The 47,448-nt window shown below is 68.9% G+C and carries 44 protein-coding genes and 3 pseudogenes; 25 read left to right on the plus strand and 22 right to left on the minus strand.

Annotation, left to right across the window (positions count from 1 at the left end; translation table 11 throughout):
* Positions 1–283: 283 nt before the first annotated feature.
* A complete protein-coding gene (locus tag AB0C36_RS23680) occupies positions 284–1,054 on the minus strand; it encodes a hypothetical protein (RefSeq protein ID WP_358357071.1) in 771 nt (256 codons plus the stop codon).
* Between the two features lie 382 nt (positions 1,055–1,436).
* On the opposite strand from AB0C36_RS23680, the gene AB0C36_RS23685 reads away from it, so the two are divergent.
* The 10 genes and pseudogenes from AB0C36_RS23685 (at position 1,437) to AB0C36_RS23730 (ending at position 13,545) form a co-directional block, all read left to right on the plus strand.
* Positions 1,437–2,213 carry a GntR family transcriptional regulator gene (locus AB0C36_RS23685; RefSeq protein ID WP_358357072.1) on the plus strand — a complete coding sequence of 259 codons (777 nt, stop codon included), beginning with the start codon at positions 1,437–1,439 and terminating at the stop codon, positions 2,211–2,213.
* A 33-nt stretch (positions 2,214–2,246) separates the two neighbouring features.
* Entirely contained in the window at positions 2,247–2,984 is a 738-nt protein-coding gene (locus tag AB0C36_RS23690; RefSeq protein WP_358357074.1) for a protein phosphatase 2C domain-containing protein, read from the plus strand.
* Positions 2,985–3,180: 196 nt separating this feature from the next.
* Positions 3,181–4,338 carry an XRE family transcriptional regulator gene (locus AB0C36_RS23695; RefSeq protein ID WP_358357076.1) on the plus strand — a complete coding sequence of 386 codons (1,158 nt, stop codon included), beginning with the start codon at positions 3,181–3,183 and terminating at the stop codon, positions 4,336–4,338.
* The gene (locus AB0C36_RS23700; protein WP_358357078.1) at positions 4,338–5,474 is read left to right on the plus strand and encodes an isochorismatase family protein; all 1,137 of its coding nucleotides are present in this window, start codon (positions 4,338–4,340) and stop codon (positions 5,472–5,474) included. Before AB0C36_RS23695 ends, AB0C36_RS23700 begins: the two co-directional genes overlap by 1 nt.
* On the plus strand, positions 5,471–6,376 hold the full coding sequence (locus AB0C36_RS23705) for an FAD-dependent oxidoreductase (protein ID WP_358357080.1): 906 nt from the start codon (positions 5,471–5,473) through the stop codon (positions 6,374–6,376). Before AB0C36_RS23700 ends, AB0C36_RS23705 begins: the two co-directional genes overlap by 4 nt.
* Positions 6,377–6,768: 392 nt before the next feature.
* On the plus strand, positions 6,769–8,436 hold the full coding sequence (gene tnpB, locus AB0C36_RS23710) for an IS607 family element RNA-guided endonuclease TnpB (protein WP_358357081.1): 1,668 nt from the start codon (positions 6,769–6,771) through the stop codon (positions 8,434–8,436).
* Between the two features lie 1,250 nt (positions 8,437–9,686).
* Positions 9,687–10,907, plus strand: coding sequence for a hypothetical protein (locus AB0C36_RS23715; RefSeq protein ID WP_358357083.1), 1,221 nt, complete (start codon positions 9,687–9,689; stop codon positions 10,905–10,907).
* Positions 10,908–11,147: 240 nt separating this feature from the next.
* Positions 11,148–11,780 (plus strand): annotated as a pseudogene (locus AB0C36_RS23720) (DciA family protein); the annotation flags it as partial.
* Positions 11,781–11,873: 93 nt separating this feature from the next.
* On the plus strand, positions 11,874–12,347 hold the full coding sequence (locus AB0C36_RS23725) for a hypothetical protein (RefSeq protein WP_358357085.1): 474 nt from the start codon (positions 11,874–11,876) through the stop codon (positions 12,345–12,347).
* Between the two features lie 37 nt (positions 12,348–12,384).
* A complete protein-coding gene (locus AB0C36_RS23730; protein WP_358357087.1) occupies positions 12,385–13,545 on the plus strand; it encodes a hypothetical protein in 1,161 nt (386 codons plus the stop codon).
* Between the two features lie 15 nt (positions 13,546–13,560).
* Here the strand turns inward: AB0C36_RS23730 and AB0C36_RS23735 are convergent, their stop codons facing one another.
* Complete coding sequence (locus tag AB0C36_RS23735; protein ID WP_358357089.1) at positions 13,561–14,157, minus strand: hypothetical protein; 597 nt, start codon at positions 14,155–14,157, stop codon at positions 13,561–13,563.
* A 1,455-nt stretch (positions 14,158–15,612) separates the two neighbouring features.
* Here AB0C36_RS23735 and AB0C36_RS23740 point away from each other — a divergent pair.
* Together AB0C36_RS23740 and AB0C36_RS23745 are read left to right on the plus strand one after the other, a co-directional pair.
* On the plus strand, positions 15,613–15,825 hold the full coding sequence (locus AB0C36_RS23740) for a hypothetical protein (protein WP_358357091.1): 213 nt from the start codon (positions 15,613–15,615) through the stop codon (positions 15,823–15,825).
* A 226-nt stretch (positions 15,826–16,051) separates the two neighbouring features.
* A complete protein-coding gene (locus tag AB0C36_RS23745) occupies positions 16,052–16,591 on the plus strand; it encodes a hypothetical protein (protein WP_358357092.1) in 540 nt (179 codons plus the stop codon).
* Positions 16,592–16,727: 136 nt separating this feature from the next.
* Here the strand turns inward: AB0C36_RS23745 and AB0C36_RS23750 are convergent, their stop codons facing one another.
* Positions 16,728–16,883: a hypothetical protein gene (locus AB0C36_RS23750; RefSeq protein ID WP_358357094.1), complete on the minus strand. Its 156-nt coding sequence runs from the start codon at positions 16,881–16,883 to the stop codon at positions 16,728–16,730.
* A 273-nt stretch (positions 16,884–17,156) separates the two neighbouring features.
* On the opposite strand from AB0C36_RS23750, the gene AB0C36_RS23755 reads away from it, so the two are divergent.
* The 4 genes from AB0C36_RS23755 (at position 17,157) to AB0C36_RS23770 (ending at position 20,224) form a co-directional block, all read left to right on the plus strand.
* Entirely contained in the window at positions 17,157–18,221 is a 1,065-nt protein-coding gene (locus AB0C36_RS23755; protein WP_358357095.1) for a hypothetical protein, read from the plus strand.
* A 217-nt stretch (positions 18,222–18,438) separates the two neighbouring features.
* Positions 18,439–18,873: a type II toxin-antitoxin system TacA family antitoxin gene (locus AB0C36_RS23760; protein WP_358357097.1), complete on the plus strand. Its 435-nt coding sequence runs from the start codon at positions 18,439–18,441 to the stop codon at positions 18,871–18,873.
* A gap of 15 nt (positions 18,874–18,888) precedes the next feature.
* Positions 18,889–19,383, plus strand: a complete 495-nt coding sequence (locus AB0C36_RS23765; RefSeq protein ID WP_358357099.1) for a GNAT family N-acetyltransferase — start codon at positions 18,889–18,891, stop codon at positions 19,381–19,383.
* Between the two features lie 454 nt (positions 19,384–19,837).
* Positions 19,838–20,224, plus strand: a complete 387-nt coding sequence (locus AB0C36_RS23770; protein ID WP_358357101.1) for an N-acetyltransferase — start codon at positions 19,838–19,840, stop codon at positions 20,222–20,224.
* Between the two features lie 200 nt (positions 20,225–20,424).
* Here the strand turns inward: AB0C36_RS23770 and AB0C36_RS23775 are convergent, their stop codons facing one another.
* From AB0C36_RS23775 to AB0C36_RS23785, 3 genes are all read right to left on the minus strand, one after another.
* Positions 20,425–21,306 (minus strand): hypothetical protein, encoded by an 882-nt coding sequence (locus AB0C36_RS23775; protein ID WP_358357103.1) that lies wholly within the window; start codon positions 21,304–21,306, stop codon positions 20,425–20,427.
* Positions 21,307–21,320: 14 nt separating this feature from the next.
* Positions 21,321–21,527 (minus strand): hypothetical protein, encoded by a 207-nt coding sequence (locus AB0C36_RS23780; protein WP_358357105.1) that lies wholly within the window; start codon positions 21,525–21,527, stop codon positions 21,321–21,323.
* A gap of 764 nt (positions 21,528–22,291) precedes the next feature.
* Positions 22,292–23,290 carry a PIN domain-containing protein gene (locus AB0C36_RS23785; protein WP_358357106.1) on the minus strand — a complete coding sequence of 333 codons (999 nt, stop codon included), beginning with the start codon at positions 23,288–23,290 and terminating at the stop codon, positions 22,292–22,294.
* A gap of 216 nt (positions 23,291–23,506) precedes the next feature.
* Between AB0C36_RS23785 and AB0C36_RS23790 the strand changes: the two genes are divergently transcribed.
* Positions 23,507–23,875, plus strand: coding sequence for a hypothetical protein (locus AB0C36_RS23790; protein WP_358357108.1), 369 nt, complete (start codon positions 23,507–23,509; stop codon positions 23,873–23,875).
* Between the two features lie 87 nt (positions 23,876–23,962).
* Positions 23,963–24,844 (plus strand): barstar family protein, encoded by an 882-nt coding sequence (locus tag AB0C36_RS23795; RefSeq protein ID WP_358357110.1) that lies wholly within the window; start codon positions 23,963–23,965, stop codon positions 24,842–24,844.
* A 120-nt stretch (positions 24,845–24,964) separates the two neighbouring features.
* On the opposite strand, the gene AB0C36_RS23800 is transcribed toward AB0C36_RS23795, so the two are convergent.
* The 8 genes from AB0C36_RS23800 to AB0C36_RS23835 all read right to left on the minus strand — a co-directional run bounded on the left by AB0C36_RS23800 (position 24,965) and on the right by AB0C36_RS23835 (position 36,054).
* Positions 24,965–25,423, minus strand: a complete 459-nt coding sequence (locus AB0C36_RS23800) for a DUF6262 family protein (RefSeq protein WP_358357154.1) — start codon at positions 25,421–25,423, stop codon at positions 24,965–24,967.
* Positions 25,368–27,107 (minus strand): tyrosine-type recombinase/integrase, encoded by a 1,740-nt coding sequence (locus AB0C36_RS23805; protein WP_358357112.1) that lies wholly within the window; start codon positions 27,105–27,107, stop codon positions 25,368–25,370. Before AB0C36_RS23805 ends, AB0C36_RS23800 begins: the two co-directional genes overlap by 56 nt.
* 427 nt (positions 27,108–27,534) lie before the next feature.
* On the minus strand, positions 27,535–28,851 hold the full coding sequence (locus tag AB0C36_RS23810) for a hypothetical protein (protein ID WP_358357114.1): 1,317 nt from the start codon (positions 28,849–28,851) through the stop codon (positions 27,535–27,537).
* A gap of 309 nt (positions 28,852–29,160) precedes the next feature.
* Entirely contained in the window at positions 29,161–30,114 is a 954-nt protein-coding gene (locus tag AB0C36_RS23815; protein ID WP_358357116.1) for a nucleotidyl transferase AbiEii/AbiGii toxin family protein, read from the minus strand.
* An 18-nt stretch (positions 30,115–30,132) separates the two neighbouring features.
* Positions 30,133–31,467 (minus strand): type IV toxin-antitoxin system AbiEi family antitoxin domain-containing protein, encoded by a 1,335-nt coding sequence (locus tag AB0C36_RS23820; RefSeq protein ID WP_358357118.1) that lies wholly within the window; start codon positions 31,465–31,467, stop codon positions 30,133–30,135.
* A 296-nt stretch (positions 31,468–31,763) separates the two neighbouring features.
* Positions 31,764–32,009: a type II toxin-antitoxin system RelE family toxin gene (locus tag AB0C36_RS23825; protein ID WP_358357120.1), complete on the minus strand. Its 246-nt coding sequence runs from the start codon at positions 32,007–32,009 to the stop codon at positions 31,764–31,766.
* On the minus strand, positions 32,006–32,290 hold the full coding sequence (locus AB0C36_RS23830; protein WP_358357121.1) for a type II toxin-antitoxin system Phd/YefM family antitoxin: 285 nt from the start codon (positions 32,288–32,290) through the stop codon (positions 32,006–32,008). The genes AB0C36_RS23825 and AB0C36_RS23830 overlap by 4 nt, the downstream gene beginning before the upstream one ends.
* Before the next feature lie 488 nt (positions 32,291–32,778).
* The gene (locus tag AB0C36_RS23835) at positions 32,779–36,054 is read right to left on the minus strand and encodes a NucA/NucB deoxyribonuclease domain-containing protein (RefSeq protein WP_358357123.1); all 3,276 of its coding nucleotides are present in this window, start codon (positions 36,052–36,054) and stop codon (positions 32,779–32,781) included.
* A 512-nt stretch (positions 36,055–36,566) separates the two neighbouring features.
* Between AB0C36_RS23835 and AB0C36_RS23840 the strand changes: the two genes are divergently transcribed.
* Entirely contained in the window at positions 36,567–37,097 is a 531-nt protein-coding gene (locus tag AB0C36_RS23840; RefSeq protein ID WP_358357125.1) for a hypothetical protein, read from the plus strand.
* 526 nt (positions 37,098–37,623) lie between these two features.
* Here AB0C36_RS23840 and AB0C36_RS23845 read toward each other — a convergent pair.
* On the minus strand, positions 37,624–38,436 hold the full coding sequence (locus AB0C36_RS23845; protein ID WP_358357128.1) for a hypothetical protein: 813 nt from the start codon (positions 38,434–38,436) through the stop codon (positions 37,624–37,626).
* A 51-nt stretch (positions 38,437–38,487) separates the two neighbouring features.
* On the opposite strand from AB0C36_RS23845, the gene AB0C36_RS23850 reads away from it, so the two are divergent.
* From AB0C36_RS23850 to AB0C36_RS23860, 3 genes are all read left to right on the plus strand, one after another.
* Positions 38,488–39,594 carry a transcriptional regulator gene (locus tag AB0C36_RS23850; protein ID WP_358357130.1) on the plus strand — a complete coding sequence of 369 codons (1,107 nt, stop codon included), beginning with the start codon at positions 38,488–38,490 and terminating at the stop codon, positions 39,592–39,594.
* A complete protein-coding gene (locus AB0C36_RS23855) occupies positions 39,588–40,430 on the plus strand; it encodes a DciA family protein (RefSeq protein ID WP_358357132.1) in 843 nt (280 codons plus the stop codon). The genes AB0C36_RS23850 and AB0C36_RS23855 overlap by 7 nt, the downstream gene beginning before the upstream one ends.
* Positions 40,431–40,869: 439 nt before the next feature.
* Entirely contained in the window at positions 40,870–41,046 is a 177-nt protein-coding gene (locus AB0C36_RS23860) for a hypothetical protein (RefSeq protein WP_358357135.1), read from the plus strand.
* A 116-nt stretch (positions 41,047–41,162) separates the two neighbouring features.
* Here the strand turns inward: AB0C36_RS23860 and AB0C36_RS23865 are convergent, their stop codons facing one another.
* From AB0C36_RS23865 to AB0C36_RS23895, 7 genes and pseudogenes are all read right to left on the minus strand, one after another.
* Positions 41,163–41,882, minus strand: a complete 720-nt coding sequence (locus AB0C36_RS23865) for a GNAT family N-acetyltransferase (RefSeq protein WP_358357137.1) — start codon at positions 41,880–41,882, stop codon at positions 41,163–41,165.
* Positions 41,883–42,325: 443 nt separating this feature from the next.
* The gene (locus tag AB0C36_RS23870) at positions 42,326–42,715 is read right to left on the minus strand and encodes a hypothetical protein (protein WP_358357139.1); all 390 of its coding nucleotides are present in this window, start codon (positions 42,713–42,715) and stop codon (positions 42,326–42,328) included.
* Between the two features lie 35 nt (positions 42,716–42,750).
* Entirely contained in the window at positions 42,751–43,236 is a 486-nt protein-coding gene (locus AB0C36_RS23875; RefSeq protein ID WP_358357141.1) for a helix-turn-helix domain-containing protein, read from the minus strand.
* A gap of 430 nt (positions 43,237–43,666) precedes the next feature.
* A pseudogene (locus AB0C36_RS23880) lies at positions 43,667–43,813 on the minus strand (STAS domain-containing protein); the annotation flags it as partial.
* Between the two features lie 181 nt (positions 43,814–43,994).
* Positions 43,995–44,216, minus strand: coding sequence for a hypothetical protein (locus AB0C36_RS23885; RefSeq protein ID WP_358357144.1), 222 nt, complete (start codon positions 44,214–44,216; stop codon positions 43,995–43,997).
* A 3-nt stretch (positions 44,217–44,219) separates the two neighbouring features.
* Positions 44,220–45,422 carry a hypothetical protein gene (locus tag AB0C36_RS23890; RefSeq protein WP_358357145.1) on the minus strand — a complete coding sequence of 401 codons (1,203 nt, stop codon included), beginning with the start codon at positions 45,420–45,422 and terminating at the stop codon, positions 44,220–44,222.
* Positions 45,422–45,787, minus strand: coding sequence for a PadR family transcriptional regulator (locus AB0C36_RS23895; RefSeq protein ID WP_358357147.1), 366 nt, complete (start codon positions 45,785–45,787; stop codon positions 45,422–45,424). The genes AB0C36_RS23890 and AB0C36_RS23895 overlap by 1 nt, the downstream gene beginning before the upstream one ends.
* A gap of 63 nt (positions 45,788–45,850) precedes the next feature.
* On the opposite strand from AB0C36_RS23895, the pseudogene AB0C36_RS23900 reads away from it, so the two are divergent.
* The 3 genes and pseudogenes from AB0C36_RS23900 to AB0C36_RS23910 form a co-directional block, all read left to right on the plus strand.
* Positions 45,851–46,155 (plus strand): annotated as a pseudogene (locus AB0C36_RS23900) (telomere-associated protein Tap); the annotation flags it as partial.
* A gap of 4 nt (positions 46,156–46,159) precedes the next feature.
* Complete coding sequence (gene tpg, locus AB0C36_RS23905; protein WP_358357149.1) at positions 46,160–47,056, plus strand: telomere-protecting terminal protein Tpg; 897 nt, start codon at positions 46,160–46,162, stop codon at positions 47,054–47,056.
* Between the two features lie 52 nt (positions 47,057–47,108).
* The coding region (locus AB0C36_RS23910) for a hypothetical protein (protein ID WP_358357152.1) at positions 47,109–47,448 on the plus strand (340 nt) is incomplete at its 3' end.

Genomic DNA, 47,448 nt, shown 5'->3' on the forward strand with positions numbered 1-47,448 from the left:
CCCGAATCGGTTCGGGTGCAGCGCGGCCGTGGTGGTTCGTGCCGGTGGTGGGCGGGTCAACGCGCGAGCGCGACTACGACCAGGACGATGACCGGACCGAAGATCCCGAGGGCGTAGATCAAGCCCATGAACGGGTCACTGCGCATTGCTGCCTCCTGGCTGGGTGCGAACTGGGCGGGGAACGGGCGGGCGTGGTGCGGGCCTTCGAGCGGCCACGGGCGCCCCCACCCAGGATTCGTCGCCGGGTGGGGGCGCCCGCGGCCGCTCGTACAGGCCGGGCTGATCAGACCGCGATGCGCAGCGGTTCGTGCGGGACGTTCGTGCCGTCGCTGGAGGTGTCGGCCAGCAACGTGTCGCGGACGTCTTCGACGGCCTTGAAAGCGGCGAGGACGTCGGCCCATTCCTCGGCGCGGGCGCGGGGGAACTGGCGGGCGGTCCGCTGCTCCTGGTCCGCGGTGACCTCGGCGAGCAGTTCACAGCGGCGGCTGCGCTCGGGGTCCTGGCGCAGCAGGCGGACGTACAGGTCGGCCAGGCGCAGGCCGTCCGTGCAGTACGTACGGCCTTGGCACGCCGCGCAGCGGGCGCGGTGGGCGAGGTGCGCGTCGCGGGCGGGCGCGAGCTTCAGCAGCGGCGCCTGGATCTGCGAGGCCGCCGGGGCCGGGGCGGCCTTCGGCCTGGGCACCACCGCGGTGGCGCGCCGCGCGGACGTCTCACGCGCCGCCTCGGCGAGGCTGCGCTGCCACCGTTCGATCGTCAGGTCCAGCACGATCCGGCGATTGCTGCCGACCTCGCAGCGCCGCATGACAGGGTTGCCGTCCTGGTCGGCGAACGTGCCCTGGTGCGGGGTGAGCTTGGGGTTCTGGCCCTGATAGCCGGTGATCGGGCACCAGGTCCGACAGTCCGGGCAGACCACGGTCATCGCGCCGCGGCGCAGGTCCAAGTCGTTCGGGCACAGCTTCGACGCCACCAGGGCGGCGGCAAGACTGCGGTTCTTCGTGCGGGTCCGGCGCGGCCGGCGCTTCATCGTCGGCGCCGAGGGCGGGGTAGAGGCCACCAGGAGACTCCTCTGCAGGCTGGTCTGGGTGGTACGAGGTCGCGAATTCTCCGCTGGTCAGGCCGCATGCGAGCGCCCTGACGCGTGGACAAACCACGGCCCTGCCTTGGAGAAGCGCGGAGGATTTTGCGTGCATCGCCCCGAGGTCGCAGTCCTCGTCGGGACCCGAAGGCCCCGGAGGGGTCTAGCGACCCCCCGGCGGGCTCTGGCCAGTAGCCAGTTCCCACTCCTACCCGTCTGAACAAGCAGTCGGGTGCTTCTACGTCGGTCTTACTGTCTGCCGGTCTGTATGCAGACCTGCGAACTGGTTCGACTGTAAAGGGGCGATCACTCGGGGTCAATAGGTCTGTATGCAGACCTGCAAAACCCGTATGGTGTGCGCATGACGACGGGACCCACCGACGCCCGCCCGCTTCAGGTGCGCATCGCGGACGACTTGCGCCACAAGATCGAAGCGGGCGAGCTTGCCCCTGGTGCCAAGATGCCGACATTGGACGAGTTGGCCGCGGCCTATCTCTGCTCGGTCGCAGCTGCGCGCAAGGCTGTTGACCTGCTGAAGAACCAGGGCCTGGTGCTCACGGTCCAAGGACTCGGCACTTTCGTGCGGAAACGTCCGCAGGCGCGCCGTCATGGGATCGAGCGCTATGCGCGCAGTCGCTGGCTCGGCGCGCACGCGAAGCCGATCCTGATCGCCGAGGCAGACAGCCAGGGCCGCAGCGCGAACCAGTTGATCCGCGAGTTGTCCGAGGTCCCCGCGCCTGCGTTGGTCGCCGAGAAGTTCGGGATCGCAGAGGGCACGCCCGTGTGGGTGCGCCGCCGCACGACGCTCATAGACGACCGTCCCAACCAGCTCGCGGACAGCTACTACGAGCTCGAAGTCGTCGCTGGCACCCGGATCCAGGAAGAAGACACCGGTCCGGGAGGCGGGTTCGCCCGACTTGAGGAGGCTGGCCACCACCTCGCCGAGATCGAGGAGAGCATCGACGTCCGCATGCCGACCGGCCCCGAAAGCGTCGTGCTCGAGCTCCCGACCGGGACGCCCGTCGTGGACCTGACCCGCGTCACCTACGACGACAGCGGCCGCGCAGTTGAGGTCATGCTCTCCGTGATCGCGGGGGATATGGCCACGTTTTCCTACCGCTTCCCCATCCCCGACTGACGAAGGCGGCGCATGCGTACGACCAGCATCACCGTGTCCACCCCGGGCCAGGCCAACGAGGACTTGGTGGCCACCGGGTCGACCTGGGCCTTCGTCCTGGACGGAGCGACGCCGCGGGCCGGCGTCGACAGCGGCTGCGTGCACACCGTCACCTGGCTGGTAGCCCAGCTCGGTGCGGCGCTGTCCCGTCAGCTCTTCCTGCACGACCGCCCGCTGTCCGACCTGGTGGCGGCCGCGATCGACGAGACATGCGGCGCCCACGGTCCAGCTTGCGATCTGTCGAACCCCGACAGCCCCTCGTCGACCGTCGCAGTCATCAGGGAGAACAGCACGTCCGAGAGCGTCGACTACCTGATCCTTGCCGATTCGCCGGTCGTCTTCGACACCGCCGACGGCGTCCAGGTCGTCACTGACACGCGAAGTGGGAGCCTTCCCGTCTACACCGCCGAGTCCGTCCGGGCAGCACGCAACCAGCCCGACGGGTTCTGGGTCGCCAGCACCAAGCCTGAAGCCGCCTACCAAGCCGTGATTGGCAGCGTTGATCGCGCGGACGTACGCCGAGCTGCTGCCTTCACCGACGGCGCGGCCCGATACACAGAACGATTCGCGCTCGGCAGTTGGGCGGACGCCCTCGATCTCTTGGAGAGCGATCCCGGATGCCTGATCAAGCAGGTTCGCGCTGCCGAAGGCAGCGAGAACGCTGCACAGCAAGCGAGGCGGCGTGACAAGCAGCACGACGATGCCACGGCCGTCCTCATGACCTGGGACTGAGGCATGACCCGCCACCCCTCCCGTGATCCTGCGACTCCGCATGACGCCCCCGATCAGTCCGCTGATGACATCAACAAGCTTGTTGATCAGCCGGGTTGGGGGAGAGGCCGCAGCGTGGCAGTGGTGTGGCAATAGCGTGGCAATAGCCCGCATCGCGCCTGGCAGAAGACCACCTCGGGGGTGAACAGTGATCGGCGTGGATCAGTGGACGGGTGAGGAAGCGCTGCTGTTGCGGCGTGCGATGCGGGCGTCGGTGCGGGAGTTCGCCGAGCGCCTGGGCATCGGCGCCCGCACTGTCACGTACTGGACGCAGAATCCCGGCACGGTCTGCCGCCCGGAGACGGCGCAGATCCTGGACGCTGCGCTGGCCCGATGCGCCGCCGAGGACCAAGAGCGGTTCCGTGTTCTTCTGGCGGCACTTCGCGGTGATTCCGCGGCGCTCGCTGCAGACGAGTCCGCCCGTCCCGGCGCGTGCACCGTGGTCTCGCACAAGTTCATGCCGGTCTACCTCGGAGAGCACGGGACGGCGCTGTTCGCCGCCGGCGCCGAGCGCGCAGCAGGGCCGGGCGGTCTGGAACGGCGAACACTGTCGGCCGACCACCGGTCGGCTCGGTCGTCTGTGGTGGTCGCATACGCATGCGGCGTTGCCGTCGTGCACCTGGAAGAGCACCGCCGGGTGGAGACGCTGACCGAACTGGCGGTGTGGCGGTACCGGACGTACGCCGCCGACCCGGCCTGGGCCGGGGAGTGCATCGCCCAGCTCCTCAAGGAGCACGCGACACCAGACAGGCGATCCGCCGATGTGACGCCGCAGTATGTGCTGTCGGCCTACGAGCTGCGCGACGCACCGTGGGGCGGCGCGAGCCTGGATACCGCGCTCCATCTACTGACGACGCCATCCGTCCTCGTCAACAGACAGGACCCTAAGAACGTCGTGCCTCTGGGGCCGGGGTCGGAGGACGCGAAGTTCCGCGAGGCGTGGACTCACCCTGGGGCCGTCGTTTTCGGCGGCGGCGTTTCGCGCGGCGTTGCCGGTTGGTCGGGTGTCGCCTATCACCCGCAGGCGGACGAGCGGGCTCTGACGATGAGTCAGATCGTCGATCTGGAGCTGGACGCGCAGGCGCTGTGGGCGCTCTCCTCGCACGTGCTGCACATGGTGGAGTCGGGCGAGGACCCGGTGATGCCGCCGGAGTTCGGGTGGCGGTTCCTGCGTGGGGCGCACGTCCGGCTGACAACCGCGCGGCCGACCGAGACGGCGCAGCACCGGGTGATGCGCGAGGCGATCCTGGCGACGAGTGAGCTCCCTGACCGGCTTCGGGCCGCTCAGGATGCCTTGCGAGATGGAGCCATGTGATGCCGGAGAAGAAGGTCGTGAATGCGTACAACGACCGGCTGGAGCAGCTTAGAACCGCGGTCTACCGGCTGTACGACGCCGAGGGCGGCCTGTTGTACGTCGGCATGACCGCCAATCCTGAGCAACGCTTTGATGAGCACTCTCGATACAAATTCTGGTGGCACCTCATCGCGAAAACGGACCTTCGATGGTTCGACTCGCGTTCTGAGGCTGCGGCCGTGGAAGCGGAGGCTATCCGCTCCGAGCAGCCCATCTACGACGGCACCGGCCGCATCAAGGATTGGACGAACGCGAAGAGCCAACGCCCAGAGGATCCTTTCTGGCGTCCCCTGGCTGAGCTGCTGACCACGCAGATCGAGAACGGCTCCCCGCCTGCAGGCACGCGTCTGCCGACTCCTCGTGCGCTCGCACGTGAACACAACGTCTCCATTGCTTCGGTCGGCACCGCGCTGTCCTGGCTGACCTACGAGCGACGGGCAATCCGTCGAGACCGAACCGTGCTGCCCCTCCATTCGCGCTGCGCGGATGGGCTGGCGCAGTCCCAGGAAAGCCCAGTAGATGCGGGAAAGGCGGTTGGATTGAACCCTCGATCGACGGCGCTGCTGGTCATCGACGTTCAGCAGGGTTTCGTCAACGAGCGGAGCAGCGGTGCGCTGCCCGGGATCGTCCGGCTGTTGCAGGGCTGGCGGGAGGTGGGTGCGCCGGTGGTGTTCTCCCGGTTTCATAACGCCGAGGGGTCGCCGTACGAGACGATCACCGGCTGGACGCGGCTGCGCAGCGCGGAGGAGCAGGCGCTCGCCGAGGACCTGGTGCCGTTCGTCGCGGACGCGGCTGCGGTCGTCGACAAGTCGCAGTCGACGATTTTCACTCCGGAGTTCGCCGCCCTGGCGCGGGAGTCGGGGTGGACGGACCTGGTGCTGTGCGGCATCGACACCGACGCGTGCGTGTACGACTCGGCGATCTCGGCGTACCACTCGGGGCACCGGCCGTGGATCGTCACTGATGCGTGCGCGTCCAGCGGCGGCGAGCGGTACCACGACGCTGCGCTGCTGCTCGCTGGCCGGAACATCGGCCGGGGCCAACTACTCTCCAGCGACGACGTCCTGGCCCGTATCGCCGAGGGGGCGCCCGCATGAACACGCCGTCCTTCGACGTGGACCTGGTGGTCGTCGGCGCGGGGCCGGCCGGGGTGGCCGCTGCGCTCATGGCCGCGAGCCTCCAGCTCCGGACCGTGGTCGTGGAGCCGGGCCGGGTTGGCGGCGCGTTGCACCGTATCGGCGCGGTGGAGAACGTGGCCGGGGGTTGGTCGACCGGCGTGCAGCTCGCCGACGCGCTCGTGGCCGACTTGGCCCGCCTGGGGGAGGCCGGCCGCTGCACCGTGGTCCGCAATCGGGCCGCCGCGGTGCGCGGCCACGACGACCGCGCCGAAGTGGTCCTCGAGGACGACACGGTGCTGTCGGCGGCCGCCGTAGTGGTGGCCACGGGTGTGGAGACGCTGACGCCGCAGGGAGTCGCGTGGGTGACTGCTCCGGAGGGGTTTGTCGCGCCGCCGCTGTGGCGCGCCGCGCCGCAGGACCTGGTCGGCCGGACGTACGTGCTCGGCGGGGACCGGCCGCTCGGGACGTGGCTGCGCACCCACCCGACGTCGACGAAGACGCTGCACGTGCTGCACCCGGCGGCCGACGACTACAAGCTCGCCGAGGTCGCCGGGGACGAGCGCGTGCGCCTGGTGCCCGTTGCACACATCGCCGTGACCCGTCCGGCCTTCGGGTCCGAGTGGATGCTGGAGGTGAAGGACCGGGCCGGCGGGTCAACGACGTACGCGGCCGCCACCGTGCTGGGCAATCTCGGCAACCGGCCGGCGTCGCTGCCCGGGCTGGTGTCGGGCCAGGACGGCTACTGCGCGCCGGAGTTGCAGCATCCGCGGATCCGGATCGCCGGGGACCTTCGGTCGGCGCAGTTCCAGCGCATCGCGACCGCGCAGGGCTCCGGCGCCGAGGCGGTCCTGGCCAACTACTACGCGCAGCCGCGCGCCTGAGGAGGCCTCAGCTCATGGCGACTGCGCTGATCAGGACAGCGACACGGCAGCCTCACGCGTCACTCATGAACCGCCAAGGCGATACGCTGGCCCACAGACTGATCAACATCAGAAAACGCGAAAGGCCCCATCGATCGCCCTTGGCAAGGTGATCGGGGCCAGTCGCTGGCCAAGGACCTTGTGAGAGGGGTCCAGAGGCCGTGCAGTTCACCTTCAACTCGAGTCAGGTGACCGCGTGATCTTCAGGGTACCCGGAGACGGGATCCATATGCAGCGCCCCGCCGTGGGTCCAGCAGCGACGTGCGCCTCTGCTGGCTCTTCGACGTGGCGTTCGCGTTGCTTGCGGACCTCTTGTCAGTCCTCCGCTCGCGTCTTCGTGGGCTGGTGAGAGCGTGAAGAAGTTCGAGCCCCGGGCCGGGTTCACGGTGCAGGCGTATCGCTTCGCCCTGGACCCGAATGTAGGTCAGGAACGTGCGCTTCAATCGCACTGCGGTGCCGCGCGGGCCGCTTACAACTGGGCTGTGTCGTGGGTGGCAGCGTCCTGGTGGCAGCGAAAAGCCGAGGCTTCGTACGGCATTCCCGAGGCAGATCTGACGCCGTGGCGACCGTGGTCCCTGCCAGCGCTGCGCCGGGAGTTCAACCGTGTAAAGCACACCGATTCCCGGTTCGCCGCATGGTGGCACGAGAACTCAAAGGAGGCGTACAACACCGGCCTCGCCAACGCGGCTGCCGCGTTCGACAACTACGCCAAGTCGCAGCGCGGGGCGCGCAAAGGCGCGGGTGTAGGCATGCCGCGCCGCAAGTCGAAGCACACCGCACGCCTTGCCTGTCGGTTCACCACCGGCGTGATCCGCGTGGAGACCGATCGCAGGCACGTGACGCTGCCGCGGCTTGGTGCAATGCGCGTGCACGAGAACACCCGAAAGTTGGAACGGCGCCTGGCAACTGGGGTTGCCCGGATCTTGTCTGCTGCAGTGGTACGCGAGCGAGACCAATGGTTCGTATCGTTCCAGGTCGAAACCCAACGGGACGTCCAGCGCTCGGCTCGGCCTGATGTGGTGGTGGGGATCGACCTGGGTCTCAAACACCTCGCGGTCTTGGCTGACAGCACAGGGGAGATTCGCCACGCGCCGAATCCCGCACCGCTTGACAGCTCGCTCGCCAAGCTCCGGCGCCTCTCACGCCAGGTCTCTCGTCGTCAGGGCCGAGATCGGCGTACCGGACAGACTCCGTCATCGGGATGGCTCAAGGCCAACGCCGCGCGCAACCGCGTGCACCACAGGGTGGCGAACCTGCGTGCGGATGCCCTCCATAAGCTCACCACCGGCATCACGCGCGAATACGGCACTGTCGTGGTGGAAGACCTCAACGTCGCCAGCATGCTTCGGAACCGCCGCTTGGCCCGACGGATTGCCGATGCCGGGTTCGGTGAGATCCGCCGCCAACTCGCGTATAAGTCCGCTTGGACCGGCGGCGAGATCGTAGTCGCGAACCGCTGGTACCCCTCGTCCAAGACCTGCTCAAACTGCGGCGCAGTGAAAGCCAAGCTGCCGCTGCACGTCCGGGTCTTCAAGTGCGAGTCATGCGCCTTGGTCCTCGACCGGGACGCGAACGCAGCCCGCAACCTCGCCGCCCTCGTGGTGGCTTGCTCAACTGGTACCGGAGCGGCCGGAGACCAGGACGCGAAAGCGTCGAACGACCGTGGAGGCGACCAGAAGACCCGCGTCACCGCCCGGCCCGAGAGGGGCACAGGCGGGTGGGCAGGTGGTGCAACCCTGCCGCAGCAGCGGCAGACAGAAGCGGTACATCGTCATCGGGACGCCGCAAGCTTCAGCGACACCGATACGAACCTTCTGGATGGAAACACCGGAATCCCGCAGGCCCCGACGTGCGATGAGCGCTCGGAAGCTGCGGGGCGGTACCCGTGTACCCCTGTACACACACAGCACCCCGCCGTGGGGTCAGCAGCCGTGGCTGCTGGTCCTTCGACGGGGTGTTCGTGCTGTCCGCGCATCCCGGCCCGCACCTCAGGCGTTGAGGGGGTCAGGGTGACGACGTAGCCCTTCGAGGGGCGGCGCCCGATCTCGGGTCTTCTGCCGCCCCGGGCCCTGGTCCCCAGGTGATTTGCCGTCACCTGGTCCAGCGGCCTCTCTGACACCGGAGGAGTTTGCCGCTCCTCCGAAGGGGTTGTCCGTCCGGTTTGCCGCCGGTCGAACAGTTCGATCTTGGTTCGCCCAGAACCACCACCGCGCGAGGCGGCGGCTTTTGCATGCCCTCGTGCGCGCACGCGCACAAGAACGGAGTCAATTTTGCACAGGAACCATGCGCAGGGCCAGCTTTGGCGCGCCCAGGCGCGGGACTTCACCCCGTCCGACCGGGGTTTCCAGGGCTCGGGCGTGACCAATTTCACGCGTCCGGGGGAGCTTCCGGCAGCTGGTGAGCGCGCGGTGCCGACCTGGCCGGAGGCACTGCCGGGACAACTCGCCGAAGTTTTTCGGCGCCAAGTGTCACACCGAACGGGGTCGCTGACACCTGACCCAGATGTGCGGCGATCTTTCTCGAAAACTCATGTCACACGGCGGCCTTCGGCGGGGCGTTTCCATACGATGACACCCCCCTGCGCGGTTGCGCCTACCCATGTCCCTGTCCCTTCGTCCTGGTCGTCCCCGTCGCCGGGCGCCCGTGTCCGCGCGGCCGCCGTCGGGCTCGTGCTGCCCGCTTGGGTGGCCCGGTGAGCGCCGCAGCGGCGGAGGCCGCTGTCGTGGTGCGGGTGCCTGGGCCGCGCCGATCCGAGGCCTCTGTTGATCGCTCTGAGCGTGTGCGGACGCAGCGGGTGCGGGTGCCGTGGCGTCTGGTGGAGTCGGGGTCGTATCCGGATGTGGCGTTGACGATGTACGTGAAGGTCGCGGCGCTGGGGATGCGGCCGGAGGGTTGCGAGGCGCGGACAGAGACGATCGCCCAGTATGTGCGGTTGTCGAAGTCGTCGGCGGAGCGGGGGCTGGCGCCGTTGTCGCATCCGGGGCCGGACGGAGTGGTGGAGATGTCGACGGTCCGGCGGACGTATGCGGGCGGGCGGGGTGCGTCGGCGGTGCGTCGGGTGCGGCCGCTGTCGGCAGGGGAGCGGTTCGTGTGGGTGCCGGTGGCGGCCGCGGAGGATCTGACGCCGCGGCAGCTGCGGGCGTACGCGGCGATCGCGTTCGCGGAGCGGACGCGGGTGTCGTTGACCGAGGGCGAGCTGGCGGGGTACCTGCGGCACCATTCGGGGCGCCGTGCGGGGCTGCCGGTGACGGCGGACGCAGCGGGCCGGGTGGTGGACGAGGTCGAGGCGGCGGGCTGGGTGACGGTCGGGCGGCGGCTGGGCGCACAGGGACGTCACCGGTACATGGCGCACGACATCGCGCACCGCGTCCCCGAGGCCGCGTCGGCGGTGGTCGGCGGCGGCCGCAGTGGTTGCGCCGCGGCGGACCAGGGCCTGGAGGTCGGCCAGGGCTCGGAAACGGCAGGTGGGGGCGTCACGGAGACTGTTTCGCGGGCTGCGGGGACCGGCTCGCATGCCTCGGCATGTCCCGGTGTTGGTGAGGGATCGGGTTCCGATACTGGTGAGGGATCCCTCGCGTATAAGGAATCACCTACGACTGACTCACCCGAGGACGGACAGCCGCTGTTCTCACCCGCCGCAGGCGAACTCAAGTCGGTAGGCGCGCGTGCCGGCGCGGCATCAAGGCGGCGGAACCCTGCCCGCACGGCCGATGGCGCGCTTCGCGCGGAGGAGAACCCCGAAGCCGCGCACAACGCACCCATGTCCGGCAGCGGCGGGGCGGGCTTCGATGCGGAGGTGTTCGCGGTCCTGGAGCCGGTGCGTGGGCTGGTTGCACGTGTGACGAGCGACTTCGTGGTGCGGAGGATCGGCCGGGCGGTGGCGGAGCAGCTGGCTGCGGGGATGGAGCCTTCCCGGCTGCGGCACCGGCTCACGGTGCGGTTCGCCGGTGTCGACACGTCACGGATCCGCGACGCAGGCCGCTGGCTGCTCGGCGTCGGCCTGCCTCGGTGGGGCTGCGGGCTGTGGGATTGCGAGGCCGGGGTCATGTGGTCGACCGGCCGACGCTGCGAGGTGTGCGCGGACATCGTCGCCGATCGTGCGGCCGCACAGCGGCAAGGTCTTCGCCAGGTCGGTTCGGAGCCGGGTGCCTCGTTGGCGGTGCCTGCTGCGGGTGGGGCCGATGGATGCGCTGAAGGCCTCGGGCGGCTTCCGGCTCCGGCACTGCCGAGCTCGTTGTCGGACGGCCGTGCACGGGGTGAGTGTTCGGATTGCGGCGCTCGGATCTTCCTGGTCGGCCCGGCCGTGACCGACGGATTGTGCCGTCTGTGCCGGGCCGAATGCGATGAGCCTCGCCGAACGACGACGCCCGAAGTCCCTGACGTGCCGGTGCGGACGACCGCGTGGCGCGAGCACCTGGCGGTGCTGGCAGGCCGACCGCTGGCCGTCGACCGGGTTTTCGGTGCGCAGGCGGGTTGCGGGGTGATCGCGTGACGCGTACCGACCGACGGCCCACGGCCGCCGCCATACCCGGGGCTTCGGGGATTGATCTGGCGAAGGTCGCTCTGCGCGCCGCCCGCCAGGCCGCCGCGAACGGCGCCACCGGCCGCCCCGCTCCAGCCCGCCGCGTAGCCCGGGTTCGCCGGTCGGACGGCAGTGAACCCGCCGGTCTCGCCGCGGTCCTCGAGAGCCTGATGGCCGCCCGCGCCTGGAACGCCCCCCGCCGCCGGGGCGAACCTGATCGCCGACTGGGACCGCATTGCCCCCGACCTGGCCGACCACGTCCACGCCGCGGGGTTCGATCCGGCCGCCGGCGTCCTGCAGCTGCGCCCGGCCTCCCCGGCCTGGGCCGCCCACCTGCGGCTGCGCACCGCTGCCATCGTCCAGCGGATCGCCGACCACACCGGCGACCGCACGGTGCGCGGGATCCGCATCCTGCCGCCCGGCCCCGCCCCGGCACCCTCAAGCACCGCAGGCGACCAGGACACCCCAGCGACCGGCGACCCCGAGACCGCGGCTGCGCCGGAGCCCGGTCCCCGGGAGCCGTCGACCGGCTATCGGCAGGCGAGGGATGCGCACCGCGCCGCCGTCCCCGAGCGGCAGCTCGCGCCTGCCGTCCGGGCCGCGATCGAGCGGCAGGACCAGGCGCTGGCCTGGTGCCGCGAACCGGAGGAGGCCTTCCGCGCGGTCCTGGCCGGCCACAACCACGACCAGGAGCAGGGGCAGGTCGACCGGGGCCGCCGGTCGGACGCCTACGAGCGGGCCCGGCAGCAGGCCGCGCGGGACCGTGCGGCGCGCAGCCTGCCGACCATCGGCGTCGGCACCGTCCGGGAGTCAGCCGGACCGGGGCTGCGTGATTCTGCCTGACCTCGTGCCGGGAGGCGGTAGATGTTCGTGGAAGTGCCGCCCGTATCGGGGCGGGCAGTGTCGAATGCTGGTCAACCGGAAGGAGGTTCGCAGATGGGGAAGAAGAAGGTAGCGAAGGCTCAGCGGCGACGGGAGGAGGCCCGTGCGCGGGCTTTGCAGGTCCGTTTCCCGGGCTATGTCGCCTGCTCGTTCGCTGAAGCTGCCGCGCTTTTGGGCGAAGACCGGGCGAGCGAGCTGCGCACCTTCTACGGGGGCGAGCTGCGCAAGGCGGACGTCCAGCTCGAACTCCAGCTGCGCAGCGGCGAGTTCCGCGTGATCGACTGGAGTCATCCCGACGAGGCATACCTGTGGGAGCTGCCGGCCTATCTGGAGGCGTGGAACACCGGGATGCAGGATGCCGTCGCCGAAGACGCCTGGGAGTTCTTCGACGACGAGGACGACCTGATCGCGCAGCTGCACGAATGGCATCGGGAAGGCAACCTGCGCATCGACCGCGACGGGGTCATCGAAAGCGAGTGGGCATGCCCGGTACCCGGTTCCGGGGCTTCCGGGCCGACCGGGGCGTGACGTGGGCGCGGGGCCGGCCGTTGGACCGGGTGTGCCGATGACTGCCGCTGCCGCCGCGCCCGCTGTCCCGGCCCCCGTGTTGTCCTTGCGGTTTCCGCTGACACCGCGGCGTGCGGAGGTCGCGCGGGCGCTGCTGGCGTACGTTGCCGGCCTGCCGCTGCGTTCGGTCGACGCGCAGCTGCTCGCACTGCTCGTGGCGGTCCGGTCCGCGGTAACCGGCACCGGCCACGTCACCCGGGCGGGCCTGCGCTCCCTGCAGCTTGGTGACCGGGCTGCGGCCGTGGCGGCACTGCGCGGCTTGGGGTGGGAGGTCCCGGACGCGCTGCTCGGCGACGACCTGGAGGTTCCCGCCGCGGTGACAGTGTCGGACTGGGCGCAGGCCGACGGGCGGCCCGTCGACTGCAGCAAGACCGCCCGGGCCGGGGTGTCCAGCTGGATGGGCGGTGTTCTGAACACCTCGCCGGTCGCGGCGCTCGCGCCGCCCGCCCGGCTGACGGCGCTGTTCCTCGCAGCGCACGCCTCCGCCGAACCCGAGAGCCCCGACCCGTTGCCGGACCTGCTGCCGGGCAGCTGCCGTTCGGCGGTGCCGGACCTGCTGGACTCCGGGTTCCTCGCCGACGCCGCCGGCGGCACGTACCTCCTGGCCCCGGCGGTGCGGCACCTTGCGGTCGCTCTCCCCAGGCCGCGGACACCCGCCTGGACACCGCCGGCCATGGACGCGAACGACTGGAGGTACTGGAAGGACCAGCGCAGCCCGGCACTGCGCAGCCACGTCGACGCAGTCCAGCACTGCGCGCTCTGCGCGATGCCCTGGGAACAGGTCGCCTCCGCGTTCACGGAGGCCGTGCAGGATCCGTGCCGCCCTTCGGACAACCTGCGCACGGCCTACGGCATCTGGAAGCGTGCGCATCCCGACCGCGGTCCGCAGGCCGCCGCGTTCACCGTGGCGTTTCGCGCCCAGCACGGACACGGCCCGTCCATCCGCCAGCTGTGCACGGGCCTCGGCTGGGAGATGTGGCCGCCCCTGCGGCTGTTGGTGGTGCGTCGTCTGCTCGCCGACGGTTGGCTCGCGGACACCGCGCCGGTGCCGTGGACGCTCCGGCCGGGCCCGGCCGCCAACGCACACGGCATCGCGCTGCCGCGCCAGCGCGTCCCGCCGACGACCCGGCCGACCGAAGAGCGGCCGCTGCCCAGGTGACGACGGGTCTGGGTGTCAGTCGGTCGCGGCCGCCAGTCCTGCGGCCTGGCCGGGGGCCGGGTCCAGGATGGTGCGGGCCAGGGTGCGCAGCCGGTCCGATTGCGTGCGCAGCACCGTGGTCGCGTCGGCGTCGTGGGGGTCGATGCGCAGGATGCGTCCGGCCGCGTTCATCGCCCGCAGTGCTTCGGCCTCCTGGAGCCGGTGGTCGGCGGGCAGGGTGCGGTAGGCGGTGTTGCCGACCTCCAGCGCGAGGTGCACCTCGTCCTCAGGGGAGTCGGTGTAGAAGCGGATGCCGTACCGGGCGACCAGCGCGTACGCGGTGCCGAACAGGGCGGCCAGCGCGATGTCGCTCACCACCCACGCCCACGCCTGGAACATCTTGCCGTCGACGCCGGCGAGGGCGACGACGATCTCGGACGCGATCCCTCCGACTCCGCCGAACAGCAGCGCCGCACCGAAAATGCTGCCAGCCACCGCCGCAATGACGTTCCCCTCGTCTTCCCTGAGGGTCTTGCGGATCGCGGGCGGCCGCGGCGCGATGTACCGCGCGACCCGCGCCGCGGCGGGAGCGGGCTCGGCGATGACGATGTTGTCGCCCCAACTGATGGCCATGGACGGTCTCCCCTCGAACCGGACGTACGCCTCCCTGGATCCTGGCCAGCCCGTTCACCGGTGGGCGGGTGCTTTCGCCAACGTTGTCCGGATCCGGGCCCAGCTCGGCTTGGTCGTGCGGGGTGGCCCGTACCGGACGAACCACCCTCGCGCGTCCGGGGCAGCCGTCGGGCCGCGGCAACCGCTTGTGACAGCCCTGGATCTGACGTTCCGTCAGAAAGTTTTTCAAGATTCTTTCGGGACCCTGGTGGACTGCCGGGTGGACCGCCAGTGGACGGGGTGGACTGCGCGGGTCCGGATATCCGCCCGGATACTCCGGACCTGTCCGGACCGGTCCGGACAGGTTGTCCGCCGGGCGTCCGCCCCGTCTCCGGTCGGGTTCCGGGAACTCGGGCGGGGGGGGGTTCCGATCCTGTTCCCGCCTGGGTCGGGGCTTCCGGCGAGGCGTCGGACAGCGGCGGAGACGGCGGACGTCCATGTGACCCGGTGCGGAACCCGGGCGGACATCCGCTCTCCATCCGCCGGAGAGTCCGGGCGGTCTCCGGACTTCTCCGGACCGTCTCCGGACTGTCCGGACGTCGTGTCCAGTGGCGTATCCGCAGGTCAGGGCGTTGCGAACGCCCTGCATTCGCCCGCTCGTTCGGGCTAGCCTGCTGTGCGTGCTCAGCGGGCCGGCGCCGCCACATACGGCGACGGCCCCCGGTGCCAGCCGGGAGCCGCCCTTGCGTATCCGTTCGCCTGAAAGGAGGGCGCTATGCCCACCGACGAACCGACCCCATCGTCCCACGACACCCCGCGCGCCGCCCCGCCTCGATGGCGCCGGCACACGGCGACCGCGTTAACGGTCGTTGCCATCAGCCTCCTGACCGGAATCGGCGAAGGCCTCGGCCGCCACCTCGCCAACGGGAGCGCCACGGCCGTGACAGCCGTCGTCCGGTAGTCCTGGCCTGGCAACGAGAACCTGAGGAGACCTTCCACGCGGGACCGTGCCGCGTGGCCTGCCGACCATCACTCAGGCCCCGTCGACCGCTCCGGCGCCGTTGCGGGACACGGCGTGAACCGCCTGGGCGGACCTGCGGCGCGGACTCCCGGACTTGCGGCCGCCGGGCTGGGGCCGACGCAGACAGCTCCGAACTCCTGGGCGACAAGGCGGCCTTGGCAGCTGCGACGGTGCGACAAGGGGAAGAGGCGACTCCGTTCGCGTCCACGGTCAACGTCCACCCCTGGGGGTTGACGCGGCCTCGGCGGCCCCGGTTGGATTTGAACGTCGTCATCGGGCCTGAACAGCCCACTCCCTTGTGTGGAGTGGTCTGTCAGGCGGCGGTGTCGCACCTGACGGCCCACCTCGCACAAGGGGTGGGCTTCGCCGTTCCGGCTCGGGCCTTCGGTCGCCCCGCCGTGACGCTCTCCACCACAGATCCCGGCACGGCGGGGCCGGACTCTCAGGGAGAGCCAATGCCAGCAAGCCGCACGAACCCCGGCCCCCCGCAAGGTCCGCCGAACGGCGGGCCCGACCTGCGGACCGTGGCGCTGCTGCTCGCACTCGCCATCGCCGGCGCGACGGTCGCCGCCGCTTACCTCAACCCGCCCCTCGGCGCGGCGATCGGCGTCGGGGTCGCGGTGCTCCTGGCAGTGCTCGTCCTCGTCGGCTGGGGCGGCGGGCGGTAACTGCGTGGCGGCGGCAGGGCGTGTAGCGCCAGCAGGACAGTCGTCAGCGGGTCCTGCCACGTTCGGGTCGTTCGAGGTGGATGTCGATGCCTGCGTTCGACGGCGGGCCCGGCCTTACTCCGGATAACGTTCCTTATCCGGAGTAACCCCACAGTCACCATCATCACCGTGGGCTACCTGGTTCCGGCCGCCAGCATCGGGAGCACGCCGAGGGGAGGAGACCGCGATGGGAGACCAGTGGGCCGTGCTCGCGGCCGCGGTCGTCGGCGCCGCCGGCGGAGCGCTCGCCGCGCTCTTGGCGATGCGCGGCACCGTGCGCGCCGGCCGGGACACCGCCGCCGCCCAGCACGACCTGTGGGTCCGCCAGACCCGGCACCAGGCGTACGGCCCCGCGCTGCTGGCGTTCTGGGACACCCACCGCGCGCAGCACGACCTGGCCGAGAAGCTGTGCGGGACGTACCCCGACCACCTGTTCACGGCGGCCTGGACCCGAACCGGCGACCACCTGGCGGAACTCCGGGACACCGTGCGGGCCTTCGCCGTCCACGGCTCCGCGGACGTCGCCGCCGCCGCGCACCGCACGTACGACACCCTCGCCCGCGCCAACGCCAACCTCAACGTGGCCGTGCTCAACCACTCGGCGGTGCGAGTGATGGACGCCCGCAGGAGCGTCGCCGACGCCTCCCGCGCCGTGCACCTGCTCATCGAGGCCGCGCACACGGAGATTGAAGGCCCCACCCACTACCGACCCGCCCAGTTGCCCTGATTGCGCGCCGTCCCGCGCCCTCAGGAGAACCCGTTGAGCAAGATGGGCCCAAGCCGCGCTTCACTCCCGACCAGCACGCCGAGACAGGCCGAAGGGCGGAACGGAACGTTCGGCGGCGGCCGGCGGCGGGGCCTGGTCAGGTGGTGGGCTCGGGCGGGAGTACGCGGTGGAGGTAGTCCTCGAGGGTGTCGGGTGGGAGGGCGCTGTCGAGGGCGCGGGCTTGGCCGATGATGCGGGCGGTGAGCTGGTGGGTACGCAGGTGCGTCCGGGGACCGGGGTACTTGAATGCCAAGTCAAGGTGGTGCCGGGGGCTCGGGGGAGGCGTCGACATGGGCAAGCGCGCGACCAAAAAAGGGAGGCGGCCGATATGCCCTGATGGCCACTACCGGCGACCAGGTCGCATTCGACCCCTCGCTGCGCGCAGCGATCGAGGACGGGTCCGCCGCGTCCAGCATTGCTCGCCGGCCTACCGGTGAGGCGATTCCTGCGAGAATTTTTGACGGTTCGGGGCTGCGCCGTCACCAGAAGGTGAAGGCACACACCTTGAACCAAGGAGAGAGCGCTCATGACAACGGTCCGGGACCTGACATCGTCTACCTCGTACGCGCGCTTGGTGGCGTCGGCGAACGCCTCGATGAGGCTGGCGACGGCGTCGCCGCTCGTCGAAGCCCAGCGCTCGCTGGGCCGGACAACCGCCGGCATCGCGAACCAGGCAGCCCGCTCCCTGGCGACGCAGCAGGCGTGGGTGCACAGCGCCCGGGTGCTCACCAAGTCGGTGGATGACCTGATCGCCCAGACCTCGCGGCCCTTTCACGAGAACCTGGCGAAGTCGCTGTCCACCGTCGTCCTGCCGAGGAATGTCCCGAACGCGTCCGACATCATCCTGTCCGGGCTGAAGCCCGCGCTGGACGCGCACCGCACCTGGATCGGCGGTCTGTCCCGGGCGATGTCGCCGTCTCGGGACTGGGCGGCGTCGATGGTGGGTATTGCCACCAGCGCTTCGGTGTTTCGTACCCGCATCGTGCGGACGTTCGTCGGGCGGTTGTTCAGCGTTGTCTGCCAGGTCAAGCAGGCGGTTCTGGATGGAGACCTGGAGCCGGTGGGCCGGTTCATCGCCCGGTATCTGAACGTCCCGCCGACACCGGACCGGATGCAGTCGCTGGCCCTCGAGCTCCTCGACGGCAGATGGATCGACGAGGTGGATGTCGGCGACGACGCGGCGGTACTGAAGAAGCTGCGACGCCTGACCAACCGCGACAACGGCACAGAGTCGGACCGCACCGTCGGCGGTCGGCGCATCCTCGTCCTGCCCGAGTTCTGGATCCCCGACGATGTATCCGTGCCGGGGCCCGAGGACGAAGCGATCGCCCGGGTCCTCGCCCCCGAGGACCAGTTCGACGACCCCCGCGTGCCGCGTGCGCTCCGGCGGCTGAAGACCGACGCCGACCGTGCCGTCGCCTACACCTATGCCAAGAACGACGGCATCAGCTGGGGCGAAGCCGCAGTGCTCACGAACCAGCGGGCGCAGCGCGGGGAGGCCACGCGTACCGCCCTCAAGCGCGCCGGGCGTCTGATCAACCAGCGCGACCGTGCTTGGCACGAGGTCTCGGACCGGAGCAGCGCGCCGTGAGTGCCTAAACGGCCTGCGGGCGGCTCCTGCGCCTGTCGTCGATGAAGCGGCCGACCGCTGGGTTCTGGGTGGTTCCGACGCCCCGCTGCGGGCAGCGGGGAGCATCGTGTTTGACACCTCGCAGTGATGTACGGACGATGTACGTACGTACACCACTGGGCCCGGACACGTTGCAAGCGCCTCCGGGCCCCTTCGGGAGACGGATCACCCCTCACTCATGACTGCGAAGACTTCACACACAGACACCACTGACTCCGCGAAGCGACCTGCGAAGAAGACCACGAAGAAGATCATCAAGAAGGCTCCCAACTCCGGCGCTTCCACCGCGGCCACGCCGAAGCGCACGACCCCCCCGACCTCGAAGGCACCCACACGCACGGCAACCGGTACCACCCGGCTCGAAATGCGGATCGCCCCGCAGGACAAGGAACTGATCGAGCGCGCCGCCCGCGCCAGCAGGGTCACCATCTCGGCCTTCGTGCTGCAGGTGACCCGCCAGGCCGCCGAGGACGTGCTGCGCCGCGACCAGGTCACCGTTGTGCCGCCGGACTTCTACGAGGCGATGATCGCCTCTCTGGAGGCCCCGGCGGAACGAAACGAGCCGCTGGCCGAAGCCGCGCGTCGGAGCCGAGAGGTCCTCACCAAGAAGTAGTGAGGCCCCCGTCCGGTGTACGAAACCATGTCGCTCCGCGACGACCACGTGCTCGACTCGTTCGACTGCGGCAAACCCGATCTGGACACGTGGCTGCGCAACAGCGCCCGGCACACGATGCGCAACCGCACCGCGCAGACGTTTGTTTGGTGCGAACCCGACGACACACGCGTACTGGCGTACTTCTCCCTGGCCGGGCACGTCGTGGAGAAGGAGGAACTGCCGTCCTCGCGGATGCGCCAAGGCAGCCCCCGCCAGTCGCCGGCGATCCTGCTCGCGCGACTGGCACTTGACAAGCGTCTTCAGGGCAAAAAACTCGGGGGAGTCCTGCTTTTCGACGCCATGGACCGCATCGCGCAGGCCGTGGCCCTGGTCGCGGCCCGCTTCGTGCTGGTCGACGCGATCGACGAGGACGCCGCTACCTACTACGAGAAGTACGGCTTCAAACGGATCCCCGGGGACACACGGCTGTACCGCAAGGTCAACGACATCCTTGCTGAACTGGACTGACACCGTTCACGCCTCAGGCGCGGTGGACAGCAAGCGCGGTCCCCGGGAACGTGTGTGCCAGGCCGTCCGGTCCGGTGATGGTGTGACTGAACTGCACGAACCGCCCTGCGCTCCAAGCGATCGTCGCAGCCGGGACGGGGACGTCCGCGCCGGGGGTGAACGCGGCGGCGCCGCGCCAGGTCGTGGTCCGGACCGCGCGGCCGGCCCCGAAGGTCCAGGCGACGGTGAGTTCGGTGCTGGCTCCGAATGGTCCGGGATGCGCAGGCGTGCGTTGGGCCAGTCGGGTGTAAGCAAAAGCGTTGCCGGCGCCCGGGCAGGTATACGGGCGGCGCGCCCGACCAGCGAGGGGGAGTGGATGGGGCCGGAGGGCTATTCCGACCGCCGATGAGCACGGACCATCCGGTGGCGGCCGCGGCAGAGCGAGTTCTGGATCCACTACCCGCCGACGACGGAGGTGGGCAACCAGATCCTGCGGGTGTGCGACCGCAGCGGCTACGACTTCGCGATCCTGTACTGGCAGACCTGCCCCACATGCCGCCACGGCCACATCGCGAAGATCTCAATCGCCCCGGAACGGCAGCGCCAGCGCTACGGCACCCGCATGGTGCTGCGCGCCATGCGCGGGTGCGCGTCCTACACCTGGACCACCACCGGGCAATCCCCGGACGCCCAGCGCTTCTTCCCCGTGCTGGCCCACGCCACCGGCGCGGCGTTCACCCCACGCGGCAGGACGTGCCCGCACATGAACCCGGGGAACCCCGCCCCCGGGGCGCCGCAGCTCGAACGCGATCCGGGCAGCCCAGGGCGGCGCCGGCCCAGTCGAGACGGGAGCGGCCGGTGACGACGAAGGCGGTCGACCGGGCCGATGCCCCGGGCCGAGAGGCGGCCCGCTCACCGCCCACCTTCGTCGTCGGGCCGTGCACACGAAATTCGTGTGCACGGCCCGACGTGCTTTCCAAGATCGGTTCGCCCCGGTTGCGCCGCAGTCGCCGCGCACTTGATGTTGGAGTGCCGACCAGGACAACACCCGAGTAGTCGTGATCAGCCCGTCGTGGTCGTCCCCAGCAACACCTGGTTCCGGCGCTTGACTTTGCCAGACAAGCGCTGCCACAGCTCGTGGTGTTCGTTCCACTGGAACATACTGGGACCCACTGGGATCTTGACGGGCCGGGGGCTGTCGTGGTCGACGAGTACTAGGAACATCTCGTTGAAGTTCTCGGCGTACGTTCGGGCCTGACGGTCCTGCCACTCGTTCGGCCCCCAGTAGTGGCCGCCGGACGCCCCGCGCGTTCGTACGGGCCGGGGCAGCGGCAGAGGCAGGTCGTCGGTACGGCCCTTGGCCCGCATCCAGGCCTGCCGCCACGGGGTCAGGTTCTCCTCACGGACGCCGAAGACCTGCGCGAAGACCTCCAGCATGGCCAGCGGCGGGAACCGCTTGCCGGTGAGGATGTCGTGAATGCTGCTGCGCGGGAGGCGGACGCGGTACTTCGCGTAGGCGGCCTCCTCGATCTTGCGGAGGGACGGCTGTCCCGCGGTGAGCCGGAGCGTCTGCATCGCCAACATCAGATCGTGCGCGTCCTCCACGTCGGTGGGGTGGACGGCGCGACGACGCCCACGAGGCGTCTGCGGTGCGCTGGCGAGGTGGAGCTCGCGACGCGCCGCTCTGAGCAGCGTCTCGAACTCGCGGACGTCGCCGCCGCAGACCTTGACGAAGGCCAAAACGACGTCTCGGCTCAGCAGTTCGCCGGCCGCCGCGCGGGAGAACGCCGTCGCGGTGAAGGGCTTCTTGGGATCCAACTCTGCGGCGAGTTCAGCTATCCGGCGGTAGGTGCGCCCGGAGCCCTCGCGCAGCAACCTGAGCCGCTGCGCAAGGGCAGTCCGCGCGCCACCTTGGGGGTCAAGAGGCTTCTCTCGGCGTCCCACGGTGGGCTCCCGGGTCAAGCCCGGTGCGGGAGGACGGCGTTCAGCCGCCCGACCAGGTCGACCGAGATGAAGCTCGCGGCAACCAGCACCGAGGCGATTGCCCCGAGCGGGTAGCCGACGGAAGCCAGGCCGCCGGCGACCACGATGATGACGATGACGATCAGGCTGGCCGGAACGGGGGACATGCCCCCGGACGGCCGCACCAGGTACGGCATGAACACGTGAAGCCCTTTGCGTCGAAGGGTGGATAGGGGTACGTGCTTGAGGAGCAGGACCACACGGTGCTCGCACACGCGGTTGCTGCCACGGGTGCGGTGGGCCCGTCGGTATTTTCGACCGGCCGTCAGGTCGGAAGCTAATCGGAAACCGACAGCCGGGCCCGCGGGGCGGGTTTGATGCGGCGGCGTCCGGAACCAACCCCGTGATCAGGCGTTCGCGTCTCCGGATGCGCTTCTCCTGATCCGCAGGTCAGGGAGCTGCTGGGCCCGGATTTGATGAATTTTTGTCCGGGGGTGTCCGCAGCCCCGTTGCACGGGATTAGCACGACAGGCGAGGGTGGACGAAGTGTCCACGCACATCTGTGCGTGGAACGCCCCTTTGCGTCGATGCTTGAGGAGCACCAACTACAAGGGATTTGGGGCCGAGTGTTGCTGCGCAAGGCCCCGGACGTCTCCCCGTTCGGCGGGAAGACCACGGAGAACCGAGACCCTGCCCACCGGCAGGGTCTCGCCGCATTCTGGCCCGCTGGCGGCGGCCGGACGGGACCGGCGTCCGCACGCGCGCCGCGGCCGCCTCCGCCGACGGCGGGCGCGGCCGACGTAGGTAGAGCCCCTTCGGCCGCCAGCGTCCGCGTCCACGCCCTTTGGCTGTGTGAGATGCGGGGGAACAGCGAGCGGGGCGAAGTTGCATTTCTGGTAGGGCAGTTGCAGGCGGGTGGGCGTGTCCTTCGGGGCCTGTTGTGCTCGTACGGCTCAGCGCTCTCGAGTTATCGGCCGCCGAGGCGGCCGACCTGCCACTGCCCTGAGCCTTTGACGTCCACGAACATCGCGTGGGCAGCCAGTACGTCCAGGACGGCCGCCATTCGCCCGGTGCGCCCGGCTCCGGGGACGGCCTTGCCCAAGTTCTCGACGATCGCCGTACGGGTCAGGGGCTCCCGGGACGTGACAAGTGTCCGGGCGACCTGGTGCAGCAGCGTGTCGCCCGGCGTCCCCAGCTCTGCCTGCCGCCACCTGTCCTCACCGCGGGTGTGCCGCGCGATGAGTGCGTCCATCCGTGGTGAGGCGTACTCCAGCACCATCGGCCACACCGGTTTCCGCTGCGAGGGAACTCGCGGGCGCTTCCGTTGCCGCCAGTAGAGTCCCCCGGCCACCGCGGCGCCCACCGCCGCTGCGGTCGCCAGCCGCTTCCGACTGTTCAACCCCATCGCAAGGTGCACTGTGAGGTTCAGCAGGACGTCGGTCTGCCGCTCCAGGTCGGCCATGCGCCCCTCCGTCACGCCCACGTCCCCCAGGGCAGCGCGCAGGGCGACCCAGTCACCGGCCGCGAGCCCGCTGTCGACCAGGTCCGCGTCGGTCCCGATGACGACTACCGGGGCGATCACCCCGGCCAGCAGCAGCATCGGCACATCGGAAGTGTCGCGTCCGGCGAGGATCTGGGCCTGCGGGGTCATCGGCAGGCCGGCGGTGTCCACGACGTACAGGACGGGTGCGTACTGGGATTCCCAAAGTTCCAGCGCCCGTCCCAAGTCGAACTGGCCGCCCTCGTGGTGCCGGTCGGCCAACACCCGGGGAACCTCTTCCCACACGTGAAGGGGGACCAGGCATCGCACCGTCCCTGCCTGCGCGCCGGCAACAAACGACGACGGGGCCGGCCGCCGGGTGGCCGCGATGATGTCCGTGGTCAGCACAGAGGTGTCCAGCAGAGCGCGGCGCAGCGGCCCGCGCTGGTACAGCGTGCGCCGTTTGGTCACCGCCAGCTCACTCATCCGCGCATCGTAGTGCGGGAGTTGATCGGCCAGCGCGGGATTTCGGCGCTGTGCGCCGCCGGCGTCCGTTCGGGTGAACCGTCTTGCGCCGCCATGGACTTGGGACCGCCGCGGCCGGTACGACTACCGGGACCAACCAGGCCGTGGGGGTCTGGTCGGCGACCGGCAGGACGGGGCTCGGGGATGTCGAGGACGCGTTTCGCGTATGGGTGCGCCATGGCGGCGGCCGCTGCACTGCTCGCGGGGGCCACTGCCGTGCCCGCGGCCGCAGCGCCGACCGAACGACCCGTGACGGGGGAGCAGTTCAGCGTGCGGCTGCACGAGGCGGTGCGTGCGCTTCCGCTCGCGCAGGAGAGCCGTGAGGGGTACGTCCGCACGAAGTTCCGGCACTGGGTCGACGCGGATCGGGACGGGTGCGACGCGCGGCGCGAGGTCTTGATCGCCGAGGCTGTCGAGCCGGTGGAGGTCGGGGCGCGGTGCGCGCTGACCGGCGGCCGCTGGTGGTCTCGGTACGACAACCGTTTCCTCGACCAGGCGACTCAGCTGGATGTGGACCATTTCGTATCCGTAACCGCGACGGCCTGAATCGACATTTCTGCAGTTCATGACGTCAGCGACATGGCGCCGACGAAAGGTCAACGCCTCGGCGTGACCCTGCGTAAGCTGCCCCTCATGCCGACCGAGGACAGCCCCGACGACGCCTTCAAGCCTTGGCAGGAATGCTCCGATGTGTACGACTTCCTGGAGCAGATACGCCTGCGGCCCGGGATGTGGCTGCCAGGCGGCTCGCTTCAGCACCTGCAGTCCATTCTCACCGGCTATGGAGTGGCACTTGCCGTGCACTCTTGTACCGAACCCTTCGCGTTCTGGCCTGAGCAGGACTTCAGCACCTGGCTCCAGGAGCACTACGGAATATCCAGCTCCCTCACCTGGGTTGCTGAGATCGAGCGCCACACACCGGCCGACTCCACTCCGGTCGACGAGTTCTTCCGGCTCCTGAACGCTTTCAGGCGCGACACGGCCGAGGTGCCTGCCCCGCAGGACACGACGACTCGGCTTCCCGGCCTTGAGTACATGGCCAGCAGTTTCGTGACCCTCTTCTGGCGCCGCCACCTTCTCGCAACAGCCGTGCGCCAACTCGAAGACCGCGACTTCCGCGTCGTCCGCCTGGCGGCACACGGGTGGGCAACGGAAGAGGACATGCACAGAACCATCGCGTCAACCCTGGGGTTCCCCGGCTACTACGGCCACAATCTGGACGCTCTCAACGACTGTCTCGGTGACGTGGCCTGTGGCGGCCCCTACGACGACGCGGCCGAAGGCGCCGGACTCGTGTTGTCCTTCACCGACTACGACCGGTTCGCCGACGCGTGCCCCAGAGCAGCCCAGATTGTGCTGGACATCATCGCCGACCAGGCCCGCCGCGCTGCCGTGCTTCAGCGCCGCTTCTTCGCCCTGGTCCACAGCGACAATCCGAACATCCAGTTCGAACCTGTCGGGGCCATGCCCGTCATGTGGAACAGCAAGGAATGGCTCGACGCCAACCGCCGTTGAAGATGTCTCGCGCAACGGCCAGTGCCTGCCGACCGGGTGACGTACTCCGCACCGGGATCAGTCCCTGTCTGCCGTGAGCTTGACGGAGGGCTGACCGGAGGGACATGCCGTCCCGATGCCTCAGTCAGCCTCGTAGCGGGCCAGGCGCCTGCGCAAGTCGAGGTTCTCACCGTGCGCAATTTCCAGGGCTTGGCGGAGCCTCGCCACTTCCTCACGGTGAGCCTGCTGCTGCCGCGTGAGGCGGGCGCTCAGTGCCCTCACCGCGGCGGAGGTCGAGGAGTCGTCCGGCGGACCTGCAGGTGCTGCCGGAACGGACCCGCCCTTGGCACGGCGCCGCTCGATCTGCGTCCGAAGTTCCGGGCTCCGGTAGAGAAAGTCGGTGCTTACCCCGGCCTGGCGGGCCACGGCGGTGAAGCTGATGACTTTCCCTGCCTTGACCAGTTCGGCGAGGGCGGTGCGCGCTGCTTCTCGGCTTCCTGGGTCCGGGCGCGGGTGGCCTTGCGGAGGTGTTCGGGCAGCGGTGTCATGCGGTCGGCTCCTGTGTCGAGGTGGTGGCCGGCGGTTCGGGGCGGTCGGCAGCGCCTGCCCCGCGGACCGCCCGGAGTTGTCCTTCCTCGTAGACGCTGACCTGGTCCAGGGCGACGAGGACCTTGATCAGTGCGCGGGTCTCGGCGAGGCGGCCGGCGAGCCAGATGTTGTCCTCGCCCATCGGTTCCCCGTGTCGAGCGGTGAACTGGGTCTGTCGGCGCGCGATCAGCGCTTCGGACTGCTGGAGCTGGTGTTGGAGTTCGTCTCGGTGGCCGGCGTCGGTGACGAACTTGTCGCAGGTCAGGCAGGCGTTGCCCTTGGAGCAGACTTGTCTGGGCGGGAGCATGCACCAGCCGTTGGGCAGCACGCGGTCGGCTCGCTGGTCCAGGTGGAGGAGGTCGTAGAGGTCGCTGGGGTTCACCTCGGCGGTCCTGCCGTCGGCCGTCACCTTCTTGTAGCGGAGAAACTCGCGCTCGGCCGTGACGGCCAGGGTCTTGGCGTAGTGCATGGTCATGGTCGGGGTGAGGTGTCCCAGGTAGCGCATGACGACGTGGATCGGGACACCGGCGTTGATCAGGTCGGTGGCCCGTGTGTGCCGGAAGGTGTGGGTCTTGGACACCTTGACGGGGCGGCCGACGCTGTCGGTGATCGCCAGCTTCTCGGTCAGCGCTCGAAGCCGGCTGTGGAAGGTCGCCGAGGCGTAGGGCCGTTTGCCGAGCCGGTTGTTCTTGGTCTGCAGGAAGAGATACGGCGGGTCCGCTCCCTGTGGGGCGCCCTGCGCGGTGACGAACTCGCGGGCCCATTCCTGCTGAACACGGATGATGTCGACGATCAATTGGTCGACCGGGATCGTCGGCGGATCACCGCCGGTGATCTTCGTCTGCTGATAGGCGAGCCTGGCCACGAAGCCGTTCGGCTCCTTGTCCTGCCGATTCCTCGTGGCCAGCAGTTGGCAGAGAAGCGGTTCGAAGTCCATCATCAGGACCTCGTTCATGCGTCGGCCGGTCCGGATGAGCAGCATCAGCGCATGGAAAGCCTGCCGGTCGTCGAGGCCGCCCTGGTCCTTGGGAGCCGCGAGTGCCCCCGAGCCCGACGCGATCTTGCCGATCACGTCGTCCTCCAGGGCCATGTCGTCCGGGAGCTGGTTGATAAGCCGCGGCTTGTCCTCCAACCGAAAGAGCACCGTGTCCTCCAGGCCGAGTCCGGCCCAGCGCCGGTCACCGAGAACTGAGGCGGCCTCGGCACGGTTGTCGTACATCCACCGGTAGAACGCCTCGATGGTCACCAGCGGGCCCCGTCGGCTGTTCTTCGCCAGTCTCCCGCCCTTGTTCGGGCCGGTCATCGCGGTGTGGCTGTTGCGCGATGCCACGAACCCGAGCAGCCAGGGCCGAAGCTTCTCCGGCGAGTCGACGAGTCGGGGGCCTGCGCATCCAGCCTGGTCGATGTACCACTGGAACCACTCCAGGTGGTCCAGCCTGCTCTTCACCGACGACCACACGTACCGCTCGGTCGACAACTGGACGGACAGCCACCACTTTGCGGCCTCCCGGAACCAATCGGTCGTGAGCTGGCTGAAGTTGGCCACCGTACGGCCTTGGGGTTCGTGCTCGCGTTGTGGGATGCGCCGGTCCAGCGCGGGGTTCCAGACGTTCAACCGCCACCACTCCCCGTCGTGGTAGGCGTGGGCAAGACGGTCTTGAACGTGCTTCAGGCGGCTCACCCTCGTCCACGGCACCGAATGGCTCCTCGGCCCACCGACGGCGCCGGGCACCGAACCGGTGGACCTCGACCGGCGGGTGCCCCGAGCGCGGGCACTGACCCTGCGCCTGCTGGCCGCCTGGTCCGCAGGCGACACCGACGGGTTCACCGCGCTCTACCGGGCCGCGACCGCCACCGCCGAGGGATCCGCGGACCTGGGCGACCTGTTCGCCTTCCTCCTGGAGTGGGTCGAGCAGAAGTCCCGGAAGGTCGGCAACCCCCGCGCCTTCCTGACCCTCCTGTGCGCAGCCATCACCGCCCACCGACACCGCACAGCCGACCTCCCCGGGGCGCGCCAGCCGGAGGTGACCCGCACACGTTCGCAGGCGGAGGACCGACCGTCAGCGTTGATGTGTGGCCCAAGTCCCGTACGTGTGCGTGCCAGCTCCTGGTGCAGTGTCATCTCAACGTCCGAGCTTCGGCTCCAGCCGTTCGGGGTGGGCCAGGAAGTGCGTCAAGCCCAGGAGCGCGAGTGACGCGAGGCCGGTCGGAAGCTCGCCCCGGTGGGCGAGAAAGATCGCGCGCTCGTCTTTGGCCAGGTCGCTGAAGGAGTGCGCGCTGTTTCGGTCGATGCGAAGGTAGTTGGGGACGACGACGTCCCAGGGCTGGGTGGGTTGTCTGGCCTCAGGTACGCCGTCCAGGCCCGCGGGGGTCCACAGCGGCCCGGTGTCGTAGAAGCCGTCCTTGACTTGGTCGAGGGCGTCGACGCCGACGCGGCAGGCAGGGACGAGGACCGCCGCCACGTCCGCTGGAAGCTTGGCGGCGATCTCGTCGAGGTACTTCCGGGCCTGGGAAGGAGTGGTGAAGTCCCGGAACTTGGGCCATTGAAGGCCTTCGAGGGTGTCCAGAGCGTCATACGCGGCGCGGAGCCGGGCGGTGTGGTCGCGGCCGGCGTGGCGCAGGACTTCGGCGACGTCGCGGAAGAGGCGTTCCAGGCTCATCAGGAACTGCGTCTGCCGGTCCGGCGAGTAAGTGCGGGTCCCTGGTTCGGGGAAACGCGCCGGATCAGTGGCCACGGCGAGCAGCCGATTGACCGCGTCGACCCACCAAGTGAGGAACGCTGCGTACTGCGCGGCGGAGTGGGCGGGCGCGGTCGCGGGCGAAGACTCGCAGAAGCGACTGTTCTGGGGACTCACATTGTCGAGGAGTCGGTTGCTAGGCCATCGGGCGCCGTACACGGAGGTGTTGAACGGCCAGATCAGCAGGGCACCAGCCCGGGGCGCCATGGTGGCCTGGACCCACGGGGCGCTGATCAGCAGGGCGGGTGCCAGGAAACCGGGGCCGAAGATTCCGCCCCAGGTCAGCGCCTGCGCAGCTGGGAACCCGTTTCCGCTGAGGGCGTTGTGTAGACCGCTCACCGTGCGGGCGGTGGCCAGTAGGCGCACCAGGGTGTAACGGATAGCAAGTTCGGGGTGGTGCCATACGACGTGCAGGGTGCGCGGCATGTCCGGATGTTCGTCGAAGAAGCGCCTAATCTCACTGGGCAGCTTCTCAGTGGTGGCGGTCATGATGCCCAGGTTGAACGCCGCGACCCAGTCGGCTTGATCGCCGGACGCGGTGAGCCTGTCCCGTTGGGCATTGCGCGCGGCCCCGACGTTGGGGTCGTCGGCGGGCAGGACTTTGACCCAATGCTGCGCCAGATCATCGAGGTCGCTGTCGGAGAGGGTTTGCATGGTCAGCAAAGCTGGGTGGTCGCCGTTGATGCGTCCGGCGCAGCCCATCGACCACCGAGTAGCCGTGCCTTCGACAAGTTTGAGGCCGGCGCGACGCACCATGTCGCGGAACCCAGGTTGGAGCCCAGAGTCGGGTGCCGGGAGTGTGACCCATGGGGAGGTCCTGGGAGTAGGCATGAGACCTGCTCTCGTGGAAGGCGCGCCTCGGCGCGCGATGACTGCTACGCGGCGCCGCGTAGCAGTCGTGCCGGTGATGACGCGGGCGGCGAGGCGTATTGGTAGGTGGTAGTGCGCCTGTCGACAACCCGTCGCTGCTCTCCCTGTTACGCGGCCGAAGCGGCCAGAAGTTGATGAGGCTTACGCACGGCCTTCGGTTCGCCATTCCTGCTGGTCGGGGTGCCAGGTGCCCACGAAAGAGGTACCGAGCAGGGGCGTCAGAAACGCGTCGACCTGTGTGAAGGCTGCGTCCCAGGTTCCGCATCCGTGGAGGCCGGCGACGTCGGTGGCGGCTTTGGCGTAGCCGCTGCGCCAACTCTCGTGTGGCATCTCGAACTTCTGGGGCAGACGCAGCTCCGCGCGTCCGAGGCTGCGGCGGTGTGCGGCTTCGGTGTGGAGTGCGTGGTGCGCGGCCGCGGCGTCGATCGTCTCGCGCTGGGTCATCAGGATGATGTCGGCGAGGTCGCGGAAGCGGCTGGAGGGGGCGTCGCGGCGCCACTCATACATGGCGCAGACCTTGTCGGCGATGTGGTCGACCACCGGGTAGAGCCTGACCTTGGGCCAGTCGGTCGGCCAGGGCACGCCGGGCCGGGGGTGAAGCGAGACGACCTGCGGAGGGGCGGTGATATTGCGGCGGACGACCAGGTCGACGGACACACTGGCTCGCCTATTGATTCCGACGTGCACGTCGAAGCCCTGCCGGACGCCGCCGTCCTGTACGCCATGGGTGCTGCTACTGCTGGGGACGAAGGAGAGATGGTCCCCCAGGTCGGTGGCCGCTGCCGCACGAAGCGCGGCAAGCGCGGCGTCGAGATCGTCGTCCAGGTGTTGAAAGTCGATGTCCGAGCTCAGTCGCGCGCCGGAGGGGTAGCGGACCAGAAGTGCCTGGCCGCCTTTGAGAAGCCAGCGGTCGGGGTCGGCGCTGAAAACTCGGGCAGTGAGCCGCTGGAAGTAGAAGCCGCGCATCACCGCATTAACGGTTCCGCCGTCCTGGCGTACGCAGTCCTTCGCGTAGGCCTTGAGGGCGGATTCGAACGCGAGGGGCGTTGCGTAGGACTTGGTGATCGCGGCCTCCGAGGCGGCGCAGGAACACATGCGCGGACGTGGGAAATTCTAGGTATCCGGCTCGGCACTGCGCGGCCGATTTTTGGCTCCTCTGCCGTTGAGTACCTTCTGCGCTTTCCGTGTTTTCCGCTCCGTCCGCGTGCGGTCGGCACCACGAGGCTTTTGCCGCGCGCGCTCACCCGAAGCTGTGTCGACTCCTGCGATCTGGGCTGCTCGCGCTGCGGCTCCGGCGATGCCTGCCATGTTCGCGATGTCGACGTCGACTCCTGCGATCTGGGCTGCTCGCGCTGCGGCTCCGGCGATGCCTGCCATGTTCGCGATGTCGACGTTGGACGCGAGTATCTTGTGGACGCTGTCGAGAACATCGGTGAATCCGGCCGGAATATCGAACTTGGCGAGGTCCTTGGACAGCGAGTCGAGTGCGGGGGTGAGGGTCACGTGGTTCAGCACGTCGTTGTTCGACGCACCGATGGCACTGAGTGCGTTGTACAGCGGGCCAAAGCTGTCGATGCCGGAGGCGTTAGCTGCATTGAATACCGCCCCGAGGCTGTTGACGCCTGCGGCGTTGACCACGTCGTGGAGCGGTTGCAGCCTCTCGACAGCCATGGCGTTGATCGCGTTCGCGACCGCCTGCTGCTGACCCACGGCTCGCGCCACCGCGTCGCCCCGGAGCAGCACAGCGGTTGCGGCGACCGCGCGTTCGCCGGCAGGAGTGAGCGTGTCCGCGCGCAGTACGAAACCGGCTTGGTCGGCCAGGACGCGAAGCAGCTCTTCCCCGTCGGCACTCCGCCCCAGGCCATAGGCCCGGGCGTACGGGGCCACCCGTGCTGCGAGTTCACCGGTGTCGACCAGTCCGCGCTGGTCGGCGTCCGCTAGGACTCGGCCTACATGCCCGGCGTCCGCGCGAGCCTTGAGCAGGTCGACGATGGTGCGGTCGACGGTGGTCACCGGGAGCCCGTCGACCACTGTGATGTCCTCCGTGCCGACGCCCAGCACGTACAGGACGACCTCTCGGTCCCGTGTGGTGCGGCGGCGCGGTACGGAGATCTCCACGGAGTCGGCCGGGATGTCGCCGAGATGGTGGAGGCGACAGGCTGACGCGTGGGACACCACTCCCGAGCGTGCGTCCCCGAGAGCGCGCTGCCATGCGGGCGTCCCCGGGTCGAGCCGCAGCCATGCGACCTTGATCTCCTCATGAGCTGTGGGGGCGGTGCCAGCCATCTGATAGACGCCTCGCCCGGCGTGCCGCAGCAGGTCGGCGTCGACGAGCCGCGTCAGGTTCACACGCGATACTCCCGCTGCCTGTGCCTGCGCGGTCGTCACCAGGCCCCACTGCTCCGCAGCGAGCTCTCCTACAGCAGTCAGCGCTTTCGTCCGCTCCATACAGCGATCGTAACGCTGGTGCGCAGCGTTTGTATCGGCCAGAGTGAAACAAATGCTGCACCATGTGACGTGTCTACCCGACAGGGCGTCCATTCAGAACCATGGCAGAACACCCGCGATGCAGCGTTCGTTTCATTCAGGGCGATACAAACGCTGCATGGAGCCCGACGCAGGGCCCGGCAGCTGACGCAGATCGCCCGCGAGCTCGCGCCCGGATCGGCCCGCGGACACCGCGGCCCCCAGGTATCTGATCGTCGACTATCCGGGCCATACGTGCGGGTGAGGCCGCTGCCGGGTCAGCGCAGGCGTCCGAGGTGGATGACGGTGACGCGGACCTGCCGGTCGTTGATCTCGTAGAGCACGCGGTAGGCGCCGACGTGGATGTGCAGCAGGTCGGCGCTGCCGAACGCGCCGTCCGGCCGGGGGTTCTCCGCGAGGCGGTCGACGGCGGCGAACACTTGCCGCACGCCGGCGGGGTCGTCCTTGGCGAGACGTTCCGCCTGAGCGAGGGCCTCGGGTTCCCAGATGACCTCGTGGCTCACGCCTCGCGGCCCGCCTGGTCGGCGGCCGGGTCGTTGCCGAAGACGCGGCGGTAGGCCTCGTCGTGGGAGACGCCGGCGTCGTCGCCGCGGGCCTGGCGGGCGCGGTAGGCGGCGAGGGCGCGCATTTCCTGGAGTTCCAGGGCGTCGGCGGGGCTGACGAGTATGGCGATGGTCTGGCCGTGGTCGGTGATCGCGACCGGTTCGCGGGTCGCGCTGACCTCCCGCGCGATAGCGCCCAGCTTGGCACGGGCCTCCACGATCGAATAGGTCGTCTCAGTCATGCACACCACATTACGGAAGTGTGCACATCCGCGCTGGGAACCGGCGTGTGTCGCGGCGCTGTCAGCGAGGTGGTCGGGCCTGCTCGGGTAGCGGAGCGCCGATGTCCTGCTGCCACGCCCGGGCGGCGTGATCGGTGTGGAGCCAGGCCAGATGTCACCACAGGGCCTGGTCGGCGTCGTTGTCGCCGTGCTGGGGCCGGTAGGCGGCCCGGTGGGCTTCGCTGAGTGCGTCGCTCACCCCGCATCCAGGGGGCGGCCGTTCCGGTGCCGATGAGGCGCAGCACCGCGTCGCGGCCGGTTTCGTGCAGGGCCTGCACGGTGGACCGCAGTGACCGCGGGTCGGCCCCATCTCGTCGCCGCACGGGTGGTGCGCGTTCGGTGAAGATGCTGTGCGGTGCGTGTAGTTGGGTCCCCACTTGCCTGGGCAGGCGCCACTGGGGGGCTTCCCCTGCGGCGGGAAGCCCCCCAGCATTAGGCACTTCGACTGACTACCAACCGCTTCCTATACGTACAGGATTTTTGTTGCGACTCATGAGCCAGAGCTCGTCATATTCGCCGCTGCGGGCGATGATGTCTGTCTCGCCGTCGTTGTCCCAGTCGGTCGCACCTACGAACGATGATTCCTTGATGAGGAGCCAATCATCTAGCGATCCCACTTCGGTAGGTGCGCCGTTTTGGGGGTAGTAGGTTACAAAAGCTCCCCTGACGCCGACTATTCCCGGGGTGCCTGAACTGTTCCAGTCTGCGATGCTGGCAACGAAACCGCCGCCCGAATCCGTTACGGGCCCCCACCCGGAACCTATCTGGATGCGTGGCTTGCCGCTGGGCGCCATTTTTCCTTCACCAGGATAGAGCCAGAGGATACCTGCGGAGTCGTTTACAACGATGTCGACGTTTCCGTCGCGGTTGTAGTCGGAAATGTCCCCGAACTGGAAGCCATTCCAGCCAGATCCTATCTGCACTCGCGGTCGGGAACTGGGTGCACGCTTGCCTTCGCCTGGGTAGAACCACAGATTACCGTTCGCATTATCGCGAGCGACTATCCCTGGTGCGCCGGTGCGTCCCCAGTCGCCGAGGCCGGCAATGCTGAAGTTCTGCCAGCCGGTACCTATGAGCACCCGCGGGATTCCAGCGGGGCCTCGAGTCCCTGCTCCAGGGTAGAGCCACAGGTCACCGTTGGATCCGTCCTTCGCGATGATGTCCTTCTTGCCGTCCCGATCCCAGTCGATCAGTCCGCCCAGAATGTAGTCAGCATCTGTGCAGGGCGCAAGGCACGGTTTTTCTCTGATTTCGTCGGTTGGATATGCGGCGCTGCATCGACCGCTCGACGTCGGGTACGCTACGTCGGTGTTGGCTTCCCACCTGATGCAACCATTTTCTGTGATCAGCTTAGTGTAGTAGTACTGCGTCCCTAGGGGAGTCAACGGCTCGGGCGCCGAGCGACTATAGGAGTTCTGAGTTGGGTAGCCCAGCCAGCTGGCCTCTCCTCCGATATCTTGGTAAAATCCTGTCCCCTCCGAGACGATTCGCACGCCTGATGCCGGAGTCAAATAGACGAAGTATTCCCCCATGTCTGGGTGGCTGAATTCTTGGACCATTCCCCTGCCGTCGCGGGAGCGCGCATCCGAGACCGGGTACCCGAGGTTGGACTGCTCCCATCCGCCAGCCGCCCAGGCCAATCGGATGGCACCGGTCACAGACCACGCCCCAGTCTCCGGGGTCCAGTAAATCGAGGCGTCGGAGAAGTCGACGTTGGGCTTCTTGAAGTGGTTGGCGTAGCCAGCCCCCTGGTCGACGTAGAACTCGTCGGTGGTCGGGTAGCCCAGGCCTGTTTCCCAGCCGAGCGCAGCCCACTTGTCGCGGATGGGTCCTTGGACGGACCACGCCCCGAACTGCGGGGTCCAATAGATGGATGCGCCGCCGCCGTTGTAGCGGGTGAAGTGGTTGAACCGGCCGATGCCGTCGGGGGTTGCCACCTCGTCGGTGGTGGGGTAGCCGAGGCCACCGGTCTCCCAGCCTTGCGCTGCCCATTTGGCGCGGATGGCGCCGCGGATGTCGTGGGCGCCGAGGTCGGACTTCCAGTAGATGGAGGCGGCAGCTCCGTCGGGCATGCGGAAGTGGTTGAAGCGACCCACGCTGTCAGGTGTGGGGGTTTCGTCGGTGGTGGGGTAGCCCAGTGGGCCGGCCTGTGCGCCCAGTGCTCCCCATTTGGCGCGGATGTTCCCGCCGATCTGGTGGGCGCCGGTGGGTTGGCTCCAGTAGATGGAGCTGGCGTTCGCGAAGTGCTGGAATTCGCCTTGGTCGTCGGGCGTGACGTCGAAATCCCCAGTCGGGTTGCCCTGTGTTCCGGGGCCTCCGAGGCTTTCGTATTTGTTCAGGATGGCTCCGCAGACCGGGTAGTTCCCGAAAACCTTGCACGTGCCTTTCCCGTTGGGGATGGGAACCCACGGTACCGGCTGAGCCGGGGGGTTGTAGGTCGTTACGTAGAACTTGTCCCCGCTGATGACGCGCATGCCTTGGTAGAAGGCGACGTTGAGCATGGCATTTCCGGCGCGCTGGTTGTCCTCCTTCTTTACAGGGCGCACCGAGTAGTTTACCCCTGCGTTCCTGGCGCCCTCTGCGGTGGTTTTGAAGGGGTACTCGTCGCAGTCGTACGTGTAGACGCCTTGAGCGTTTTGCGTGTAGCGCTGCCCGGGCGTGTTCCAGTAGCGCCGACAGCTGGAGACTGCCGTGCTGGTGTTGTCAGTGATCTGCTGCCTGTCTGTTGTCGGGTGAAGTCGGGTCAGCGGTAGCCCCGAGCCGATGCCGCCGGGAATCTTTTTGTATGTCCCGGCGGGCATGGTTGATGTGGGGTTATCAAGCGCGGCGTAGATGTGTGCGGCGGTTTCTTGGACCGTGACATCAGCGCGGTTGATCGAAAAGATCTCTGTGGCCTTGTTGAAGACACAGCCGGAGCTGACCGCAACGTACGTCGCCTCGTCGCAGCGGAATTGATTGTCGGCAAACCTCGTGCCGAGCTCGGAGACGCCGTTGATTGCGATGTCCCCCTTGAAGTTGTAGAACGCCACCTGGTCGACGCCTGTACCGCTGGTCGAAACGGCCGGGTTGAACTCGACGTAGGTGAGACCCGAGCTCTTCCAGTTGGCCAGGGAAAGGTAGGCGCCGTTGTTGGGGTCCGGGTTGCAGCTACCGGAACAGGTCAAGTCGAGCCTCATCATGCGGCTGTCGTCCACGGTGCCGATGGTTTTCCAGTCGTCCAGCTTCATGTTGAACTGGATTTTGCGCTGCGAGTTGTAGCTGATGCGCCCGATCGTCACGACCGTGAATTCGTCACGGCCGATTTCCGTGCAGTTGTCTCCGACCCCGGTACACACCGGCGGGCATGTGCCGGCACACCTCCAGTTCTTGAGGACGAACTCTTTTACGCTGCAGTAGTAGCGGTGGCTGTACGCCAAGCCCCATGGGTCGGCCGCGTCCTGGTTGCTCTTGCACTGGTCGTACGTGAGATCAGAGAGGGTGTTGTCCGGGGTAGGCCCTGCGCGCGGTGTGATGCCGCCCGGCGCTGTCAGGTGCTCGACCTGTCGAGCACTTTCTGCGCGTCGCTGGATCTGCTCTGGCGTTTCCAGACGTACTGCCGAATCCGCGTCAACGACGCCAGGGATCGGCGGTGGGGCATTGGGGTCTACGACCTCCTCGAGCGTTCCGGCGTATCCCGGTATCTCACCTGGAACGGGCACTGTGGTGGTCGGCGGCGTCGTGGTCACCGTGGATGGTGATGGGGCCGTCGGCATGGTCCCCGACGGGGTGGTGGGTCTCGCATCGGGAGGAGGTTCTGAGCTGTGAGCCTCCTCATCGGGGCTTACCGAGGCAGTTGGCGAGGGCTGCACCGACGGCGGGGTTCCCCCGGTGGCGGGGCTTTCCGGAGATGGAGCGGCCGTGGCAGTTGGTGCTCCAATCATGGTGGCGGTGGGGGTTGCTGGAGGGTTGTCCTCGCCCGCGGCCGCCGGGACGGCCCCGCCTGCGAACAGTGCGGCAACCATTGACAACACGACGAAGCCCCGCGTTGGTTGTTTGGCTCTATATCTCATCGGTTTCCGCTTCTATAAAACTACCGAAGCGTCGGTTGGCGCTTCGGGGCGAAATATAGAGCCTGCGTGCGACAAGCGGCCACGGGGTAAAAATTTGACGAAAAGGCGTAATTGATTTCTTTTCATCCCTGCTGCGGGCAAAGTACCCAGAACCTATAGTCGCGTATTTTGTAGGGATTTCCATTGGCATGTCGAGTGCGTTGGGGTACATTGGTCGATCCGGTGGTGACAACAAGGCAGGAGTGCACAAAATCATGCTTGTCTCGGCGGTGGACGATCGGCCGCTAGTGAGCCACGGGCGGGTCTACGTGGTCGACCGCGACGCGGATTACCCGGTTCAGGGAGACGAGATCCTGATAGGGGCTGTCGCTTCCGTCAAGCCTTCTGCGCTTGCCTTGCTCTCGGCGGGAAACGATTTCTATCCAGCTGTGCGCCTGGAACTATGGGACGGTCAGCCGGTTCTCCCGCCCGGCCGGTGGGATGCCGTCGAAACGACCAATTTGACTCTTTTGCACGGCAAGATCCGCCTGGCAAACAGTGTTGGAATGCAGTACCTGGAGCCGGGATTCGCTATTCCACCCGGGAACTATGCAGTCCGCGTATGCTGCCGTGGTCGCGAACGGGCACCCCATGGGGAGGAGATACCGCAGCACGTGCCGCTCGATCCGCAGGAGCACTGGCTGATTCAGTTTTCGCCAGAATCCCTGACTGAGTTTTAAGGCTGTTGGGTGCTCGCAAGGTGGGGCGCCTTGTGGCACGGCGCCGCCATCTTCGCTGCCGCAGACCGCCGTCACGGCCTTCTCGAAACTCGTGCAAATTTCGCTGATGTAAAACTCGTCCAAGTCGTCGAGGCAGCGCGGACTTAGCTTGCCGTTCAACCTCCGCCGCGTCATTGCTTCTCTTGTCAAAGCACGCGCTGCGGCAGGCGTCCGGTGAAGTCTTCCTCCACCAACAGGTTCCCGTCGTAGGGGCGGCGCGGCCGCGGACACCGTCATCGAGGAGGTCACCGCGCCCAGGACGATCACCTCGTGCTCAACTGGCGGGTAGCAAATCTCCCCGGCGCACCTCGGCGAATACGTGGAACTGCCCCACCGGCTGATCTGGGACGCCCAGGGGCTCCTCGCGCAGATCGCCAACACGGATAGCGACGTCCGCCCGCCTCCTGGCCGACGCCGCGAAGTACGCCGGGGGACTGCGCGCACTCCTGGTGGAACAAGCCGCCGGAGAGCGTGAACTGCGCGCACTTCACACAGGTTGGCCGCTGCGCCGGGCGCGCCGACTCGTGACGAGGTCGTGCCAGCGCTGCCGGGTGGCGGGCTCGCCGTCGATCCACCGGGTACGAGTGCGGTGGTCGAGTGCGCGGTCGATCATGAAGTACGCGATGTCGGTGTAGTAGGCGTAGTCGCCGCCGCTGGTCAGCGCTCCGAGCCGGTTGATGGTGCCGGCAGCGTCGCGGTACGCCCCCGCCACCGCCTGCTGGAAGGTCACCACCAGGTCGAGGGTGGGTTCCTGGGTGGCGGCGAGCCCGGCAACGCGCATCCGCGTACGCAGCACTTCGACCCGGGCGCCGAAGTCGGCCACGGGGATGTGTCCGGCGTCGCGGGTGAGTTCGGCGAGTTCCAGCGTGAATCCGGTCGCGCGTAGGTCCAGCCCGGTCAGCAGCTGGTGGGCGAGGTCGATTTCGTCGTCGGCCAGGCCGGGGTCGGTGAACGCGAGGACGAAGGCGCGGTGCGTTTGCGAGGTGGCGCGTTCGCCGGCGATGCCGTGCTGTTCGGCTTCGTCGCGGGCGGCGCCGTACGCCGCGGCCGCGGCGTCGATGTCGCCTTGGAGCCACAGGACGTCGCCTTCGACACGGTGGTGGCGGCCTTCCCAGCCGAGGGTGCGGGCGACATCGAGGGCGGTGGGGAAGTCTCCGGCGAGGCGGGCGAGGTGGGCCAGGCCTCGGCGTGCGGCGGGGGCGAGGCGGCCGCCGCCTGCGGCGACGATGCGCATGCCGCGGGCAGATGCGGCGGACCGGCCCAGGTCCCGCAGGGCCTTGGCCTCGTAGTAGACGGCCATCTCCTCCAGGTCGGGCGGGAGGAGGTTGGAGAGGCCGGGCTGCTGGCCTATGTGGAGAAGGGTTACCGCCGCCGGGATCTGCGGGGGCAGGCGAGCGAGTTCGCGTTGGTGATCCCGCCTGCGTACGACGCCGCACTCGGCATCCGCACGACCGGTGAGGGGCCTTCGCGGCGGGTGACCGGGATCGCCGAGGCCGGCCGCGCCATGGTCGCCAAGCTGGGCCGGAAGGCGTCGCGGAAGGTCCGGGCGCCGCGCACGGCCGCCACCGGATCCGGTACGGGACGGGTGGAGAAGCCGCAGGTGAGCGGGCCGGAGACCGCTGCGGCGGAGGCTGCGAAGGACGGCTCCGAGGGGGCTGTGGATAACTCCGGCCGTTGCACCCCAATGGAGGTTCTTACCGCAGCGTCTTCTCCGGAACTTTCTCTTGGGGTCCCCCTAGAGGCAGGGCTCGCCAGCGGGACGTACGACCACGCCCCCAGCACCCACCAGGACCCCGCACCGACCACGCCGGCCAAGCCCGCCCGCCGAACGCTCAACAAGGTCAGCCGCCGGTTCCGGCTCGCCGCCGAGCTCGTCCGCGAGGTCTCGTGGCTGGCCAGGGCCTCGGTGCCCCGGGTCGCGTGGGTGGTCCGCGAGGTCTCCGACGCCGGATGGACCTGCCAGGAGGTCGCGGCGTGGCTGGCCACGGTCGATGCCCCGGCCGACGGTGCCCGCCGCCCGTCCGGGCTGCTGGCGTCCCGGCTGCGCGGCGTCACCGGCCTGCGCGGCTGGCGCACCGCGGCGGAGCGGGCCGGGCAGGTGGAGCACTGGCGCGACTCCGCCCGGGCCCGGCACGCCGAGCACGTCCGGTCCGGTCCTTGGCAGCTCCCGGTCACGCCGGAGCTGGCGGCCGACGTGGAATCCGCGTTCGCCGCGATCGACCAAGCCCCCGACGGGGCGACGGTGCACCACGTCGACGACCTGGTCCCGGTGCTGGAGGACCTGACCCGGGACCAGGTCGTCGAGCTGCGGCGCCTGGGGGAGCAGGACCCTGACGCGGTGCTGTCGACCATCGACCTGATGGGCGAGGCGTTCGCGCGGCGGCTCTACACGCACCGGCTGGTCGACTGGGTGCTGCACCGGCAGCGCACCGCCGCACCGACCCCGGCGGCGTGGTGACCGGCCCGCACCCGGCGGGAGCCGGGACGACGCCCGGGGCGTCGGGGATCGACCTGGCCCGGGTCGTCCTGCGCGCCGCTCGCGCCGCGGCCGCCCGAAGCGCCGGCCCTCCCGCGCCGGCGCCGCGCGCCCGGCAGGCCCAGCGCGCGGACGGCCGCGAACCGCTCGGGCTCGCCGCCGTCCTCGAGGGCCTGGTCGCCGCCCGGGCCTGGCAGGCCCCGGCGGCCGGCGCCTCGATCCTGGCCGACTGGGAGCGCATCGCCCCCAAGCTCGCCGGCCACGTCCAGGCCGCCGCGTTCGACCCGGCCACCGGACGCCTGGACCTGCGCCCGGACTCGGCGTCGTGGGCCACCCATCTGCGCTTGCAGACCCCCGCGCTCCTGGCCCGCATCGCCGACCACACCGGCATCGCCACGGTGCGCACCATCCGCGTCCTGGCCCCGGCAGCCCGGACCACCGCGACGCCCGCGGCCGCCGGCGACCCGGACACCGTGCCCGGGCCGACCCCGGCCCGGCGGGAACCGCCGCCCGGCTACCGGCAGGCCGTGGACGCGCACCGCGCCGTCGTCCCCGGGCAGCAGCTCGCACCCGCCGTCCGGGCCGCGATCGAGCGGCAGGATCAGGCTTTGGCCTGGCACCGCGAACCCGAGGCGGACTTCCTCGCCGTTTTGGTCGACCAGGACCAGGAGGTCCGGCAGGCCGACCGCGGCCACCGATCGGACGCCTACCGGCGAGCCCGGCAGCAGGCCGCGCGGGACCGTGCCGCGCGTAGCCTTCCCAACATCGCGAAAACGACGCCGAGTTCTTCGGCGGAGTCGTTGCGCGACAGCGCGTAGGCCCTGGCGCCGGAGGTCGCATCGGCGTGATGGGCGGGTACCCGCCAAGGCGTTGAAGCCACAGGAATCGCCTGTATCGGGAATTTCGGATTCGAGCGGCAGAGTGTCGGGCAGATCACTCCGGTAATACCGAAGGCGACGGCGTCAATACACTGCGCTACCAAGCGGGCGGGTGTGGTCGAAATCGGACTCCGGAGGCCCAAAATGTTCAGCAATCGGAAACCGCTCGACTGCGGAGCGTAACTGTTTCCGTGGGGTCAAGGGGGCTTCTCACGCGCTTCCCCGGAAGCGGTTACGCCGATCGGCGGTACGACTACTACCGTTTCCTCTGAACGAAGAAGGCCGAACACCCGGGTCCCTTACCACAGTTCCCCGCGTGTCCGACCTCTCCATCCAGGCGCCCTCGCGGGCGCCTGCTCTACATCTAAGGACGATACACATGTTGACGCCGCGGAACTGGTTCGTGCTCGCCTTCACGGTCGTGGTGTGCGCCACGCCGTTGCTGTTGGGCGTGCTCGATCAACTGTCGCCACAGGTGGCGGTGGGCCTGTTCACCCCGTTGACAGGTGCAGCGGCGACCGTCGGTGCCGCGTACCTGATCCGGCCCCGCGCCTGACGGGTGTCCTGGGCCGCCGGCTCGTTTGCCGGCGGCCCGAAACACCCCGCCCGATCAAAAGTGATCGGCATCGATCAACCGACATCCAGTCCGCCGCGCCGCTCGTCAGGGCCCTCTCAGAGCATCCAGCGGGTGATGAGCCGTTCGTGGGGATAGGCGTTGACGGTGACGCCGACGCCGAGCGGATTCAGGGAGAACCCGGCGCCGGGGGCGAGGACGTCGAAGCCTCGGGTGCGGTAGTACGCCTCAAGGTCGTCCTGCGCCGTGAACTGGCCGTAGACCAGTGCCGCGCCGAGGTGTTGGTGCAAGCTCACCGCCTGGTCGAGCAACGCGGTCCCGATACCGCGGCCGCGGGCGGCCTCGGCGACCGCGATGCCGCGCAGCTTCGTCGTCGTGAGGATCAAGCGCAGCACCTGGCCCCACACCCCGCGTTCCGCGAGCGGCCCACACACCTGCCCGGGCGGGAGCATCACCACCGCGCCGACCACGTCGCCGGCTTCGTCCTCGGCGACCAGAACCGTGGTCATGCCGTGGATCAGCCGGTCCAGGTCCCACGCCCGCACCGCCGCCTCGACCTCGGCGAACATGGCGTCCGTGCCGTCGAGAAGCCCGGTGCGCACGAGGGCGCCGAACTGCCCGGCGTCCAGGGCGTCGTGGGCCTCCAGGTGGGTTCCTGCGGCGTGGAGCAGGGCGTCGATTGCGGGGACCTCGCCCGGTGCGGCGGCGCGGATCCGCGTTTCCGCGGGACCGGGCCACGGGCCCAGCGCCACGCGCGCGGTGCGCTGTTTGGGAATCGCCCTCGGGCGGGTGCGCCGCCGGTTCTGCTTCTTCGTCATGCCCTGTCCCCCGATGTCCGCAGCCGACGTCCTGGAGCGTGCCCGCGACGGGGTTGGCGGACACCCCGCCCCGTCTTCGAGGGCGCGGCCGAAGTCCGGTGCCCAGGCAAGCTGATGAGCGCATACGTCAGCGTGCTCGGGGTGACCGACGCGATGACCTGGGGCGTGATCTGGCGCCGTCTGAAGGTGCGGGAGGCAGGCCTGGCCCCCTTGGTGTGACCGCCGCAGCCCGCCTGGCAGTCGGCACGTCATTCCGCGCGTCATGCAGATGGAACGCGTCAACCTGGAGCTCGGGCAGGGCCAGGAGGCCCAACCGCCCCTTCAGCTCGGCATCCAGTCTGGTGATGGCACCGGGCCCTAGTACATGCTCAACGACGACCCCGCGTTCGCGCCCCCATGCACCGGTCCGGCCGTCGCGGTGTCCACTCTCGTGGCGGCCGAGCCTACGGAGGCGGAGCGGCAGCGGCGGACAGCGCGCCATGTGTCCGAGCTGCTAGCCGTGTTGCTTCATCGCTGTTCTTCCGCAGCACGAAGACGGTGACGAGGGACCCCAAGCTAGGGCCGGCCAGAAGCAACGAGAGCCACCAGGGCCCGAAGATGCCGACAAGGACTGAACTGGTCAGCATGAGAACCGCCAATGCGAAGCCTAGCCAGAGTCCCTTGGCGTAGAGGTCGTGTGCGCGTTCCGCTGCCGCATCTGCGGCTTTGATCGATGCAATTTCGCGGGCGTGGGCCCGCTTGGCCTCGGCTTCGCGACGTTCGTGGACCCGCTGAAGCTCGGGCTCCGCGGCTTTGAGTACAGGCTCGAAGTCGTCCCCGAACTCCTGATACATGAGGGCCAAAATCTCCCAAGCGTCTGACGACGTAGTCATCTTGGCCCCCCTTGACCGTCGTCGGTGGATGCCTGAGCAGCGTGCCGAAGCACCACCAACACGGCCTCAAGCAAGTTCTCGCCAGCTTCTACAAGCGCTGCATCGCGACTCAGATGCCGCCCGAATTCCTGGACGGTCTGTACTCGGCGTTCGTCGAGGACGAAGCTGGCTGCCCGTACCGGGGCGTGGAACGTGTAGCGAGGCTCCAGGGCATGGAGTTTGTACCATCGCGGCCGCCAGTCCCGCGCGATGTCCTCCGCTGACACGCCGCAGGCTCGCAGGTACGTCTCCACTGCGTCCCACGGAGGCAAGCCCCGCCACCGTGGTGACAGCATGTCCGACAGCCTTGCGTGCGAGTAGCCCATCTTGCGCGCCAGGCCTCTCCTGGTCTTACCCCGGGCAACGCGTGTGAGGTCAGCGCGGAATGCCTCAATGGCAAGGTCTCGCATTGCTGATGGCGGCTCTCCGTTACTTGGATCCATAGCCCCCGCATTTCCAAGCTTGGTTCCCGGAGCCCAAGTCTGCCTGCTTGCCTCGGCTGACACAGGCGATTGCCGTCCCCGGAGCCGTAAGGACGCGACCCGAGCGCGGCACGGATCCCAACGTCCTTCGCATCCGGCATCGCATCCTGACGCGGTGCTGCAGCTCGGTCCCCTGGACAGACCTGCGCGGGGGTCGCCCCGCCGCACGCAGCCCGAGCCCCGCTCGGAACCCTCCCTGGCCTGCCTGGCGTGACGCAGCCGGCATCGCCGACGATGTCGGCGGCTTCACCTTCCGCCCGATCGACTGGCACGGCAACCTAGGCCTGTCTGCTTCACGGGCGGGGGCGCGCGCCGCCCGTTCGCACGAGCGCAGCGCGACTCCACGTCTGCGTGATTAACGCTCCCAGAGCGGTTTGGCCGGGTTTGGTGCTCAATCAGCCTCGGCGACGTCCGCAAGGGCCTCTCGGACTTCGAAGTAGATGGGAAAAACGCGTGTCAGCCCGGTGATCCTGAAGATCTTCAGGATGCGTTCCTGGGTGCAGACCAACGCCACCGCCCCGTTGCGGGCGCGGACTCGAGCACTTCACACGCCCGATGGAGCCGCAGGTCCGTAAGGGTCTGGAGCTTGCACGGCTTCACCAGCGGATGAGGGGCGTCGACACAACGACGACGATCACCGAACTGCACGTCCGCCAAGGCCGCACGACAGCGGGCCGCGGCGTCGTGAGACGCTGCGGCCCGCAGTACGACGTGGGTTCCTACGAACCACCGCCCCCGCTCCAGCGGAGCACCGCGAGTACGGCGACCAGCACGGTGATTCCGATGGCGATTGCGCCGCCGAGGTCGGGGTCCTTGTACGCCACGACGACGACCGCGCCGGCCACGGCGATCGCGAACAGCAGGGCGAGGGTGCGGACGTCGACAGGATCGTGGGGCGGGCGCTCCCGGTCGCTCTGCCCGGGGGGCGTAGGTGAGGTCATGCGTCAGCCGTCCCCTCGGGTCGTCCCAGTTTGTGCTCGGGTGGCGGTAAGGATGTCGGTGGCGGCCTGCCGGGCGTAGGAGCGGCGCAGGGTGTGAGCGTCGAACTCGGCGAGCATCGAGGCGCGCGATGCACGCCACGACGCACGACGGGCCTGGCGGAACGCCTGCTCGGTGGCGTAGGCAGCGCGCCACGGTTCCCAACGCCACGCGTGGTCGATCCATAACCTCGCGGGCACGACCGCCTTGCGGTGAAGCGGCGCGCACGCACGTGCCGCGTACCTGGAGAGCAGGAGGAGCAGAGCGAAGGCCTGTCCGAGGGCGTAGCCGAGAGCGGTGAACACCATCGCGGCTGCCTCCGAGCACACGAGCCCGCCCAACGCAACGGCGAGTGCGAGGGCGCACATCGACATCACGGCACCGGCCACGTAGGACTGGTCCAATTGGACGACGACAAAAGGCCGACCGTCGCTGATCCAGAGCATGAACAGCTGGTCGGCGTAGACCAGGAGCAGGCCGGCGTAGGCCAGGACGACGGCGAGGCCCCCGATGAGGAACGCGATGAACGCCGACCACTCGCCCAAGGTGTCCGGCTTCCAGGGGTCCTGCTCGTCTTCGGGCGCGGTGCGGCCACGGAACCGGGCCGGGCGCTGCTGTGTGTACCAGGGCCACCAGCCGTCGGGAGGCGGCGGCGGAGAAGCGGGCCGCGCACCGGACATGAGGGCGTCGGCCGCCTCGCGGAGCTGGCGTTCCGGACGCACGAACTCCGCGTGCAGCACATTCGCCGCGACCGCGAGCAGCGCGACTGCGACGGGCAGTCCGAACGCGAGGATAAAGGCCAGACCGGGCACCGCACCGCTGCCCGGCGCCGGCGCGGTCATCAGCATTCCCAGCCAGTACGTCACGGTGAGAAAGAGGCCGACGACCAGCCAGACACCTAAGACTGTGAGGCCAGTGAGGAGCAACGAACCCACGTTCTTGGCGATTCGTCGCGGCGTCATGGCCGAGGCGGTCATGCGTACCGCCGCGGTGTAGTTGCTGCGCGCCGCACGCAGGCGCGCGGCCTGACCGGTCTCCAGCATCAGGTCCAGCTCCCACTCCTCGCGGTAGCGGTCGCGGTCCTCGGCAGGCAGGAGCTCGACGGCCCCGTTCAGCAGGGCCCGTTCCAGTTTTGACAGTTCTGTCTTGAACTCCCCCGAGCGGTCCATCACGACTCCTGGGGGAGGGGCCCGGAGGGAGGCACCGCCGGCCGCGGCGCGGGCGCGGGCGCCGGGGTGGCTCCGACGCCGCGGTACAGGCTCGGCACGCCTTCCAGAGCGGCACGGGCGAACTCGCGTCCGTCGCCGGTCAGCCAGTACAAGCGCCGCCGGATCCCGCGTTCGCTCGGGTCCCCGTCCCACGCGCTGTCGGCCATCCCCGCCTTCTCCAGCCTGGCCAGCAGCGGGTACACCGTCCCGCTCTGCAGACCGGTCCACTTGATGATCGCGTGGCCGTGCGCCTTCTCCGCCCCCAGGACGGTCAAAGCCTGAAGCACGGCCAGCATGGTCTGGGTCTTACGCAGTCGTTTGCTCACACACAGTCCGTACCCCTAGGGACTGGTCCTCAACCAGGTAGAGATAGGAAATCGGGTTTCGTCATGCACCGCAAGATGGCCAACACTGCCAAGGCGACCGGCCGTTACCCGCTCGCGGTGCTGTCCGACTGCGTCGTCTACGCCAGCCCCACCCCAACCCGCTCGGGTTCCTGCCACTCACCGGCCCGGACCACAAGTTGGGCGCCGGCCACGTGCTGCCCGGCAGCTTCCGGCTGGGTGCGACACCGGGCCTGGCCAAGGTCGAGGGCGTCCAGGAGCTGCTGTCAGTTATCGACCAGATGGAGCAGGGCCTGAACCCGGCCCGGCACATCAAGGGCGGCGACGCCGTCCTGGACGACGGGGAGTAGCCTGATGGGGGAGATCGACGACGCCCTGGACCGTGCGGGGTATGAGCAGGTCACCAAGGACCCGCCCAAGACCCCGGCCGCCCGGTTCCGGCTGCTCATGAAGGCCGAACGCGGCTCCACGCGGGCCGTGGCGGCACGCCTGGGCGTCTCCCAGCGCACCGTGGAGCGCTACCTCGCCGGAACCCGCAAGAGCCCCCGCAAGCCGCTCCTGGACGCCCTGGAACGCGAGGTGCGCAAGGCCTGGCAGCCGCGGGTGCGCAAGCGCGTCCGCCGCCAGGCCGCCGCCACCGGAGGCGTCACGATCGAGCTGCGCGCCCGCTTCGGCTACGCGTCCGCCGCGGGATCCACCGACGACCCCCGGATGCGCCGACTTACCCAGCACCTGCCACCCGACTACGCCGCGCGACTCCTCGAAGCACAGGACGCGGGCGCCAGCGACCGCGAACTACGTGGAATCGTCGCGGAGGGACTTCAAGAGGTCCGCGCCGCCCGCCGCCGACGCGTTCCTCGACCACGGCCTAGACGACGCCGACGCTGTCACCCTCGAATCGGTCATCCGCGCCCGAACGTGACCGACCAGGCGTGGCCGACCTTCCTCTCCCAGCACGCCGCTAAGGTCCTCGCCGGGCTCCCGCCCCAGGTGTCCGCGTACAGGGTGGAGTGCAGAGGTGGGTACGGGGTGGTGTGCAGGCAAGACGACCTCAACGCCCAGGCAAGGGTCAACCATCCCCAGTCTCGACTGCCGTCGTTGAGCTGTGGCGGCTGCCGAGCGCACAGAGGAGTCCCATTTGCGCTGACGACCGGCCGCGGGCTGTCCGCACGGCCTGCAGGCGGAGAGAATCAAGGCGATTCAGGTTGGGCAGCACGCTGCGTCCGGGCTCATCAGGCCGCCGGTACGTGAGTTGCTGTGCCGCGACGAGGAGGGACGCGTCATCGAGCACTTCACACGCCCGATGGAGCCGCAGGTCCGTAAGGGTCTGGAGCTTGCACGGCTTCACCAGCGGATGAGGGGCGTCGACACAACGACGATCACCGAACTGCACGTCCGCCAAGCCACTTCACTGAACGGTCTGCACAATTTTCCGTCGCTCGAGGTCCTGATCCTCACCGGCTGCGACCCGGTGTCGCTCGCAGCCCTCCCTCGCATGGACCAGCTCATATCGCTGACCGTGCAGGACAGCGGCCTCCGGGACCTCGACGGCATCGACCGGTTCCCCAACCTCCTGGTGCTGGACGTGCAAAGGAACCTCCTGCAGGATCTCGGCCCACTGTCGGACTGCAACGCCACGAACA

The sequence above is a fragment of the Streptodolium elevatio genome, assembly GCF_040649515.1.
Classification (GTDB): Bacteria; Actinomycetota; Actinomycetes; order Streptomycetales; family Streptomycetaceae; genus Yinghuangia; species Yinghuangia elevatio.

Bases quoted from the DNA above. Each gene is read 5' to 3' on its own strand.
- AB0C36_RS23760 (WP_358357097.1), top strand. From the start codon at position 18,439: ATGACTGCGAAGACTTCACACACAGACACCACTGACTCCGCGAAGCGA.
- AB0C36_RS23890 (WP_358357145.1), bottom strand. From the start codon at position 45,422: ATGGACCGCTCGGGGGAGTTCAAGACAGAACTGTCAAAACTGGAACGG.
- AB0C36_RS23830 (WP_358357121.1), bottom strand. From the start codon at position 32,290: ATGACTGAGACGACCTATTCGATCGTGGAGGCCCGTGCCAAGCTGGGC.
- AB0C36_RS23875 (WP_358357141.1), bottom strand. From the start codon at position 43,236: ATGGATCCAAGTAACGGAGAGCCGCCATCAGCAATGCGAGACCTTGCC.
- AB0C36_RS23810 (WP_358357114.1), bottom strand. From the start codon at position 28,851: ATGGGCTGCGCCGGACGCATCAACGGCGACCACCCAGCTTTGCTGACC.
- AB0C36_RS23865 (WP_358357137.1), bottom strand. From the start codon at position 41,882: ATGACGAAGAAGCAGAACCGGCGGCGCACCCGCCCGAGGGCGATTCCC.
- AB0C36_RS23755 (WP_358357095.1), top strand. From the start codon at position 17,157: ATGACAACGGTCCGGGACCTGACATCGTCTACCTCGTACGCGCGCTTG.
- AB0C36_RS23870 (WP_358357139.1), bottom strand. From the start codon at position 42,715: ATGTATCAGGAGTTCGGGGACGACTTCGAGCCTGTACTCAAAGCCGCG.
- AB0C36_RS23730 (WP_358357087.1), top strand. From the start codon at position 12,385: ATGACTGCCGCTGCCGCCGCGCCCGCTGTCCCGGCCCCCGTGTTGTCC.
- AB0C36_RS23685 (WP_358357072.1), top strand. From the start codon at position 1,437: ATGACGACGGGACCCACCGACGCCCGCCCGCTTCAGGTGCGCATCGCG.
- AB0C36_RS23735 (WP_358357089.1), bottom strand. From the start codon at position 14,157: ATGGCCATCAGTTGGGGCGACAACATCGTCATCGCCGAGCCCGCTCCC.
- AB0C36_RS23820 (WP_358357118.1), bottom strand. From the start codon at position 31,467: ATGGAGCGGACGAAAGCGCTGACTGCTGTAGGAGAGCTCGCTGCGGAG.
- AB0C36_RS23815 (WP_358357116.1), bottom strand. From the start codon at position 30,114: ATGTGTTCCTGCGCCGCCTCGGAGGCCGCGATCACCAAGTCCTACGCA.
- AB0C36_RS23790 (WP_358357108.1), top strand. From the start codon at position 23,507: ATGGCGGCGGCCGCTGCACTGCTCGCGGGGGCCACTGCCGTGCCCGCG.
- AB0C36_RS23840 (WP_358357125.1), top strand. From the start codon at position 36,567: ATGTCGAGTGCGTTGGGGTACATTGGTCGATCCGGTGGTGACAACAAG.
- AB0C36_RS23705 (WP_358357080.1), top strand. From the start codon at position 5,471: ATGAACACGCCGTCCTTCGACGTGGACCTGGTGGTCGTCGGCGCGGGG.
- tpg (WP_358357149.1), top strand. From the start codon at position 46,160: ATGGGGGAGATCGACGACGCCCTGGACCGTGCGGGGTATGAGCAGGTC.
- AB0C36_RS23785 (WP_358357106.1), bottom strand. From the start codon at position 23,290: ATGAGTGAGCTGGCGGTGACCAAACGGCGCACGCTGTACCAGCGCGGG.
- AB0C36_RS23860 (WP_358357135.1), top strand. From the start codon at position 40,870: ATGTTGACGCCGCGGAACTGGTTCGTGCTCGCCTTCACGGTCGTGGTG.
- AB0C36_RS23725 (WP_358357085.1), top strand. From the start codon at position 11,874: ATGGGGAAGAAGAAGGTAGCGAAGGCTCAGCGGCGACGGGAGGAGGCC.
- AB0C36_RS23700 (WP_358357078.1), top strand. From the start codon at position 4,338: ATGCCGGAGAAGAAGGTCGTGAATGCGTACAACGACCGGCTGGAGCAG.
- AB0C36_RS23795 (WP_358357110.1), top strand. From the start codon at position 23,963: ATGCCGACCGAGGACAGCCCCGACGACGCCTTCAAGCCTTGGCAGGAA.
- AB0C36_RS23885 (WP_358357144.1), bottom strand. From the start codon at position 44,216: ATGACCTCACCTACGCCCCCCGGGCAGAGCGACCGGGAGCGCCCGCCC.
- AB0C36_RS23745 (WP_358357092.1), top strand. From the start codon at position 16,052: ATGGGAGACCAGTGGGCCGTGCTCGCGGCCGCGGTCGTCGGCGCCGCC.
- AB0C36_RS23845 (WP_358357128.1), bottom strand. From the start codon at position 38,436: ATGGCCGTCTACTACGAGGCCAAGGCCCTGCGGGACCTGGGCCGGTCC.
- AB0C36_RS23740 (WP_358357091.1), top strand. From the start codon at position 15,613: ATGCCAGCAAGCCGCACGAACCCCGGCCCCCCGCAAGGTCCGCCGAAC.